We start from the raw sequence: 44,054 nt of genomic DNA, 5'->3' as shown, positions 1-44,054 counted from the left end.
CTATGATTTAGCCACAGCCTATCCGTCCGTGCACGTCAACTATTGAAAGCGCCGTGTACCGAACGGTACGCACGGTGCTGTGAGAGGACGGCGGTTAGTCACCGCCTCCTACTCGATGATTCCATCGGTAAGACAGGTGTGCTATAATAAAAAGGAATCCGGGTGTAATGAGGGAAGTGACCGGAAAGGGGAGATGTTATGATAAAGCTGCTTATTGTAGAGGATGAGCTGATCACCAGACGGGGGCTGATGCGGCACATCCCATGGAAAAAGATTGGCGTGGATATGGTGGAAACGGCGGAAAGCGCGGATGAAGCCTTCGGGATATGTGCCAGGTGGCAGCCGGACATCGTGCTTTCGGACATTAAGATGAGGGGAATGGACGGCATTGAAATGTGCAGACAGCTGCGGAGCCTTCTGCCGGACTGCCAGATTATTTTTGTCAGCAGCTATTCCTATAAAGAATATCTGAAGGCGGCGATTGAGCTGGGAGCCATACAATATGTGGAAAAGCCTGTGGTGCCGGAAGAGCTTATCGGTGCGGTGGAAAAGGGAATCGAGAGGATTGAACAGATCCGGGCACAGAAGGATCTGCAGGAAAGCTATACGGAAAGCCTGGATTTCCTGAAAAAAGAGGTCTTGTTTTCTCTTTTGTCAACACCGGGGGATGTGGATAAGCTGGAATGTCAGCTGCGAAAGAGCGGTTTATGGACCGGAACGGATACCCGGATGCGTATCGGGATCGTCAAGCTTGCAGGAACCGTGAGTGAAGGGAGGGAATTCCTGAATACATACAGAGAAGCGCTTCATGAGCTTATGGAACCCGCTCATTTTTACTGCAGCGCTGATTTTCATGATAAACGGACTTTGATCCTTCTGATTACCGAAGCAAGGGAAAGGCTGGAACGGGACAGCGGTCTGATACGGAGCTTATGTGCCCTGGCGGAGGAATCAAAAGGAGAGTTCAGGCATTTCCTTGCCCTGGGAAGGATGGTGGGAGAGCCGCAGCAGCTGTATGCTTCCTATGAGTCCGCCTGTCAGTCCGCCAGCAGCCTGTCCTATAAAGGCTTTTCCTCCTGCGCTTTCTCCGAGGAGGTTGCGCAGGACAGACATTTTGAACTGGACAGGGAGAGGGAGGAGGCCTTTGTAAATGCCCTTTCCAGGAGGGATAAGGAGGAAGCGGGACGCATCCTGAAGGACATTTATGATGATCTCACGGATCAGAAGGCCGCGCTGAACAGCTCCGTGAAAAACATGTATTTCCTGCTTTACAATCATGTACTCAGGCTGGAAAAGGAGCTGCTGAGCACAGGGAAGGAACAGAAGGAAAATAACCGTTTCTGGGATAATGCACAGACGCTGCAGGAGCTTCATACCTTTCTTGCCGCCCGGGCTATGGAGGCAATAGAAGAACGGGAAAAGGAGGGAAGCGGGGGAAATGCGGTTATATTTCAGGTGATCGAGGTCATGAAACAGAAATATCCGGATAAAAACCTGTGTATAAAGGATTTGGCGGATGCCGTTTATCTCACCCCGTCTTATCTTTCCGGCCTTTTTAAACGCAGGACGGGAACCACTATCAACCAGTATCTGACGAACCTGCGCATCGAACAGGCCAAGCTCCTGCTGAGGGACAACAGCCTGAAGCTGTATCATGTGGCGGATCGGGTAGGGTATGAAGATGCGGCCTATTTCGCCAGGATATTTAAAAACCAGACGGGGATGACGCCTTCGGAATACAGGGAGAATAAGAGCCGGTGAAAAAAATATGGAATCAAATGAAAGTCAAGTTCCGCCAGCTGCCAATGAGAATAAAGCTTACGGTATCCTTTTCCGGTCCCATGATCCTGATTTTTATCCTCCTTCTTTCCGTCAGCTACCGGATTATTGAATCAGGGTATGAAGAACAAATCATGTATTCCGCCGATCAGTCCTTTGAGCAGGCCGTAAATTTCCTGCAGAATCATCTGCAGAATATGAATTATATTCTGGAACTGGTGGGTTCGGACAGGAACCTGCAGGATATGCTGCGTGAAGGCGACTATTGGGGAAGGCAGGAGACAGGGGATCAGTGGAGGGATTACTGGCGCATTAATGATATTATGACATCGCTGGAGCTTTCCAACAAAATGTATCAGTGCGGGATCTATGTACCGGATGAACTGGTATACGCCTGGAACCGGTATCATTTTTTCCCCGAGTCCGATTTGGAAAAAAAGGATTATTACTCGGACTTGTGTGATCGGCTGGATAAGGGGCTTATAGGCTTTACCGGACTGGAGCGCAGCGGACTGGAAATCGTGGGTGTGAAAAAGCAGAGAGTAGCAATGCTGAAAAAAGTGTACGGTGACGAAGTAGGTGACGGCAGCGCCTGTGTGGCAAGAGTCAGTGTTGGGGCAGATGAATTGGAGCGGATTGTGGTTAATTCCGATATCACCCAGAAGGGGCTCAGCTATCTGATCGATGAACGGGGAGAAATCCTTGCGGCATCCAGCCGGGAAAATATGGAGGCGCTTTCCGAAAGCGGAAACCTGCCCGGGTACGGCCGCAATGCTTCGTGGCAGGAACTGCGGATAGGTAATTCCTTTTATCTTTTCCGGCAGCAGAATCTGGAGCAGGCGGAATGGACGCTGGTATCGATTATTCCCAGGCAGGCTTTTTACCGGCAGACTTATCTGATGGGAATGACACTCATCTTTTTTTCCATACTGATTGTTCTGTCTATTTTTTTGATATCATGGGTATTGGGGAAGTATTATACGAAAAGGCTGGTGGCGCTGAATACCCGGATGAAACAGGTACAGGACGGGCAGCTTTCCCTGGATATGGAAGTGGAGGAAAGCGATGAGATCGGGGAACTGTTCCGCAGCTTTGGCTATATGACGAAGGAGCTGCGTAAACTGATGCTGGAGCAGTACCGTCTGGGTAAAAATGTGAAAACGGCGGAGCTGCGCGCGCTGCAGGCCCAGATAAACCCGCATTTCCTTTACAATACTCTGGATCTGATAAATTGGGAGGCTATGGATTACAATGCGCCGGAGATCATGGAAATCGCCCGAAATCTGGCACAGTTTTACCGGATCAGCCTGAATAAGGGCAGACAGATTGTGCGGGTGGAGGAGGAACTGAATCATGTCAGGGCATATGTGAAAATAGAAAATTATCACTTTGATAATGCCATTCATCTGCAGATTGACGCGGATGAGGGCGTGGAGGAACTGGCCTGCATCAATATTATTCTCCAGCCCTTTGTGGAAAATGCGATTATGTATAGTATTGCAAAAGCTCCCGACAGGGAGACATGCAGGATACATATCCGGGCAGCATGTGAAGGACAGGATCTTGTTTTTCGGATTACGGATAATGGGTTTGGCATGAGCCGGGAGCAGATAGAACGGATTTTCGAGGAAAACAGTTATGATGTCAGTCATGGTTATGGTGCTAAAAACGTAAATTTCCGTATCAAGCTTTGTTACGGAGAAGAATATGGTGTGTTTTATGAAAGCGAAATTGGGAAAGGAACGACAGTTACGGTAAGAATACCGGCCATGACGCCGGAGGAAGCCGAAAGAAAACTGCAGTAGGAGCGAGCGGAGATGAGAAACGGTATGAACTCCCGGAGAAGGGGTTTGTACCGTTTTTTATGCGCAAAAAGAAGAGAAAATGCCGAAAAATATTATTTTAATATACAAAATGATATATCCTAAAAGGATTAGAAAGGTAAAGTGCGGCCTAAAATTTAAAATTCATAAAATAATTATACAAAATGCACATTATGCGTAAAATAATCCTGCAAATCTCAGTTTTGTCATATTTCAATTAGGTCTTCGGAAATATATAATCATAGTATCAAGAAAACGTACGAAAAGAAGGGAGATGGAAGGGTGAAAGAGCGCTTTATAAACTTCGGCCGCGAAATGAAGAAGAACAGGGTTCTATTTCTCATGGTGCTGCCTGCAGTGCTCCTGGTGTTGGTATTGTCCTATCTTCCCATGTCGGGACTGATACTGGCATTCAAAAACTATCGTTTTGACAAAGGGGTATTCGGCAGTGACTGGAATGGGCTGGAGAATTTTCGTTATCTGTTCTCCTCCGGTACCGGCTGGCTGATAACTAAAAACACAATTCTGTACAACCTGCTGAATCTGATCACTTCACAGGGCCTTGCAATCGTATTGGCCATTATCATTTCGGAGATGCAGGGAAAGATTTACAAAAAGGTGACCCAGTCCATTATTTTTCTGCCTTATTTTATTTCCTGGGTTATTGTAGGCGCGTTTGTATACAACATTTTCAATTATGAGACAGGTCTTATGAATGGATGGCTCACCGCATTGGGAATGGAAAAAGTCAACGTCTACTCCATGCCCTGGGTTTGGCCCATCATTATATGCTGCTTCAATGCATGGAAATGGTGCGGTTACAATTCGATTATATACATAGCGGCAATAACCGGGATCGACGGGGAATGCTATGAGGCGGCTCAGATAGACGGTGCGAATATTTTTCAGCGTATCTGGTATATTACACTGCCCTGTATCAAACCTACAGTCATCACTATGCTTCTTTTGCAGGTGGGCAGAATCCTCAGAGGCGATTTTGAGATGTTTTATCAGATAGTCGGCAATAACGGGCAGCTCTATAATGCAACGGACGTAATCGATACCTATGTATTCCGTTCCCTGATGCAGAATTCCAATCTTGGAATGACGGCGGCGGCAACTTTCTATCAATCTATTCTCTGCTTTATTATTATCATGTTGGTTAATAAGGTGGTTAAGAAAATTGATGAAGATTATGCATTATTCTAAGAAGGGAGGGAACATTTATGGCAGAAAAACAGGTTATGGAATCCCGAAAAGTAAAGATGGGGACGGCGGCGGTTATTTTTAATGTTATAGGCTATATCCTGGTAGGCCTGGTGGCGCTCATCTGTTTATTGCCCTTTATCATGCTGGTTTCGGGATCGTTTTCTTCCGAACAGGCAATCCGCTTTACCGGTTATGGCATGCTTCCCAAAGACTTTACACTGGAAGCCTATAAAGTCGTATTTAAATATCCGGAAAAAATAGTACGTGCATACGGGGTGTCTATTTTTATAACGGCAGTGGGAACCGGGATAGGACTTTTTATTACAACGATGGCCGCTTACGTAATCAGCAGAAAAGATTTTAAATACCGCAATGCGATTTCCTTTTTCTTCTACTTTACGACCCTGTTTAATGGAGGGATGGTCAGTACATATATTTTTTACATTCAGTACCTTCATCTGAAAGATAATCTGCTGGCGCTTATATTGCCGGGAATGGTAAATATTTTTTATCTGCTCATTATGAGAAGCTTTGTTTCCGCTATTCCCATAGCACTGGTGGAATCGGCAAAGATTGACGGGGCAGGAGAATTCCGGACCTTTCTGCAGATCGTCCTTCCGCTTCTGAAATCAGGGCTTGCCACAATCGGTCTGTTTATGGCGCTGGGGTACTGGAATGACTGGTATAATGCCATGCTTTATATGAATACTTCTGAAAAATACCCGCTCCAGTATATGCTTTATGATCTGCTTCAGCAGACACAGGCATTGGCCCGGATTGCAAGCCAGGCGGGAATACGGGTGGAAAGCCTGCCCTCTAATACCTTAAAATTGGCGATGGCAGTCGTTGCCACGGGACCGATTATCCTGCTGTATCCATTTGTCCAGAAGTATTTTGTAAAAGGAGTTACAATCGGTTCCGTTAAAGGCTGAGCCGATAAAAAACTATATAAATAGGAGGATTATGAACATGAGAAAAGCTTCTAAACTGATTTCTTTGCTGCTCACGGCAGCAATGGCAGGAACTCTGCTGGCAGGCTGCGGAAACAGCGGCAGCTCAGGCAGCGGGAGCGGTTCCGCAGGAACAACCGCTGATTCTGCGGCACAGACGCAGGTACAGGAGGAAGGAGGACTGGACACTTCGGAGGAAGTGGAGCTGGTGATGTATGTAATCAGCAATGAACCGGCCAAGCAGCAGGAACTGACGGATAACATGAACAAACTGTTCAAAGAAAAACTGAATTGTACATTGAAGATTAATTACATTGGATGGGCTGAATATGCAAACAAATATCCGCTGCTTTTTTCTTCAGGAGAAGCCTTCGACATGGCTTATACCGCAACATGGCTGAATTATTCAGCGCTTGCAAAGAAAGGGGCCTTCATGAATCTGGATGATTTGTGGCCGACCTATGCGCCCAAGAACTATGCGATGCAGTCGGAAACAGCCAAGCAGCAGGCGACCATTGACGGACATTATTACTGTGTTCCCACATTGCTGGCGACCTATTCCGCATACGGCCCCATGTTCCGTACCGATATTCTTGACGGCACGGATTGGGACGGTAAGATGGAAAGCTTTGAGGATATGGAAGAATACATGGATCTGGTAAAGGCCAACCGTCCTGAGTTTGAACCTTTGGATATGTATTCCTCCGGATCGGAAATGGATGATTTGTACATGTGGAATAATGGGGTATATTCTCTGAAAGGTTCTTCCAATGACTTCCTTTTCATTGATCCCATGGAAGAGAATCCCAAGATCTTCACCTATTATGAATATGAAAAGACTCCGGAATTCCTGGAAATGATGAATCGTTGGAATGAGAAAGGCTTCTTCAGCAAATCCGCTTTATCCGATACCGATTCCGATAAAACGAAAAACGGGAAAGCGGCCCTGAAAGTACATAACGTGGATACTTTTACAGGACTGGTCATTGACAAGCCGGAATACAGCTTCGATTATGCCAATCTGGTGAAGGATGTTTCCAATATGGCATTTACCCAGGACGCCATGGTTATTTCCAATACCTCCAAGCATCCGGAACGGGCGCTGGCGCTTTGGGAACTGATTACGACAGACAGAGAAGCTTTTGATGCATTCTTCTATGGAATTGAAGGCGTATCTTATGAACTGAATGATAAAGGCGAAGTGAAAACATTGGATCCCGACAACTACGCGGCATCCGCCATGTGGGCGGCACGTACCACGGAGCTGAACCGTGACGGGATCGGCACACCGGATCGTACCATTGAACTGAAAAAAGAATGGGATGCCTATATCAAGGATGGTGTGGGAAGCCAGAAATACCGTTCCTTCGTACTGGATACTTCTTCCATCGAAACAGAATATGCGGCCTGCCAGAACGTACATCAGCAGTACTGGTGGCCTCTGGAGCTGGGCTACACGGAACCGGTAAGCGGACTGAAGGAGTACCAGGAGAAGATGGAAGCCGCCGGTATTGAAAAGGTGCGCGAGGTTCTGCAGCAGCAGCTGGACGCATACATAGCCGGACTCGGACAGTAAAATAAGGCATAAAAAGGTCTTGTAAAGGCCGCGCGGAAGTAAGAAGAGAATTATGGCGGCGGAGAAATTTTTTCTGCCGCCTTTTTCAGGCAGAAAAAAATGATATTATAGATATGGGGTAAAAGGTGATCCGGCAGGAGCCGGGGAAAAGAGGACAGAATGGAACAGACAATTAAGGTATATCTGACGCAGATGGGGAACAATAAAAAGCTTCAGGAGCAGGCGGGGCTGCGTTTTGAAGCGGATAAGCCCGGAAATGACGGGAATGAAGGCAATGTGCTGAATGTATATGATCAGGTGGAGTATCAGGAAATAATGGGCTTCGGAGGGGCGTTCACCCAGGCATCGGCGGTGAATTTCATGGCTCTTTCCGACAGTCAGCGCCGGGAGGTCCTGGAAGCTTATTTCGATAAAGAAAAGGGCATCGGCTATAATTTCTGCCGGCTCACGATAAACAGCTGTGATTTTTCCACGGAAATGTATTCCTATGACGACACACCGGAAGATTATGAACTGAAGGATTTTTCAATTGAGAGAGATAAGGAAGACGTGATTCCCATGGTGCTGGCGGCAAAAGAGAAAGCACCGGATTTAAGGCTTTTCGCCTCTCCCTGGAGTCCGCCCGCATGGATGAAGACCAACGGAAAAATGGATAAGGGAGGCTTTCTGCGCAAGGAATGCCAGGATGCATGGGCCAGATATACGGCGCGTTATATCAAAGCCTATGAGGAAGAGGGGATCCCGATTTGGGGCGTTACCGTACAGAATGAAGCCAAGGCGGAGCAGGGCTGGGAATCCTGCCATTATGAAGCCGGGGAAGAACGAGATTTTGTGACCGGTTACCTGAAGCCGGTCTATGAAAGAGAAGGGCTGGGCGACAAGAAAATCTTCTTCTGGGATCATAACAAAGAGAGAGTGGTGGATCGCAGTCTGGTAACACTGTGCAGCGACCGGGCGAGAACGGCCTTTGACGGTATCGCCGTGCACTGGTATTCCGGCGATCATTTCGGAGCGCTGGACGTAACCCATCGTCTTTTCCCGGAGAAGCTGCTGATCGCTTCGGAACAGTGCAAAGACAGGGAGGAACTGCCATGGGAATCGGGAGAAGCCTATGCCCATGATATCATTGGGGATTTAAACAACTGGGTGGGCGCCTGGACAGACTGGAATATGCTTCTGGATGAAAACGGCGGCCCGGATCACTGGCTGGATGAGCAGCTGCAGTGGGAACGGATTACGGCAAAGAGACAGGAACTGGGCCTGGAAATAAACTGGAAGGATCCGCGGTTCCAAAAGCTGATGAAGGAAGAGGGGATCTGGTTCGGGGAGTCACCGATTCTGTGCGACCATGAGGAGAAAAGCCTTCACTATGCCTCTTCTTATTATTACATCGGCCATTTCAGCCGTTTTGTCAAACGGGGAGCAAAAAGGATCGGAAGCTCTGTCTATACGCCGGGGCTTGAGATATGTGCATTCCGCAACCCGGACGGAAGCAAAGCGGTGGTGGCGATGAATCCCGGCGAGCAGGAAAAGAAGACAATCCTGCGTTTCCATGAAAAAATAGCGGAATACAGGATTCCTGCCCACAGCATTGTCACTTTTGTATTCTGACAACAGTACGGACGGGGAAGACATAGCAATATATCTTTTAAGGAGGATAGCGGAATGGATAAAATCAGGGGAGTAAATCTGGGAAACTGGCTGGTGCTTGAAAAATGGATGCATCCGGCGTTATTTGAAGGAACATCGGCGGAGGATGAGGATGAGCTATGCCGGCAGCTTCCCCGGGAGGAACTGGTAAAGAGGCTCACGGCACATCGGGACAGCTATATCACCAAAGAGGATTTTTCTTATATCCGCAGCTGCGGGCTGAATACGGTGCGTATCCCGGTGCCTCATTTTATATTCGGGGATGATCCCGTCTATTGTGAACCCTATGTGCCGTGTATCGAATATCTGGATAAAGCGTTTGACTGGGCGGAGGAAACGGGCCTTTCTATTTTGATTGATTTACATACCGCGCCGGAAAGCCAGAATGGCTTTGACAACGGCGGGATCTGCGGCGTCTGTAAATGGGCGCAGGATCCGGAAAAGGTGGACCGTGTCCTGAAGGTGCTGGAAATGCTGGCCCTGCGTTATGGCTCACGCCCTTCCCTCTGGGGAATCCAGCTGCTGAATGAGCCGATTTCCGAGTCCCTCTGGCAGATGATCCGGGGAAAGTATCTTCCTCATAATCCGGAGAGGGCGGCAGGCTCATCCTTTGTCCCGCTGGAGGTGCTGTACGATTTTTATACAAGAGGGTATCATATGCTGCGGAAAATTCTGCCCGCAGAGAAAAAGATCGTGTTCCATGACGGCTTCCGCTTCGAAGTCTGGGAACCCTTTTTCAGGGAAGCCGGTTTTGAAAATGTGGTGCTGGATGCCCACTGGTATCTTGGCATGGGAATTGCTGACGAAGACACATCGGAACTGGAATATATGAGAGAGATTCTCAAGGAGGATGTAAAAAAGCTCAAAAATATGGAGAAGGCAGTTCCCGTCATTGTGGGGGAATGGTGCCTGGCTCATAATCTGAAGCCGGATAAGGAGTATACGGAACTGGAAAAACAGCTTTCCTATAAGCTTATAGGAGATGCCCAGCTCATGGCCTGGGAGGCAGGCAGCGGTTATTTCTTCTGGAGCTATAAGCTGATATCCGAACCGGACGGCTGGGATTTCCGGAAATGCGTGGAGAAGGGCTGGCTCCCGGGAAATCTGGAAAGCGGAAGGTGATTTCAAATAGCAACTTAAGAATAGCAACTTAGTTTTCAAACTCTTGATTTTTGGAAACTGAGTTGCTATAATTGATTAAAAGAGTTGCCAAATCAGGAGGAGTTGCTATGCAGGCAGAAGAATTGCTGCAGTTGGTTAATAAGGTAAAGCATTATCAATGTGAGTTTCAGACAATAGAAATTAAATCTGCCGGAAAAGGCTGTCCAACAAGATTGTATGACAGTCTTTCGAGCTTTTCAAATCAGGATAGTGGCGGTATCATTTTATTCGGACTGGATGAGAAAGAACATTTTAACATAGTTGGTGTTTATGATATACAGGATCTGCAGCATAAGGTGGCGGAACAATGTAAACAGATGGAACCGGAAGTCAGGCCGCTGTTTACTGTTGCAGAACTTGATGGGAAATTCGTTGTTTCTGCGGAGATACCAGGAGTGGACGTAGCAGAACGTCCTGTTTTTTATAAAGGTGCCGGGCGGCAGAGAGGTTCATTTGTACGCGTCGGTGAATCGGATGAACCGATGAATGAATATGAAATCTATACCTATGATGCATTCAGACGCAGAATACGGGATGATATCCGTGTGATCGAAGGAGCGAAAACGAGTTTATTCCAGGAAGATTTATTACAGTCTTATCTTGCCGCTGTAAAAAGTGAACGTGAGAATTTATCTCATAATATAACGGATATGGAAATTCTGGAACTGATGGGTATAACATCAAATGGGTGCCCGACATTATCAGGAGTTCTTGTTTTCGGGAAGTATCCGCAGGCTTATTTTCCACAGCTTGGAATAACAGCGGTAGTGGTTCCGGGTACGGAGATGGGAGATACGGGGAGTGATGATGAACGTTTTATATCCAATAAGCGAATAAACGGCACAATCAGTGAGATGCTTCATGGAGCTGTGGAGTTTGTTAAAAGAAACAGCAGAATAAAAACTGTGATAGATGAGGATGGAAATCGAAATGACAAGCCGGAATTTCCAATGAAGGCTGTCAGGGAAGTCATTCTGAATGCTCTTATACACCGTGATTATAGTATCCATACTGAAGGGACGCCAATAACAATCTGTATGTATAATGATCGGATTGAGGTTACGAATAAAGGGGGATTGTATGGCAGAATCTCTGTGGATTTATTAGGAAAGGTTCGGCCTGAGACACGGAATCCGGCTTTAGCTAATATTTTGGAAATTCTGGGAGAAACGGAAAATCGTTATTCTGGTATTCCTACAATTCAAAAGGAGATGATGAAAGCAAATTTACCTAAACCGGAGTTCTCTGTCAGAAATGGTGAATTTAAGGTTATACTGCGAAATAATCTCCCCATAGTTTACTATGAAGAGTTTATAGATGGACAGGAAATGAATAGAAAGTCTGACCGGATTTTCCATAGAGTGGGCGAACGGGATAATGCACTTCTGGAATATTGTAAAATTCCGCGTTCAAGGGAAGAAATTATTGGATTTGTTGGTTTTTCAAGGTATTATACGATGAATAAAATTATGAAGCCCTTGATTGAAAAAGGTTATATTAATATGACTCTGCCGGATAAACCAAAGAGTTCTAAACAAAAATATTATGCCGCAGAAATTGCAAAAAACAGAGAATAAACAGTAACATCCGTGCTGCCGTTAATAAGGAAACGCTAATAAGGAAAAGGATTGACAAACGAAAAAGGTCCATTATATAATAACATCGTTCATCGGAGGTGGACCATTCGTTGGAAAATGGGAACCGGATAAGATGCTGGCTGAGATGCCTGCTTCTTGTCCGGTTTTTTTTGTCGGTATAAAACCGCATTTGCAGGAAGCTGTCCTGTGCTGCCCTGGTGGATAAATACTGCAGAGAATAAAGGAGATGAAATCAAAATGAAAGAAACGCAGAATTTTACAGAAGGAAACATCCTTTTATCCCTTGTACGTTTTGCACTGCCCGTTTTGGCAGCCCTGTTTCTTCAGACGATGTATGGAGCCGTGGATATGCTTGTGGTAGGGCAGTTTGCCGCAGCGGCAGATGTTTCTGCGGTTTCCACGGGAAGCTGGCTGATGCAGCTGATCACTTCCTTTGTAGTGGGTATCGCCATGGGGACTACCGTATTGCTTGGAAGAAAGCTGGGTGAGGGCAAACCGGAGGAAGCAGGAAAAATCATCGGGGCCAGTGTGGTTTTATTCCTCCTTATCGGCATTGTGATTACGTTCCTGATGGAGCTGTGTGCAGTACCGGTTGCCCGGATCATGCAGACTCCTCCGGAAGCATTTGACGCTACCGTGATGTACGTGCGTATCTGTTCGGCAGGTTCGCTTTTTATTGTAGCCTATAACGTGCTGGGAAGTATTTTCCGCGGAATCGGTGATTCGCGGATGCCCCTCATAACGGTAGCAATCGCCTGTGTATTTAATATTGCAGGAGATTTTCTGCTGGTCGGCGTATTTGGGCTGGCAACTGCGGGAGCCGCCATTGCCACGGTGTGCGCCCAGGCGCTCAGTGTGGTTATTTCCATACTGATAATACGGAAGAAGAAGCTTCCCTTTTCTTTCGGCAGGAAGGATATTGTTTTCGATAAAAAGAGGATGGGAAGCGTATTCCGTCTCGGTCTGCCCATTGCCTTCCAGGATTTGCTTGTAAGCATATCCTTCCTGGCCATTACCGCTATCGTGAATTCCCTGGGGGTAATACCCTCTGCCGGAGTGGGTGTGGCGGAAAAGCTGTGCGGCTTTATCATGCTCGTGCCGTCGGCCTTTAACCAGTCCATGTCCGCCTTTGTAGCGCAGAATATGGGCGCGGGCAAAGCAGAACGGGCCAAAAAGGCGCTGTTCACGGGAGTGGGGCTTTCTCTCGCGGTGGGGGTGTTCATGGCCTGGCTCGCCTTTTTCCACGGAGATCTGCTGGCGGGGCTTTTTGCCAGGGATGCCGCCGTTATTGCTGCGGCCGCGGAATATCTGAAGGCTTATGCCATAGACTGTCTGCTGGTATCCATTATGTTCTGTATGATAGGATATTTCAACGGCTGCCAGAAAACGCTGTTTGTCATGATCCAGGGAATCGTGGGGGCATTCTGTGTCAGAATTCCCGTATCTCTTTTCATGAGCCGGCTGAAGCCGGTATCCCTGTTTAAGGTGGGGCTGGCTACCCCCTGCTCCTCTATTGTCCAGATAGCCTTATGTCTTGGATATTTTATCCTTCTGTCGAGGAAGAAGCTTCCTCCGGAACCAGAGAAATAAGTCCGGATTCACAGACGATGGAAGCGGCCTTTGTTTCACCTGTCAATTGGATATCCACAAAGGAAGAAGCGTCACAGACGGCATGGCAGGCATACAGGCTGCTTTTGCCGTCTGTTTTTAATACCATATCTCCGGTATAATCAGAATAATCGAAAACGGTAACGGTTTTGTCCGCCGTATCAAAGTAGCCGATTTGGGAACGGTGTATCCCTGACCCCCAGGAAAAGGTGAAATAGACTTCCTTTTCCCCATCCCCGTTCATATCGGCGACGGCAAAGGAAGTGGCGCCGTATCCGCCGAACCATTCTCCCAGAGGATATACTGCTTCCTCATACATGAGAAAAGACGCACAAGAGGAATCATATTTATAAATGGTAAAGCCATATTTCTCAGAAATGGATTCCGGGGTCACGTTGAAACAGGTGTCCTCTTCATAACCGGCGGGGAGCTTTTCAATAAGGGCCGTAACGGTTTCTGTCCCTTCACGGGAAGGGGTGAGCGGAAAGGTTTCAATAGCTGGGATGTTTTCGTTCCCAGCCTGCCCGCAGGCGGTAAAGAACAGCAGGCAGAGTAGGAGAGGGAGATACAATAATCGTTTTTTCATGCAGAGCCTCCTTTTTATGCGGCACATTGGTGTATCCTGTATAGTCCAAGTATACGGTGTCCGGCATGCCCGCGCAAGCCGCAAATCCTGCCGCCTGTTTCGGAGGATTGGATTGACAGAGAGGGAAAATGAGAATAAAATGAAAGCATACACTTGCATGGAGGTGGCGATATGGATGAGACAAGCCAGAAAATTATTGACGCTGCGATGACTCTAATCCGTGATCAGGGCTATGTAGCCACGACCACGAAGGATATAGCCCGGGCGGCGGGAGTGAATGAATGTACCCTGTTCCGTAAGTTCGGGAATAAGAAGGATATCGTGCTCCAGGGGATCACTCAGGAGAAATGGCGTGCCAATGTGACCCCGGAGATATTTAAAAATGTCAGGTGGGAGCTGCGCCCGGATCTGGAAATGTTCCTGACCGCATATATGGAAAGAATAACGCCGGATTTTGTGAAGCTTTCCATCGGACTGCGCGCGCCTCAGCTTTATGGGGAAACCGCGCCGCTGATCATGCAGATACCTCATGCCTTTGTGTCTTCGCTTACGGAGTATCTGAAAGAAATGGAACAAAGGGGAAAAATAGCTCCGGCCGATTTTGAGAGTATGGCCATGGTTATTTTTTCTTCCACCTTCGGTTTTACCTTTTTAAAGGCTTCCTTTAATCAGGAGCTCACGAAGCTGGAGCAAACGGAGTACATTAAAAAGAGCGTGGATTTGTTTATCAATGGTATTTCAATATAAATTTCGTTTATGAATGGAACTGCAGATGGAAATGAAAAATCTGGTACTGCCTTTGCAGTACCAAAAAAATACATTCAATGCATGCAAGCACTTGCATTTATATAATGAATAAGGAGGAGCAACAGGATGATAACAGGAGCAGAACTGTTTGTAAAGGCACTTAAGGCGGAAGGGGTAAATACTCTCTTTGCATATCCCGGAGGACAGGCGATTGATTTGTTTGACGCTCTTTATGGGGAAAAAGAAATTGATGTTATCCTGCCGCGGCATGAACAGGGACTGATTCATGCCGCGGACGGATATGCCCGTTCTACAGGCAGAGTGGGAGTATGCCTGGTAACAAGCGGCCCGGGGGCTGCCAATCTGGTGACGGGGATCGCAACCGCCAATTTTGACAGTGTCCCGCTTGTCTGTTTTACGGGACAGGTGCCCACCGGCCTGATTGGGAATGACGCCTTTCAGGAGGTGGATATTGTGGGAATCACCAGAAGTATATGCAAATATGCGGTTACGGTGAGAAAACGGGAAGAACTGGGCGACATAATAAAGAAGGCGTTTGTGATTGCAAAAACCGGCAGGCCGGGTGTGGTGGTGGTGGATCTGCCCAAAGATATACAAAAAGAATACGGCAGCGGCTGTTACCCGGAAAATGTGGAGATAAGAGGCTGCAGACAAGTGACCGGCGCACATGCGGGCCAGGTCCGGAGGGCAATGGAGGCATTGAAGCAGGCCAAAAGACCGCTTTTCCTGCTTGGCGGAGGAGTGATTATCAGCCGGGCAAAGGAAGAAATGCGTTATCTTGCCGAGGCCACGGGAATTCCTGTAGTTACAACGATTATGGGAAAAGGTGCCATTCCCACCACACATCCTTTGTATGTGGGAAATATCGGCATTCACGGTTCATATGCCGCCAATAAGGCAGTCAGCCGGTGCGATCTTCTTTTTTCCATCGGCACAAGATTCAATGATCGTATTACCGGAAAGCCGGGCAGCTTTGCGCCCGGGGCCTCCATTATCCATGTGGATATTGATCCGGCCTCCATATCCCGGAATATTTCCGTGGATATTCCGATTGTTGCCGATGCAGGACAGGCGATCCGCGCGTTTCGTGAAAGAGCCTGTCCTCTGGAAACAGGTGCGTGGAGAGAGCAGATTGGAAAATGGAAGAAACAGCATCCCATAGAGCGGGGGCAGAAAGGAATGACGCCGGAGATAATCATGAGGCATATCAATGAAGCCTTTCCCGAAGCTATTATAGTGACAGATGTGGGCCAGAATCAGCTGTGGGTCACACAGTTTCTGGAATTGGACGAGCATAAACAGCTGCTGACATCAGGCGGCCTTGGTACGATGGGGTATGGCCTTCCGGCGGGGATAGGCGCGAAGCTGGGAAACCCCGGAACAGATGTGGTTGTTATTGCCGGAGACGGCGGGATGCAGATGAATATCCAGGAGCTGGCTGCCGCAGTGGTATATGAGCTGCCTGTGATCATATGCATATGGAATAATGGTTATCTGGGAAATGTAAGGCAGTGGCAGGAAATGTTTTACGGAAAGAGATACTCCTCCACCTGCATGCGCTACCGGAAAAGCTGTCCTTCTGACTGCAGCCGTCCCGGTAAGGATTGTCCCGCTTATACGCCGGATTTTATACGCCTTGCGGAAAGCTATGGGGCAAAGGGAATCCGGGTGACACAGGAAGAGGAAATCGCCTCTGCCCTACAGACCGCAAAGCAGACAGCCGGAGGCCCCACAGTCATTGAATTTATCATTGACAGGGAAGAAAATGTCATGCCTATTGTCCCGCCGGGAAAAACTCTTGAGGAGATGATTTTGAATGAGAAGGAGGAGCGGGTATGAAAAAAAGATGGATTTGTCTTTTCGTGGAAAATGAAATAGGGGTGCTTGCCAGAATAGCAGGCCTGTTCTCCGCCAAAGCATACAACCTGGACAGCCTTACCGTGGGCAGGACGGAGGATGAAACGGTTTCCCGTATGACAATCAGCCTCACCAGCGACGACAAAACCTTTGAACAGGTGAAAAAACAGCTCAACCGCTGTATCGAGGTTATTAAGGTGGTGGATTATACCGGGTGTGCCGTATGCAGAAAGGAAATGATGTATGTCAAAATCAGAGGCTGTTCCGACAAGGAAATAACGGAGCTGTTCCGGCTTTCCCAGGTGGCGGGAACCAGGGTCGCAGACTATAGCCGGTCGTCTGTCCTGTTGGAGAGTGTGCAGTCAGAGGAGCAGAATGAGGAACTGATCGTCAGGCTGCAAAGAGATTATCCGGGCCGGATCGAAATTGTCAGGGGAGGGAGTGTGGCGGCGGAAGCAATTAATCAGGAAGACTGCTGAATCAGAGTGTGATATGTTATTACATAAGGGTAGTTAGTAAGGGAAGACAGAAACATACACACTGTCCTGACATACAGGACCGGGAACTGAGGGAGTAGGAAATGGAGGATGAAAAGATTATCGCGCTGTTCTGGAGCCGTTCCGAACAGGCGATAGAGGAAACCGCCGCGAAATATGGCAGGCTGTGCAGGAAAATTGCAGGAAATATTCTGGAAAATGAGCAGGACACGGAGGAATGCCTTAACGATACCTACCTGGGCGTATGGAACAGCATACCTCCCGCGCGGCCCGCTGTGCTGCGTGCCTATGTATGCAGGATAGCCAGAAATCTTGCGGTTAAGAAATTCCGCTCCAATACGGCGGCGAAAAGGGATAGCCGCAGCGACTGCCTGCTGGAAGAACTGGAGGAATGTATACCGGCTCCGGCCTGGCGGGAGGTAGAGGCACAGATAGAACGGAAGGAGCTGTCAGGATATCTGGAGGAGTTCCTGGATACCCTGGGAAAACGGGAAAGGACAATTTTTCTCAGACGGTACTGGGCCGCGCAGGCTTTGAAAGAGATAGGAAAAGCATGCGGGGTTACAGAACACCACGCCGCGGTTATCCTGGAGAGAAGCCGCAAGAAACTCAGAAAATTCCTGGAAGAAAGGGGGATTTGGATATGAAGGCGGAACGATTGTGGGAGGCGCTGGGAGAGGTGGGAGATTCTTATATAGAAGAGATCCTGGTGCAGACAGATAAGAAAAATAGAATAAGCCGAGAAGGAAGGCTGTGGAAAACAGCTGCTGCCGCCGTACTGCTGGCTTTCTGCTTTTTTACGGGAGTTCCCCTTCTGGCGGCGGAGGTGCCGGCTTTTTATCAGGTACTGTATCAGATATCACCCGCTGCGGCACAGTTTTTTATCCCTGTCCGGGAATCCTGTGAAGATAACGGAATCCGGATGGAGGTGGAAGCCGCCTGTGTCCGGGGTGATACGGCCCTGATATATGTTTCTCTCCAGGATTTGGAGGGAGATCGGATTGATGCGACGACGGATTTGTTTGACAGCTATTCCATAAAAAGAAGCTTTGACAGCGCAGGAAGCTGCCAAAGGGTATCCTATGAGGAAGAGACGGGTAAGGCGACCTTCCTTGTGGAAATCATAAGAACGGATGGAAAGCCTGTTGAGGGCGGCAAGATCACGTTTTCCGTCAGGGAGTTCATCAGCGGGAAAGCGGCGGAAGAAGATGTGCCCGTGGATCTGCAGCCTGCACGGCTGGCGGAAAGAGAAAATGTGTCTTTTATGGAGGCCTCCCGGATTACCGGCTATGCATTTTCCGAAAAAATGCCTGCGGAAATGGAAGCGGAAGATTTTTCGAAAATCGTCCTGCAGCCCCAGGAAATGCTGTATTCCCCTATGGATAAAATTTATATTACGGCTGCCGGTTATCTGGATGATATGCTGCATATCCAGCTGGCTGTCAGGGATAAAACCACACTGGATACGCATGGTTACCTGTATCTGACGGACAGGGAAGGAAACCGGGTGGATTCTTATTCCTCCATATTTTTTATGGAAGAGAAGGAGGAACGTGTGGACTATCAGGAGTTTCTGTTCCGTATCCCCAAAGAAGAGCTGGGAAAGTATAAGCTGTATGGAAGCTTTTACAAAGCAGGCAGAAACGTGCAGGGAAACTGGCGCGTAACCTTTTCTTTGTAAAATCAGTCCGGTATGGTATAATTCCTGATAGCGGAAGGTTTGCTTTCGGTGCCGGTCAGGGGGATATTCCCGTTTCCCGCCGGAAGCCTGCCTGAAAAACAAGGAGGCTCTTATGGAACGAGATATTAATCTGGATGAAATATCCGACGGAAAATTATATGAAACCAATGATTTGGTTAAGCTTGGCTGCGGGGACTGTGCGGGCTGTTCGGCGTGCTGCCATGAAATGGGGGATACTATTATCCTGGATCCCTATGATATCTGGCAGCTTACGGGGAACCTTCACTGCACGTTTGAGCAGCTGATGGGGGAAGGGAAAATAGCTCTTTCCGTATACGATGGAGTGATCCTGCCCCATCTGCGCCTGGAGGGGCCGCAGGAAGGCTGCCTGTTCCTCAATGAAGCGGGAAGATGCAGCATCCATCCCTTCAGGCCCGGCATGTGCCGCCTGTTCCCTCTGGGAAGGATATATGGGGAAGAAAGCTTCCGTTATTTTCTTCAGGTCCATGAATGCCGGAAGGAGAGCCGGACAAAGGTTAAAATTAAAAAATGGCTGGATATACCAGAAATACGCCGTTATGAACAGTTTCTCAGCCACTGGCATTTTTTTGTAAAGTCTGTACAGGAAGAAATAATAGCTTCCGGAGGAGATGAAGCATTTATAAGACAGCGGGACATGCAGCTTCTGCAGACCTATTATCTGACGCCTTACAGCGGAACAGATGATTTTTATGAACAGTATTATACTCGATGGGAGAGCTGATACATAGCCCTCCGGCCCCCGGAAAATAGGCGGGCCGGAGGGCTTTTTCATTCAGGCGGGTCAAGCGATAGCAGGACTTGCCTTATGTGCATAATGCATAATTATCTCCTGTATATATATGGTGCAATTGGCTGAAAATACTGAAAAATGAAAAAATTAACTGACATTACAAAAAATAAAATGATAAAATAAACCTGATATAAAAAACGCAGGAGGTAATAAAATGAGAAGAATTACGAGTGCATGTCTGCTTCAGACAATGAGGTTTGATAATCTGAATGGAGAAAATCCGGAGCAGGAGCTGGAGATTTACTGCAAAAAGCTGGATATGAAGAAGGCAGCGTATGTTATTGAGGAAAAGACGGTCCAACCCGGAGGTGCTCTTGTGGTTAAAATCAAAAGACAGTACAACCAGTATAAAACAGACGGATACTTAGAGTAAGAAATCCCACTCCGAAACAAATGGCAGAATTGTTCCGGAGTGCTTTTTTATGGAAAAGCAGGGAAAAATAGGCATTCCTTTATGCCGTGAAAGGTATAGAGCCGCGATTTACGGGAATATTTCTATATAGAACAGCCAGATTTATCCAATAAAAGGACTGTGTTTTCCAAAGCTGCGGAGTGTCCGAAGCTGGAATGATGAAGCTGTAAAGATACATAAATAAAAAGAAAGGCTGAAAGGATGTTGGGAAAGAAGCAATTGCCTGAACTGGCAGAGGATACCCGCAAAACTGAAAAGATACCGGAAGAAATGCCTGGCCTTGACGGCAGGGAAATGCCGGATAATGAGGAAGAGGGCGCCGAGTCCGCGCTGCAGGACAAGTTCCTGACGGAGGATTCCGTCAAAACCTATTTAAAAGAAATAGGCAAATTCCCTCTGCTTTCCCCTGAAGAAGAGCTGGAACTTGCAGAGGCAATGGAGCGGGGGGATGAAGCGGCAAAGGAAAAGATGATTCATTCCAATCTGAGGCTTGTGGTCAGTGTGGTTAAGAAGTACACTCCCGGTAGCGGCATGGCCTTTCTGGATTTGATACAGGAAGGAAATATGGGACTGATGAAAGCGGTGGAGCGTTTCGATTACCATAAGGGCTACAAATTCAGCACCTACGCCATCTGGTGGATCCGACAGGCTGTCACGAGGGCCATAGCCGATCAGGCGAGGACGATCCGCGTCCCTGTCCATATGAAGGAGAGTATGAATAAAATCCGAAGGGTATCACGCAAATTCCTGTCAGAAAAGGGAAGGGAGCCAAACCAGGAGGAAATCGGACAGCTTCTTGGCATCTCAGTGGAAAAGGTAAAGGAAACCATGAAGTATTTCGGCGATACCATTTCACTGGAAACCCCGGTGGGGGAGGAAGAAGATACATCCCTGGCAGATTTTATTTCCGATGATAAAATGCCGGAACAATACCGGAATGCGGAACAGGGAATCATCCATGAGGAGCTGCTCGGAGTGCTGGAAACCCTTTCCAAAAGAGAGCAGACGGTGCTTCTTCTGCGTTTTGGATTCGTGGACGGCAGGAACTGGACGTTAGAAGAAGTGGGAAAGCTGTATCATGTGACAAGGGAACGGATACGGCAGATCGAGGGCAAGGCCATTAAGAGCCTCCGCCAGCGGAGAGGAGTAAAGGATATGAGGGAATATATTGACTAGTGCGGCATTGCCCTCAGAACTCAATAAGGCCGGTGAGCCATCCGGCCAGAAATGGGCGCTAGGAGGAATGTGCGGATAACAGCTCCTTCAGCTCATCCACCTCCTGTTGGGAAAGCTCTTCCATATCCAGAAAAGCAGTCATCATGGAAACCAGATTGCCGTTATAGAAGCGCTGCAGAAAATGGCGGCTTTCCTGGTTCACATAATCCTGCTGCCCGATAAGAGGCGTATAAATAAAAACCCGGCCCTCCTTATCATAGGTGAGGGCTTTTTTCTGTACAAGCCGCTTCAGCATGGTCTGGATCGTTTTAGGACTCCATTTGGTAGTCCGGGTCAGATATTCCGTTACCTGGTTCGTGCTGACAGGCGCATGCTCCCATACGATTTTCATAACCTGAAATTCCGCTTCTGATATCTGAGGGAGAGCCTTCATAAAATACCTCAACCTTTCTTACAGTTGTAATATATAGAAAGTATAGAGACTGTGAACCTATTTGTCAATTCACATCTTCACGAAAAATTAAGAATTGGTAAAAACCCGCAATTTCCACAAATTACCTGCTAAAAAAGTTACTTTTGGTCGGAAATGGGTGATAATCTGCTTGACTTGATATTCACGGGGAGGTAATCTTTTAGTTGAGAGTTTTATTATCCCCGATGAGCCGAAGGCCTGAGGGTTTGGAATGTTAGAAATCTGCAAGGAGCATACCCCCTGATGAAATATAAATGGAAACCAGTTACAGCGGTAATTCTTTCTTCTTTTATTCTTTTTTCGTCCCCGATGAACGTATTTGCGTCGGGAAATACCATCAGTACAATTGAAGATGAAATGGTGCATAATACGGAAGGCGGCGAAGAAACGGCAGCCGGACAGGAAACAGAAACCGGTGAAAGGGAAGCGGAGCAGGAAAATCCCGGTGACAGCGGCGAGGCCGGCAGTGATATATTCTGGCCGTCGGGGCCGTCTGTTGTTGCGGAATCGGGCATTGTCATGGAGGTTTCCACGGGAACCATCCTGTATAGCAAAAATATGCATGCCCAGTATTATCCCGCCAGTATAACCAAAATCATGACGGCCCTTCTTGCAATGGAGAACTGCGGGCTGGACGAAATGGTTACCGTTCCCCACGAAGCGGTGTACATGGATGACAAGGGTTCCCATATCGCGCTGGACGAAGGTGAGGAGCTGACGGTGGAGGACTGCCTTTACGGCATGATGCTGGCATCGGCCAACGATGCGGCCTACGCCCTGGCGGTACATGTGGGCGGAACCATCGAAAATTTTGCGGATATGATGAATAAGCGGGCAAAGGAGCTGGGGTGCCAGGACAGCAACTTTGTCAATCCTCACGGGCTGCCGGATGAAAGGCATGTATCCAGTGCCTATGATATGGCCCTGATCACGAGGGAGGCGCTGAAGCACGAGATTTTCAGAACCGTGTCCAAGACCGTATATTATGAAATCCAGCCTACGGATAAACAGCCGGATCTCATTCCCATGTCCAACCACCATAAGATGCTCTGCAGCGGCAAATACCATTATGACGGCGTATTTGCAGGAAAGACCGGTTATACGGTAGTGGCTAAAAACACGCTGGTCACCTGCGCGGCGAGGGATGATATGGAACTCATCTGCGTGACGATGAAGACGGAGGGCCGTCAGGTATATGTGGACACGGCGTCTCTGTTTGATTTCTGCTTCGATAATTTTAAAAAAGTGGATATAGGGACGAGCGAAGCCGCTGAAATTCAAGTGCCTGTAAAGGCGGCGGACGGTACGGAAAAGGTGGAGACAGTGCCTGTGCAGATGGCGGAGGATGGCTTTGTGATCATTCCTTCCAGGGTAAATTTTTCGGAATTGAAGCCGCAGCTTCTGCTTGCGGCAGAAGAGGAAAGAGGGGAGACCGGCACGCTGGAATATACTTACGGCACCCATCAGGTAGGGCAGGCTTCCATTAATCTTCCCGATTTCCTGAAGGTAAAAGAGGAACCGGCGGAAACGGAGACGGAAACAGAAAGCCAGCCGGCCAAAGCGGAGAAGGACGGTAAGGCAGGCTTCCATTGGTGGTATATTCCGCTGGGCATCCTGGCCGCTGCCGTTATCGTTACGGGCGCGGTGATGCTGGTGCGCCGGCAGATATGGAAATACCGCTGGAGAAAGAGAAGAAGAAGCGGAAGAACGAGAGATTACAGCGGCGGCCGCAGGCCGCGCAGATAAAAAAATATTTTCTGCAGGCTTTGAAATTATTGTCCATGGATTCCCATGGGCAATAATATTTTAAGCAGAAAAGAAAAATTTTTTTTCATACTTGTACAATAGATCGTAAAAGCTTACAATGAAATTATGTAAAAAACGGTATGTATAACAGAGGGAGCTTTATGGATACTGGAAAAATGGATGGATTTGATGCGCTGTTTTATGCGGCGGTTTTTGACCGGCTGCAGACCAATATTTATATTCTGGATGTGGATACGGATACGATTGTATATATGAATGAAGCTATGAAAGAGGAGTTTCATCTGGAGCATCCGGAAGGCAGTCCCTGCTGGGAGCTGCTGCAGAAGGGGATGACGGGAAAATGTCCGTTCTGCCATATAAAGAATAAAACTGCAGAAGGCAGGGTTGATGTGTGGGATGAGCATAATACCCGGACCGGGCATATTTACAGGCATTATGACAGCTGGGCGGAGTGGGACGGAAAGCTTTATTATGTGAGCAACTTTACGGATGTCACAGAATATGAACAGCTTTCCAGAAAAGCCAGAACGGATGAACTGACAGGGATTTATAACCGCAGGGCAGGACAGGAAATGCTTGCAGGGCGTATGGAAACAGCCAGGCAGGAGAACAAAATCATCACCATGGCCCTGGTGGATGTGAATGAACTGAAAAAGATAAATGATGAATATGGCCATGCGGAAGGGGATCGCCTGCTGGTATGCATGGTTTCTGTTATGAAGGACAGCCTGAGGAAACAGGATATGGTGTTCCGGCTCGGCAGTGATGAATTCATCCTTGTTTTTTATGATGAACTCCTTGCGGATTCGGAAAAGCGTATGAGTGAAATAGAAGAGCGGTTCCGGGAGGCGCAGGGAAGGGAAGGCTTATTCTATAAAGTATCCTTCAGCATAGGGCTTATGGAAATATATCCGGCCGACCGGTATACGATATTCGATATCATCAGGCAGGTTGATGAGAAAATGTATCTTCAGAAAAGGGATTACAGCATAAGACGGGCCAAGGAAGAGCTTCTGGAAAAAGGACAGAACGGGGAAAAGGCCGGCAGCTTCTGGTATGATAAGGAGCATTTGTACGAGGCCCTTTCGGCGAGTACGGATGACTACATATTTGTAGGAAACATGAAAACCGGTGTGTTCAGATATCCTCCGGCCATGGTGGAGGAATTCGGGCTGCCCGGAGAGATTGTGGAGAATGCGGCGGCCTTCTGGAGCGGTATGATCCATCCGGATGATGAAAAAAGCTTTCTTGAAAGCAATCAGGATATTGCTGACGGAAGGGTAACTTCCCATAATATCGAATACCGTGCCAAAAATACAAGAGGCGAATGGATTTGGCTGCGCTGCAGGGGACAGCTTCTGAAGGATTCCCAGGGCTGGCCGGATTTATTTGCGGGCATGATCACGAATCTGGGGAAGGTAAACCGCACGGATCATATGACGGGGCTTTATAACCGTTTTGCGTTCGAGGGAAACATCAAGAAGTACCTTGTGGACTATAAGGATCTTCGCAGTATGGATGTCATGATACTGGATATGGATTCCTTTAAAAATGTGAATGATCTGTATGACAGAGCCTTCGGTGACGGTGTGCTGCGGCTGACAGCACAGCTGATCTCACAGATGCTTCCGTCGAATGCCGATATCTACCGTCTTGACGGGGATGAGTTCGGTATTATCATATTGAATGGAAAAGAAGGGGAAGCGCTGAAGGTATTCGACAATATCCGGAATAAGTTCTGCAGGCAGCAGGAGTTTAACGGCAAAAAATATTACTGTACCATTTCCGCCGGCTGTGCGGTCTATCCCTCCGATGCCGACAATTACCTGGATTTGCTGAAATTTGCGACCTATTCCCTGGAGCATTCCAAGCAGAAGGGGAAAAACCGGATAACCATGTTTTCAGGGGAGCTTATACAGGAAAAAGAGAGGACGCTTGAGCTGGCGGAGCTGTTAAGGGAGAGCATCGAACACGGCTTTGCCGGTTTTTCCATCCATTATCAGCCTCAGGTCTATGCGGATACCGGAAAAATCTGCGGTGCGGAGGCGCTGGCCAGATGGCACTGTCCCAAATATGGAGATGTCTCACCGGCAGAGTTCATTCCTATTCTGGAGCAGAACGGATTAATCATCCCTCTGGGAAGCTGGGTTTTGTACCATGCGGTGGAGCAGTGCAGGAAGTGGCGCAGGAAAAAACCGGATTTCCATATCAGTGTCAACCTTTCTTACAGGCAGCTGTTGGAAGGGGATATTGTGGAAGGGATACGGGAGACGCTGGATATACTGCAGATGCCGCCCGAGGGCGTGATTCTGGAACTGACGGAAACGTATCTGGTGAAGGAAACAGCGGGTACCAGGGATATCCTGGATAAAATGAAGCAGGCGGGAATCATGCTGGCAATGGATGATTTCGGAATCGGTTATTCCTCTTTATTTTCGCTGAAGAGCACTCCTGTGGATGTGGTTAAAATAGACCGGGGGTTTGTGAAGGGAATCACCTCTGATTTATTTAATGCCACTTTTGTAAAATCGATCACGGAGCTATGCCACGATGTGGGTAAAAAGGTCTGCCTGGAAGGTGTGGAGAATCAGGAAGAATACGATGTGGTAAAAGGAATGGGCCTGGAACTGATACAGGGTTTTTATTTCGGAAAGCCGGTAGGGGCTGAAGCCTTTGAGAAACAGTGGCTGTGAGGACGATACAGATAATAAAAAAGAGATAGGAGCGTTATTGCTTCTATCTCTTTTTCGATAATAATCATATCATAAAAAGTGGAAAAAGTCAAGTCTTGTAATGGGGGCACGGCGGACGTATAATAAGCATTCTCAGCAGGATACACTGTAAAAAAGGGTGTAGGTGTATAGGAAAGGGATGGGTGAATGGAAGATAATTTTTTTGAGATGATACTCGCGGAAAAAGAAAAAAAGGAGATGGCCGTTCTCATGGCCTGCAACGAAAAGACGGAAACCTTCGGTTTAAGCCTGACGGAGCAGGAGGCGCAGGAACTGGTGGTATGCAGGAATGAGAGCCTGAAGAAATACCGGCGTGTGGAATTCGGCAATGGGATCCTTGACAAGCTGATTTTTACATTTTGTGATTCGCAGTATATTAATCAGGAAAACTATAAGGAAACGATGGAAAAGCTGCAGGATATTTTCTATTGTTTTAAAAACGAAGCCGAGGATCAGCTGACGGACGACGAGCTTCTTTCCTTTATGCGGGAACAGTTTGAAGAGATCTGCATGGGGGATACAGAGTACCTGGAAACTACCTGTCTGCCCCGTTTTGCAGCGGCGATCCGGGCCGGATACAGGGGATATCAGGAAAGCGGAGGAAACGGGGAATATGAAAACCTGAGCCAGGAGGCGAGGTGGGATAAGGACCTGTATATGGATGTGGTAAAGGAACTGTTTTGGTAGCTTACGCTCTTGTGTTTGGAGCAGACAGGCAGGTTTGGAGGAAGGCGCTTCCAGACGGCTTTTTGATACAGTATCGCAGGAAGTCCTGCGGAATGCGGGGTATAGATATGGAAAATGAGAGAACGGCAGGATATGAGTTAGAGGAGCTTTTGCCCGTGGCGGCATGGCTTACGGATAAATATACGTCCAAAGAAAGCAGTTCGGTGACTTATGAAACGGCGGCGGCGCTCATGGAGGCTGTCTGTTATTGTATACAGGAATGCTTTTCACAAAATACGAACGGGATCCTGTCTGCGGAAAAGGGAATTCATGCAAGGCAAGCGTATGAAAAGGGATATCTCAATGTGCTGGAAAAGGCCGGAAAGGCCAAAGAACTGTATGAAAAGCTGATCGTGGATTTTGAAGATTACGGCTGTCTGAATTACAGGGAAACCATAATAAAAGGGCTTCCCGCCTTTTTCATGAAATACGATGCCCGGTTCCGGCCGCAGGATCATATACTCACGCTGGATTACCCGGATCTGGTTCCCGGGGAACCTCTTTCCGGCGTGGACAGGATTTACAGTTACCTTCTGCACATTACCATGGAGAAAAAGCTGCTGGAGCAATTTCCCCGTCAGGCGGTGTGCGGCCTGTTGGAAAGCCTGCAGCCGGATTACAAAAACCTGTACATGGATAATATATGCTATCCGGTACTGCTTCATGCCCTTATTTGTATGATAGGAGACTGCCCGATCCGGGAGCTTCAGGCCGGACGGGAGGAAAAAAAGCTTCTCCGTATTTACCTGGAGGGGGACAGCCTGGATAAAGCGGCTGAAAAGGTGAGGGCACTGCTTGGCATGCTGGTATCGCAGATGACGGGGATGGGGCAGGAGGAACAGGACTATTTTGCCGGAATAGGCAGAGAACTGGCGGTCAGAATGATGCAGGCGGCAAAATCAGCAGAGTAAGAACCAGAATAAGGAACAGCGGCCCTTCTTTTTCATATACTATAAAGAAAAATCAGATGGAAAAAGAGAACGGGCTATGTATAAAGGAATCGACGTTTCTGAACATCAGGGCACAATTAACTGGAAAAAGGTAAAGGCGGCTGGCTGCCGGTTTGCCATACTGCGCGCAATGAAGCAAAATGGGAAGGCAGACATACAGTTCCTGGCAAATGCAAGAGGCTGTCAGGAAAACGGCATTCCTTATGAGGTGTACCGTTATACGTATGCCCTGCTCCCCACAGAGGCGCTGGAGGAGGCAAAACAGGTGGTACAGCTCCTTCAGTCCCAGGGGAACCGGCAATGCAGGATATGGTGGGATGTGGAAGATAAGTCCCTGGAAAAGCTGGGGAGGGAAGTGCTTACAGGCCTGATCCGAACCGCAGAGAATACCATTCTCGGAGCAGGATATGATTTCGGAATTTATACGGATCAGGCATTTTACCAGGCCGGCCATTTTGACGCGTCCGCTTTTGACTGTCCGTTCTGGATTGCCCGCTATCCGATCAGCCGTAAATTCACCTTTGCGGAAAATCCTCCATCGGAGGAATATAAGCCCAGGATCAGCCATCCCCTTTTCGCCTGGCAGTATACCAGCAAAGGCAGTATTAGCGGGATTTCCACACCGGTGGATCTGGACGTATGCTATATGCCGTTCTGGAAAACCAAAACGGAATATTACCTGGAGGAGGTTTTCCACGGCAGCTCCATTTCCGCAGCGCTGGAAAGCATCGGGGCAGACGGTTCCTACCATTACAGGGAGGAAATCGCGGCGGCCAACCAGATACTGGATTATAAAGGAACCTCCGCACAGAATATGCGTATGCTGGAGCTTTTGCGCACAGGAAAACTCATTAAGCCATAATTGTATATTCTCCTTGTCTTTTCCTCCGTAAGAAAGTATTATAATAACGTATACTATATTACAGAATGGAGGTAGGATAATGAAGAAGAAATATTTTGTATCGCTGGCTGCTGCCGCAGTTGCTGCTCTGTTTTGCCTGATGCCTGTAAAAGCGGACGCGGCGGAGCTCATCAATTCAGATGAATATGGGGAAGTTCTCGTTGTGGATGTTCCGGGCGGGGAGGGGCTTCTCTTTTTGGGAAATACCAGCGGTGAGGTCATGCAGTTTTTAAAGGAAAGCGCAGGAGATCCTTATTTTGTCAGATACAATGTGATGGATGCCACTCTGGCGAAGGTAAAGGCCACAGCCAGCTCCATCCTTGTATTTGACGAGGAGGGGGAACTGACAGGCGTAAAAGGCCCGGCCGAAATCGGGCAGGATATCGCCGGCCATCAGGCGATGATAGAGGCTCTTAACAATATAGATCCTCAGAAGCAGGCGGAGCTGGAAAACCAGCAGCTCATGAGTATCGCTGCCCAGCAGAAAGAACTGCAGGAGGACAAAGAAGAAGCGCTTGAACAGAACAGGCAGGCTCTGGCGTCAGGCAATGCAGGGGATGCGGCTCAGTATCAGTTTATGGCAGCGCTTTATGATCAGCTTCTGGCTGTAGCGGCTGCTAAACAGCAGGCTGTCCTTCTTTATCAACAGCAGGCGGTGACGGAGGCCCAGCAGGTTCTTCTTACAATACAGGAGCTGGCAGGGGTTATTCAGCAGGAAATTGCGGATTATTCCATTCAGTACCAGCAGGCCCTGTCACAGATCGTTATGAGGGAAATACTGCAGTCCATGCAGTAACAGACCGATTATAAAAGCCCGGCGCACACCAGTCATGCTGGTAAAGGTGCGTCGGGCTTTCTTATGTAACCGTTAATTTCCCTGCTGGCCGGAGAACATTTCCTTCATATCGTTCACCAGCTGCATATCTTCCGATGTAAGCTTCAGGTTGGAGCTGTATTGTTTTCCGTCTGCCGTTGTTATTGTCATTTCTATCAGGGTCCCTTCCGTTACGGCCCCTTTGGATACGGCGTTCAGGAAAGAAGGGAATTTGGGATGCCTGGCCTTAAACTGCTCCCAGGAGGCTCTTATCTGTAATAATTTCATTGGATTTATGGGATTCATAATCAACATTCCTTTCCTTGCGGTATAATCGCCTGATTCGCAGACACTCTGATTATACCATTTTTTCAGCAAAATGGAAGACAGAGAGACGGGAAAATGGTAAAATACATTTGAGACATAATTTATGCTTACGGCGAATGAAGGAGATCAGAATATGATTTACAAGTGTAAGAACTGCGGAGGGAATGTGGTTTACGACCCGGACAGGAAGGCGATGCATTGTCCTTACTGTGATGGGATAGAAACGCAGGATAAGGCCCCGGGCGGCGGAATGGAACTGTGCGCCAACTGCGGGGCCCCTATAGAGGCGGGAGATTACCGCAGTGCGGTGAAATGTGAATACTGCGGGCACTATACGATTTTTGATGAAAGGGTGGAGGGGGTTTATGAACCCCGGCTGATCCTTCCTTTTAAGATGGGGAAAGCGGCGGCGGTATCGTGCCTGGAAAAGGAATTTTCCAGACGTGTGTTTGCTCCGGAATCCTTTTTGTCACAGGCTACGGTGGAAAAAATGGAAGGCAGTTATATCCCCTTCTGGCTGTATGACATGAAAGCGGACTGCCATTATTCCGGAACCGGGACAACCGTGCGCGTATGGGTGAGCGGAGATACGGAGTATACCGAAACCTCTTATTTTCAGGTAAACAGGGATGTGGATGTGGATTTTGAAAAGCTTCCGGTAGATGCTTCCCTGGAAATGGAAGATCAGGTGATGGATATGATGGAGCCGTATCAATATGAGGCTCTGGAGAATTTCCGGCCGGAGTATATGTCCGGCTTCCTGGGAGAGGTATATAACCAGTCGGCGGAGGTACTGGAACCCCGTGCGGAGGATCGCGCGAGGAAGGACGCGTCCGTCATGCTCCACAACACCATGGGGGGATATACCACCCTGATCCCGCAGCAGGAGACTGTCCGCATGCACGATATACAGTCTAAATATGCACTTCTTCCGGTATGGTGGTACCGCTACAGTTATGAAGGGCAAAACTATGACTGCTTTGTGAACGGACAGACGGGGAAGGTAATAGGAAAAGCCCCCTTGTGTAAAAAGAGGATATTCGCTTACAGCGGCACCTTTTTTGCCAGCCTGACCATAATATTAATGCTTATAAAAGGAATATTGGAGGTGCTGTGAGATGAAGGGATATCTGAAATATTTCAGAGTTTATTTTATTATTATATTGGCATTGGCGGCAGTATTTCTTATACTTTCCATTGCCAGGGCCGGGGCGAAGACAGAGCGCGCCAATACGGAATGTACCACACAGGAGAGGGTTTTCGATTATGCGGATAAGCTGACCGACAGCGAAGAGGACAGCCTGCGTGAACTGATAGCCAAAAGAGAAAAGCAGACCGGCTGCGATATCGTTCTTGTGACGCTGAATGAGTCTCTGGAGGAATATGCCAAAGACTATGAAGAGCAGCTGGGAAGCCTGCGTCCCTATCAGTACACTATGGTGTATGCGGATAATTTCTACGATGAGCATATGTTCGGCTACAATAAGCCCCAGGGGGACGGCGTCCTTCTGCTGGACAACTGGTACAGGGAAAGTGACGGAAGCGTATATTCCTGGCTGAGTACCTGTGGCAAGGCCAAGGATCGTTTCAGCAGCTCCATGATTGACAATCTGCTGAATGAGGCGCTGGAGGATGTGGACAGCAATCCTTATCAGGCTTATAAAAAATACGTCAATCTTTTCTATTCCGATATGACGGGCAAAAAGGAAATTCCGGCAGCCGCAGTGATTCTCATAGCGGCGGTGGCCACAGCTATATACATAGGTGTCAATTTAAGCCGGAATAAAGGCCGGAAAACGACCGGTGTAACAACCTACGTGGCGGGAGGCCATCCTCAGATACGGAACCAGAGCGATATGTTTCTTCATAAAACGGTGACTAAGCGCCATATCCAGAGGGATACCGGCGGTTCCGGCGGATCCGGCTCCGGAGGCGGCGGAGGACATGTTTCCAGCGGCGGCGTATCTCACGGAGGCGGCGGCCACAGCAGATAAGCAAAGGGGGAAAGGGTTTATGAAATTACAGTATTTAGGTCATTCTTGTTTTAAACTGAGTTCAGAAGGGTATTCCATTGTGGTGGATCCGTATGAAAATGGTTCCATACCCGGGCTGAGGGATTTGGATGTGACGGCGAACCTCTGTGTATGCAGCCACGGGCATGGAGATCATCATGGAGATTCCTGTGTGAAAACAGAAGAAAGCCTGGTCAGGAATCCCTTCCGCATCGAAACCGTGGAAAGCTGGCATGACGATGAGGGCGGCAGCCGGCGCGGCCCGAATACCATTCATATTTTCCACGGAGAGGAAATGAAAATAATCCATATGGGAGATATTGGCTGCCGGCCGGAAAACTGGCAGATGGATCTGCTGAAAGGGGCGGATGCGGTTATGGCCCCTGCGGGCGGCTTCTATACGGCGGAACCCTCTGTTATATATGAAATCATAAAAGAGATCCGGCCGCGCGTGGTGATTCCCATGCATTACCGGACGGCAGGAAGCGGGTTCCCGGTGCTTAAAACCTGTGAAGAGTTTCTGTCTTACTGCAGTAATGTTGTGCGTTATGAAACGGATACGCTGGTGCTGGACAAAGAAACAGGGAACCAGACTGCGGTGCTGAAGCAGTGGGCATGCCGGTAAGAAATGGCATGCCGATAAGGAATGGCATGGCGGTGAAGAATGTATGGCCGAGAATTTTATGAGATAGGAGAACAGCGTGAATATACAGATATTCGGAAAGACAAAATGCTTTGACACCAAAAAGGCCGAGCGGTATTTTAAAGAACGCGGCATAAAGTATCAGTATATTGATTTTAAGGAAAAAGGCATGAGCAAGGGAGAACTGAATGCGGTCTGCCAGGCCGTGGGAGGCCTGGATGCTTTGCTGGATGAGAACTGCAGGGATAAGGATGCCCTGGCGCTTGTGCGTTATATCGCAGAAGAGGACAGGATGGAAAAGGTTTTGGAAAACCAGCAGGTAATCAAAACACCGGTAGTTAGAAACGGGAAGAAAGCAACTGTTGGTTACCGGCCGGAGGTATGGAAGGGCTGGGAGTAAAATATGGGGGCAGAAATGCGGATTGGACTGTATCAATTTCCCGGAAGTGGGGATATGGGGAAAAATTATGAAACCATAGAAAAAGCGGTTTCCCAGGCGGCGTCACAAAAGGTCCGTTTCCTGGCTTTCCATGAATGCGCGCTTACAGGGTATCCCCCGCTGGAGGTTCCGTCTGTATCAGAGGTGGATTATGCAGCGGCGGCGAAATATAAAGAATGTCTGCGTAAGCTGTCTATCGAGCATTCCATGTATATAGCGGCCGGAAGTATTGAGAAAGAGAAAGACCGGTATTACAACAGCATGCTCCTGTTTTCTCCGGAAGGAAAGGCTGACATCTATGGAAAGAGAGCCCTCTGGGGATGGGACAGAGATAATTTTGTCCCGGGCAGCCAGCAGGGAATTTATGAAGTGGATGGAATCCGCATGGGTATCCGTATTTGCTTTGAAGTCCGTTTCCCGGAATTCTTCAGGGAGCTGTACCGGGAAAACGCGGAACTCTGCCTGGTATCCTTTTGCGATATATCACAGGCAGAGAATATAGAACGCTATGAGCTGATAAAAGCACACTTACGGACCAGGGCGGTGGAGAATGTATTTACGGTTCTTTCCGTAAATGATATCTCGTCCTTTCAAACGGCCCCGACTGCGGTAATCGATCCCAACGGAGCCGTGTTACTGGAAATGGAGCGGAACAAAGAAGGGCTTCTCATTTATGATTATGTAAGAAGTGAGGACAGCTTCGGCATGCTGGGAAGAAAAAGGATTTCGGACGAATTAGTTGACGGCTGTCCATGATATCCCCGCCCAAAAGCAGCTCTCAGCGCTCAAATCCATGTATCCAGTCCGCTTTCAGGAAATAAATGAGGAAAACAATGGAACTCAGTGTCCAGGTCAGCGGGTAGGCCCAGAAAATTACATTGATAACGGGAATTATTTTTACAGCTATACTGATATAGGTAATACGGATGATACACCAGCAGCACATCATAACCAGCATGGGGACGATGGCTTTTCCTGCGCCGCGCAGGATACCGGCCACGCAGTGGGAGAAGGCCAGCAAAAAATAGAAGAGTGTTACGGTGCGGGCCTGAGTGGTACCAAACGCAACCACCTGCGGATCATTATTAAAAGCGGCTATCAGTACCGGAGCAAGTCCGTAGATCAGAAGGCCCACGAGTTCAGCGGTGATGACAGAACACAGAATGCCGAAACGGGCTCCCTTTTTGGCACGGTCATACTTGCCGGCTCCCAGGTTCTGGCTGATGAAGGTGGTCATGGACATTGCGAAGCAGGTGATTGGCAGAAAGCCGAAGCCCTCAATTTTGGAATAAGCCCCGCACCCGGCCATGGCCATTTTCCCAAAACTGTTGATATTGGCCTGCACCACAACGTTGGCGATGGAGATTATGGAATTCTGGAAACCGGAAGGAAGGCCGTTTTGAATAATCTGCTTCAGGAAAAAGAAATCGAAACGGATTTTCCGGAAATGAACCCGGTAATCCTCGGGGCTTTTTGACAGGAGTATCAGGCACAGGATGGCGCTGGCAAACTGGGAAATGATGGTAGCCAGGGCCGCGCTTCCCACGCCGAAGCGGAAAACGCCTACAAACAGCAGATCCAGCAATATATTAACGACAGAAGAAATGATCAGATAAATCAGAGGATGTCTGCTGTCCCCCACGGACTGCAGGATACCCACAAAAATATTATAGAGGACAAAGGCAAGAGAACCGCAGAAATAGATACGGAAATATATGATGGAATTAGGCAGTACATCGTCAGGAGTACCCATCCACAGCAGGAGCTGGGGCGTAAGCAAAACTCCTATCACCGTTAAGGCGGCACCGGCGGCAAGGCCGAATGCGATGGTGGTATGTATGGCCTTCTGCACCTTCTCAATCTGTCTGGCTCCATAAAACCGTCCGATGACCACACCGGCGCCTATGGCGATCCCATTGAAAAAACCGACCAGAAGGAAAATCAGGCTTCCGGAGGAACTGACGGCGGCCAGGGCTTCGCTTCCCAGAAAATTTCCCACGATAAGAGAATCGGCCGTATTATAAAGTTGCTGAAAAAGATTGCCTAAAAAAAGAGGGATAGCAAATGCTATGATTTTTTTCCAGATGGAACCCTCTGTCATCAGTGTGGTTTTAGATGTTTTATTCATGACGTTTCTTCCTGTCCTTCATTTGGTAAGCTTATATAGGGAATTCCGGCAGTTTAATGACAACCGCCAATTTTCTATTATAGCACAGTGAGCAGGAAAAGAAAGCCTGAACTGCCCATGAATCCCGTTTTTTCGCTTCAGCAGGGCTTCACAGAGGGCAGAATATGCATGATTAAGGTAAAGAATAGACAGGCGCCGTAGGAAAAACTGTTGTATAATTATCGGTAATACAGGCTGCTCCGCAAATCTGACGGAGGGTCGAATTCAAGGAGGATAACAGGAATGAAAATTGCATTAATTAACGAAAACAGCCAGGCAGCAAAGAATGCACAGGTAGAAGCAGTCCTTAAGAAAGTGGTGGAGCCCAAAGGCCATGAAGTATTCAATTATGGAATGTACAGCGCGGAGGATACCCATCAGCTTACTTATGTCCAGAATGGTATTCTGGCAGCCGTACTGCTGAATTCCGGAGCGGCCGATTACGTGATTACGGGCTGCGGCACAGGAGAAGGCGCAATGCTTGCATGTAATGCATTCCCTGGCGTGCTCTGCGGACATGTTGTGGATCCTTCCGATGCCTATATGTTTGCCCAGATCAACGACGGAAACGCCATTGCCCTTCCTTTTGCAAAAGGTTTCGGATGGGGAGCGGAGCTGAACCTGGAATACATTTTTGAGAAGCTGTTTGATGGAGAAAGCGGACAGGGATATCCCAAGGAAAGAGTGATTCCGGAGCAGCGGAACAAAAAGATCCTGGATGAGGTTAAAAAGGTCACACACAATGATCTGTGTACGATTCTGAAAAACCTGGATCCGGAACTGGTAAAGGGTGCCATTGCAGGAGAACATTTTCAGGAGTATTTCTTTGCAAACTGCAAGTGCGACAAAATTGCGGCCTGCGTGAAAGAACTTCTGGAAGCATAAGCCAGGAAATGATATAATTATTGGGAAAGACCGGCAGAATGCCCGGACGGGAGAAAATCCCTGTGGCAGCTGCCGGTTTTTACGATTAGGGTGCGCTGCGGAAACGGAGGGGGAACATGGCAGCTTTGGATATGACAAAAGGGAGCATTACAGGCCATTTGGTCCGGTATTCTGTCCCTTTGATTGTGGGGAATCTGTTCCAGCTGGCTTATAATGCGGTGGATTCCATTATCGCCGGCCGTTTTATAGGAAAAGAAGCGCTGGCCGCCCTGGGAACGGCGGGGCCGGTTATGAATATCATCATACTTGGAATTTCCGGTATCTGCATGGGGGCAGGCGTTCTGATGAGCGGTTTCTTCGGGGCAGGACGGCATGGGGAACTGAAAAAGGAATTATCGACAATCCTTTTATTCGGCCTCTATTTTTCCTTGGCTGTCGCTGTCTGCGGCCTGTTTTTTGCCAGGCCTCTGTTAAGTCTGCTCCGCGTGCCGGACAGTGTTCTTGACAGCGCATGTATTTACCTTAAAATTATTATACTCGGAGCTCCGTTTACCTATTTTTATAACGCGCTGGCAGCGGCCCTGAAAAGTGTGGGGGATTCAGGCACTCCGGTAAAATTCCTGATGTTTGCTTCCCTGCTGAACGGACTCCTGGATTTGATTTTTATAGGAGGTCTGGGGTTCGGCATCGTCTGTTCTGCCGTTACCACTGTGGCTGCGGAGAGCGTATCCGCAGTTCTTACATGGATATATATAAAAAAGCGTGTTCCTCTGCTTCATCCGGACAAAGAGAACTTTCGGATCGATCCCGTACTTTTGAAAAAGACACTGCGTTACGGCGGTGTTACGGCTCTTCAGCAGGCCTGCCAGCCGATTGGCAAGCTCCTGATCCAGGGGGCGGTAAACCCGCTGGGAGTGGATGTAATCGCGGCCTTTCAGGCGGTGAACCGGGTCGATGATTTCGCCTTTACGCCGGAACAGAGCATTTCCCACGGAATGACTACCTTTACAGCCCAGAATCTGGGCGCAGAAGGGACGCGGGAACAGAAGACGCGGCGGATAGATGACGGACTGCGCACAGGCTTAATGATGGAATTCTTATATTGGATCTTTATCTTCCTGGTGGTTTTCCTGGCGCGGAATGTGCTCATGAAAGCATTCATAAGCGGTGAAGGCGGCAGGAATGTGGTGGAGCTGGGAAGCCGATATCTGAAAACCATGGCTTTTTTCTATCTTCTCCCGGCCTTTACCAATGGCCTGCAGGGTTATTTCCGGGGCCTTGGAAAAATGGGAGTCACCCTGGCCGGTACCTTTATACAGACAAGCATCAGAGTGGTGATTACCTATCTGACGGCCCCTGTTATAGGTATCTATGGCGTGGCCCTTGCCTGTGCCGCCGGCTGGAGCGCTATGCTGCTTTTTGAAGTTCCGTACCTGATCTATGTCAGGAAAAAGAGAAGCCGGCTGCAGGGGGAAGAGATATAAGAGGATGAAATAATGCCGGAACTAAGAGAATGCGGAGGGTGTTTCCATGAGATATAAGGGGAAAATATATAAAAGAATCATGCTTCTCGGGAATTCCGGAAGCGGTAAGAGCTGGACGGCTCAAAGGCTGGGAGAAAAAACAGGATATCCGGTTATTTATCTGGATAAAGAATGCTGGCAGCCCGGCTGGACTTATCCTCCGCAGGAGGAATGGGAGAAGAAAAACAGGGAATACATAAGCGGCCGGGAATGGATTATAGACGGAAACCATCATGAAACGCTGGAGATGAGAGTGGAAGCGGCTGATTTGATTTTGTTTTTTGATATTAACAGACTGCTGTGCATTTATAGCGTGTGGAAGCGTCACGGGCATAAAAGGGTTGATTTCCCGGATTATCTGGATGAAAAGAAGGATAAGGCTTTTTGGCAGTTCCTGGGATGGGTATGGAAATTCCCGGAAAAATGCCGGCCCGGTATCCTGAATATACGAAAAAATCATCCTGAAAAAATGTTCTTGACCTTTCGTACCCGAAAAGAAGTATCTGAGTTCTTAAATGAAATAGAACTTTAAATAAATAACAGGTTATTGTACTTTCCGGCCGCTTGACCGCAGAGATACGCCCCAGATAGAATAAATCATAGAAGTAAACCTGCCGGCAAGACAGGCTGTCGTATATTCCGACAGCTGTCTTGCTTCTTTTTTATACATATGTTACCAGAAAACCGGATGAGAAAGATTATTTGTAGAAATGTATCGTGTATGATATAATCTGATCAAGATTGCGGATTCTGGAAAGAACCGGCGGAGGGACGCCGGCCGGAAAAACAGGAGTGCTGTAAGATCGAATTTGCAGGCACCGGGAGGAAGCTTCATGTGGGCGGAGAGACATAACGTAAATAAAACGATACAGAATATTATTGTTCGTTTGATCATTGTCCTTTTAGCAGTCGTATTCGGTATTATCAGCATAACTTCTTTTTCCACCATTTCCCGTATGCAGGGAAATGCAAGAGTAATCAATTATGCCGGTATCGTGCGGGGAGCCACACAGAGGCTCATAAAGCAGGAAATGAACCAGCATCCCAACGATGAGCTGGTCCAATATATTGACAGTATTATATCGGAGTTGAGTACCGGAGAGGGGGAATATGATCTGATTGCCCTCCCTGATGCGGAATACCGGACGCTGCTGGAAGAACTGACATTGAAGTGGCAGGCTCTGAAGGAAGAAATCATGAATGTGCGGCAGAACGGGGACAGCAGGAGGCTGTTTGAAATGAGCGAAGACCATTTTACAACAGCCGACAGGGTGGTATCCGCGGCGGAAAGGTATTCGGAAAAGCGCGTTAAGTCTGCAAGAGAGATTCTGGTACGGTTAAATGTAGGTTTCATTCTTCTGGTATTTTTGTTCCTGGTTTACGGGCATTGGCAGAGAAAAATGCAGCATGCCCTGGATATGGCGGAAAAAGCGAGCCAGGCTAAAAGTGAATTTCTTTCTTCCATGTCTCATGAAATACGTACTCCCATGAACGGAATTATAGGTATGACGGAAATTGCCAGACGTTCCCTGGACAACAGGGACAAGCTGGCTGACTGCCTGGATAAGATAGATCTTTCTTCCAGTTATCTTCTGACATTGATTAACGATATCCTGGACATGTCCAGAATAGAAAGCGGAAAAGTGGAGCTTGCCCATGAGCCTTTCCGCATAACGGAGGTTCTGGATCGGGTTTATGTGATGTTTAAGCAGAAGGCGGAAGACAGCGGTATTGAACTGTCTGTGAAATATGAAGATCAATCCCTGGAACATGTAACGGGAGATGAACTGCGGTTAAGCCAGATTCTGGTTAATATCGTTTCCAACGCGCTGAAATTTACGCCTTCCGGAGGCAGGGTGGCTTTGGAAGCCAGCGGAAAAGCTTCCGGGACAGACAAGGTGGCTATGGAATTTCTGATTACCGATACAGGCAGCGGCATCAGCAGGGAATTTCAGGCTAAGTTATTCGAGCCTTTTGAGCAGGAGCAGTCCGTAACATCCAGGCAGTATTCAGGCACAGGCCTCGGACTGGCAATCAGCCAGAATTTTTCCAAAATGATGGGCGGGGAAATCACTGTTGAGAGCAAACCCGGGGAAGGTTCCCGGTTTAAGGTATCGGTGCTTCTGGATCAAGATAAAGAAAGCAGGGAAAAAGGGCGGAATTCGGACAATCCTTCGAAGCAGTCTCCTGACAGCCTTGCCGGCAGCAGGATCCTTCTGGCGGAGGATAACCCGATTAATTCAGAGATTGTTACGTTCTTACTGGAAAGCAATGGTGCACAGGTGGATCTGGCGATGGACGGAAGGGAAGCGGTAGAAAAATATGAAGCTTCCTCTGTTGACTATTACCAGTTTATCCTGATGGATATTCAGATGCCGGTTTTGGACGGCCTGGAGGCCTGCCGCAGAATCCGTGAGATGGATCGTTCGGATGCGGCCGGTGTGCGTATAATCGGATTGTCAGCCAACGCGTTCAGGGAGGATATCGATCGGGCCAGGCAGAGCGGCATGGACGGATACCTGACGAAGCCGGTTGATATGGTGAAGCTGTTTGCGCTGATAAGTAACGGCTGAGGCCGGCTTTTCATATGATAAAAGAAAAGCGGCTGATACGGATATGGATTTTAAAAAGAGTGAGACCTATAAAAATCTGGAAAAAGCTTATGACGGAGAACTGCTGGCAGGAACCAAATACAGGATTTATTCCCGCATTGCCAATAAGGACGGGTTCCGCCAGATTGGCAATATTTTTGAAGAGACGGCAAAAAATGAACAGGAGCATGCGGAGATTTGGCTTCGTATGATGAATGAAGGCGCTCTGCCTATGCTGGATGAGATCCTGAATGAATCTCAGATGTGTGAAAAATATGAATGGACGGAAATGTACAGGGATTATGCGGAAACGGCTGAAAAAGAAGGCTTCTTTGATATTGCAAAGCTTTTCCGCAATGTGGGTGAGGTGGAAAGACATCATGATTTCCGATTCCGCCAGCTTGCGGAAAATCTCAGAAACGGAGAGGTGTTCTGCAAGGAGGAAGAAGAGGTTTGGGTCTGCCTGAACTGCGGCTATGTGCATTTTGGAAAATGCGCCCCTGAAAAATGTCCGGCCTGCGGCTATCCTCAGGGATATTTTGCACTGAATTGTGAGAATTATTAGTAGGAAAAAGGAAGAACGATGGGGTTCTTCCTTTTTTACGTTTAAAAATGGAGTTTTTTATAAAGTTCGGAGAACATCTCCTTCCCCTTGAAAATCAGCAGCCCGGTCAACAGAAGAAAACTGATGCCGCTGCAGAGAACGCACAGATACATGACGTGGGCGGCTCCTGTAATCAGAAGCACCGCCGGAAGCAGGCCGTACAGCCCGGCCAGAATATAATAAATCATATAATCCTGCACCTTCAGCTTCTGTACTTTTGTGATGATCAGCATGGATAACTGGATGAGAAGGCACACCGCAGGCAGCACATAATCCACGGACCAGCCATACCAGCCGGTAAACAGATCCCACAACACACACACGGCCGGGATGAGAAGCATCTGCCATATGGCATTCTTCAGAAGATTATGCCTTTTGAAGAAGCCGAGTGCAAGCGCGAGCCACATACTTAAGGAACCGCCGATGACATAGGCGGACCATCGCAGTGTCGGTGTGAAAATAATATTTACCATGACAGCAGCGCAGGCGGCGGCAATACAGCAGAAGGAAAACCACTGGAAAAAGCGGAGCCCCTTATATTCCGGCGCTTTTTTGACCGGAAACCTGTCTTCCAGTATGGAGGATTCCACACCGAAGCTTTTCAGTATACGGAAAAAATTCCGTTCAATATTCTGATTCTGAAAACCGGAGGCAAAGCTGAGAACCAAATCATCCTCAAAGGAGCACATGCTCAGTTCGATCTTAGGCGTGCTGGTAAAGACGCCGAACCGGCTGATATAAGGAACGTATTCCTTTGGCATGGAAACCACGCCGAGGTTGGAAAAAACAGCGGATACATCCTTTTTTGCAAGCTGTGCGCCCAGCTGCATGCCCAGATTCTTCAGCTCCAGAGGGAAAATACGCAGGATGGGATTTTGTTCCAGGCCCATAAGACTGCTCATTCTCTGCCCCAGTCTTTCCTTTGTCAGCTCTTCATGGAAATAAGCGCTGACGGACTGTACCACATCAGTAAAAGAGAAATATTCCTCTGCGAAAAGATAGCCCGGTTCTATCCAGCCGAAAAAGTTCAGCATGGAAGAGGATGGAAAATATTTCCTCAGATTCACGGGAACCATGAGGATTACAGGCTTTCTCCGCTGCCGTCTGCTGCGCTCCTCATGGATTGCACACAGGAAAACAGCGGTAAGAAAAACGGTCATGGAGACTCCGTATTCCTTGGCCTTCTTAAGCAGCGCCTGACAGGATACAAGACCTTCCGTAATATTCAGGCTTCCATAACCTGTACGCGGGCCGGAAATCTGGAAGGAGCTGGCTTTTTTGCCCTGGCGGCTTTCGGTCTTGGAATAGTATTTGGAAAATCCGTCTGATTCCTGGTCCTGCAGAGTCATGTCCTCCTCCGTGAAGGATATATCGGGCAGGGCGGCGTCCCTGTACCTGAGAATCAGATAATTTTTTACAAGCTCCTTCAGAAACTGTATGGCTCCGGTACCATCCGTGAGGGCGTGAAAAACTTCGAAATTAATCCGGTTTTTATAATAGACAACCTGAAACAGAAGGGTTTTCCTGTCTCTGATGTACAGATTCAGACAGGGTGGATCCACCTCTTCCTTTACTTTGGGCTTCAGGTCGCTTTTTTCCAGGTAATACCAGAAGAAGCCTTTACGCATGACGGATAGGAAAACAGGGTACTTATCTATCGTTTTATCCAGTGCGGACTGTAATATGCTGCCGTCTACGGGTTCCTTCAGCTCACAATAAAAGCGGAAAACCCGGGTGTCCTTTTTGTTGCTGGTGGCCGGGAAAATTTTGGCGGCATTGTCCAGTTTTCTCCAATGAGATCCTTTGGTGCCAAACACTTTATTCATTCTCCTTCAGAAATTGATTGATGATTGTATAGCTTTCCTGTACATGATAGTATTTGATGCCCAGGGCGAAAAAACCGTGGAGTGCATCTTTTATTCTGTGTATTTCCACTTCATTTCCCGCCTCGAGGAGCTTTCGTCCGTAGGCCTCCCCTTCATCCCGCAGCGGATCGAATTCCGCGGTAAGTATCAGTGTCCGGGGCTGCCCGGATAAGTCCGGCTCCAGTATGGGGGCAAAATAGGGATTCTGCCGATCTTCTTCGCTGCTTTGGTAGTAATCCAGGTACTGGCACAGCTTCTGCCGTGTGAGAAGAAAATCGCTTCCGTTTTCCATAACGGAAGGAAAGGGGGAAGCCTCCGAATAATCGTTGTTAACGGCCGGATAAATGAGAACCTGCTGCTGCGGCATAAATTCACCGCGATCCCTTGCCATTAAGGACAGGGCGGCGGCGAGATTGCCCCCGGCGCTGTCTCCTATCAGGGTGATGCGGGAAGGATCCGTATTCAGAAGAAAACGGTTGGTATAAATAGCCTTTGCCACCGCATAACAGTCCTCCAGCCCGGCAGGAAACGGGAATTCGGGCGCCAGGCGGTAACCGACGGAAACCACGGCGTGCCCTGTGTCTTTGGCTAATCCGGCACAAACCCGGTCATAAGTATCCACACTTTCCGTAACCCATCCTCCGCCGTGGAGAAACAAAAGCACGGGCAGGGTATTTCCTTCCATCCCGTTTGGGGCAGGGAGCTCTTCTCCCGGAAGATAGATGCGGGTGGGAACCTCATAGGCGCCGTTGTATATTTTGGTATCGATGGTTCTGTAAAAGCGCTTGAGTGGATCGATTGCCTTGATGTTGGCAAAGGCCCTGGAGGACTGTACATTGATGTCGCCGTAGGAGAGAGCCTTCAGGACGGTTCGCATTGCTTTGTTTATTGCCATCTTTTAGTTTACCCATATTCTGCGGGGGCAGAATTCCTTTTCATAGGAAAAGCATAACACTATAAGAAAAAAATGTAAATGGGGTGGGACGGATAAACCCATCCGCCGCAGGGGGCCTCTGGGCTTCCGCCGGATGGGTTTATCCTGGGGTAGTGGTGGGCGGGGAGAAAAGAGAAAAGGGAAAGGGAAAAGGGAGAAGGGAAAAGATGACAGGCCGGAGAAGGGGAATCCGGCCTGGTTTTTGGAGGATAAAGGGATTAATAATAAGATTGGGTTAATGGGTGAAGGAAAAAATAGTTGGGTGGAAAAATAGTTGGTATGGAGAATTAGTAGGGATGAAAAATTAGTTGAGGCATTTTTTCATTAGTTCGTAGGCTCCTTTTTGCTGGATTAGGATTAGGTCTTGGCAGACGGTTTTTTCCAGGTTGGGGAGGGTGGTCAGGTCCAGGCCCCAGAGGGCTGAATTGGTGCATACTGCGTGGACGAGGGCTTCGGGGGTGTCCTGGCGGTGGGAGGCAAAGAATTCCAGGATGGGGCGGTCGTCGGAGATGGTGTAGTCGTTTCCTTTGGGGCGGGTG

General features: G+C 48.2%; 39 protein-coding genes and 1 pseudogene. 33 read left to right on the top strand and 7 right to left on the bottom strand.

The window, feature by feature from the left end; all coding sequences use genetic code 11:
* The first annotated feature begins 198 nt into the window (after positions 1-198).
* From BLA28_RS26275 to BLA28_RS26235, 9 genes are all read left to right on the top strand, one after another.
* Positions 199-1,761, top strand: a complete 1,563-nt coding sequence (locus tag BLA28_RS26275) for a response regulator transcription factor (RefSeq protein WP_009253255.1) — start codon at positions 199-201, stop codon at positions 1,759-1,761.
* Positions 1,758-3,584 (top strand): cache domain-containing sensor histidine kinase, encoded by a 1,827-nt coding sequence (locus tag BLA28_RS26270; RefSeq protein ID WP_069157207.1) that lies wholly within the window; start codon positions 1,758-1,760, stop codon positions 3,582-3,584. The genes BLA28_RS26275 and BLA28_RS26270 overlap by 4 nt, the downstream gene beginning before the upstream one ends.
* 300 nt (positions 3,585-3,884) lie before the next feature.
* A complete protein-coding gene (locus BLA28_RS26265; RefSeq protein WP_044968033.1) occupies positions 3,885-4,811 on the top strand; it encodes an ABC transporter permease in 927 nt (308 codons plus the stop codon).
* A gap of 17 nt (positions 4,812-4,828) precedes the next feature.
* Positions 4,829-5,743: a carbohydrate ABC transporter permease gene (locus BLA28_RS26260; protein ID WP_009253251.1), complete on the top strand. Its 915-nt coding sequence runs from the start codon at positions 4,829-4,831 to the stop codon at positions 5,741-5,743.
* Positions 5,744-5,780: 37 nt separating this feature from the next.
* Positions 5,781-7,337, top strand: coding sequence for an ABC transporter substrate-binding protein (locus BLA28_RS26255; RefSeq protein WP_044968031.1), 1,557 nt, complete (start codon positions 5,781-5,783; stop codon positions 7,335-7,337).
* Between the two features lie 159 nt (positions 7,338-7,496).
* A complete protein-coding gene (locus BLA28_RS26250; RefSeq protein ID WP_069157208.1) occupies positions 7,497-8,948 on the top strand; it encodes a glycoside hydrolase family 30 protein in 1,452 nt (483 codons plus the stop codon).
* Positions 8,949-9,002: 54 nt separating this feature from the next.
* Positions 9,003-10,109, top strand: coding sequence for a glycoside hydrolase family 5 protein (locus tag BLA28_RS26245; protein ID WP_069157209.1), 1,107 nt, complete (start codon positions 9,003-9,005; stop codon positions 10,107-10,109).
* Between the two features lie 107 nt (positions 10,110-10,216).
* Positions 10,217-11,725, top strand: coding sequence for an ATP-binding protein (locus BLA28_RS26240; RefSeq protein WP_009253246.1), 1,509 nt, complete (start codon positions 10,217-10,219; stop codon positions 11,723-11,725).
* Between the two features lie 258 nt (positions 11,726-11,983).
* Complete coding sequence (locus tag BLA28_RS26235) at positions 11,984-13,336, top strand: MATE family efflux transporter (protein ID WP_009253245.1); 1,353 nt, start codon at positions 11,984-11,986, stop codon at positions 13,334-13,336.
* On the opposite strand, the gene BLA28_RS26230 is transcribed toward BLA28_RS26235, so the two are convergent.
* Positions 13,290-13,940, bottom strand: coding sequence for a hypothetical protein (locus BLA28_RS26230; protein WP_069157210.1), 651 nt, complete (start codon positions 13,938-13,940; stop codon positions 13,290-13,292). The two genes, BLA28_RS26235 and BLA28_RS26230, sit on opposite strands and share 47 nt — an antisense overlap.
* A 171-nt stretch (positions 13,941-14,111) precedes the next feature.
* Here BLA28_RS26230 and BLA28_RS26225 point away from each other — a divergent pair, with 171 nt between their 5' ends.
* The 8 genes from BLA28_RS26225 to BLA28_RS26190 all read left to right on the top strand — a co-directional run bounded on the left by BLA28_RS26225 (position 14,112) and on the right by BLA28_RS26190 (position 21,163).
* Positions 14,112-14,687 (top strand): TetR/AcrR family transcriptional regulator, encoded by a 576-nt coding sequence (locus tag BLA28_RS26225; RefSeq protein ID WP_009253243.1) that lies wholly within the window; start codon positions 14,112-14,114, stop codon positions 14,685-14,687.
* A gap of 126 nt (positions 14,688-14,813) precedes the next feature.
* Positions 14,814-16,547 (top strand): biosynthetic-type acetolactate synthase large subunit, encoded by a 1,734-nt coding sequence (ilvB, locus tag BLA28_RS26220; protein ID WP_069157211.1) that lies wholly within the window; start codon positions 14,814-14,816, stop codon positions 16,545-16,547.
* Entirely contained in the window at positions 16,544-17,044 is a 501-nt protein-coding gene (ilvN, locus tag BLA28_RS26215) for an acetolactate synthase small subunit (RefSeq protein ID WP_069157212.1), read from the top strand. The genes ilvB and ilvN overlap by 4 nt, the downstream gene beginning before the upstream one ends.
* A gap of 101 nt (positions 17,045-17,145) precedes the next feature.
* Positions 17,146-17,709, top strand: a complete 564-nt coding sequence (locus BLA28_RS26210) for an RNA polymerase sigma factor (RefSeq protein WP_009253239.1) — start codon at positions 17,146-17,148, stop codon at positions 17,707-17,709.
* Complete coding sequence (locus BLA28_RS26205) at positions 17,706-18,743, top strand: DUF4179 domain-containing protein (protein WP_069157213.1); 1,038 nt, start codon at positions 17,706-17,708, stop codon at positions 18,741-18,743. The genes BLA28_RS26210 and BLA28_RS26205 overlap by 4 nt, the downstream gene beginning before the upstream one ends.
* Positions 18,744-18,855: 112 nt before the next feature.
* Positions 18,856-19,506 carry a YkgJ family cysteine cluster protein gene (locus tag BLA28_RS26200; RefSeq protein ID WP_044968019.1) on the top strand — a complete coding sequence of 217 codons (651 nt, stop codon included), beginning with the start codon at positions 18,856-18,858 and terminating at the stop codon, positions 19,504-19,506.
* A gap of 223 nt (positions 19,507-19,729) precedes the next feature.
* Positions 19,730-19,948 (top strand): hypothetical protein, encoded by a 219-nt coding sequence (locus BLA28_RS26195; RefSeq protein ID WP_044968016.1) that lies wholly within the window; start codon positions 19,730-19,732, stop codon positions 19,946-19,948.
* 240 nt (positions 19,949-20,188) lie between these two features.
* Entirely contained in the window at positions 20,189-21,163 is a 975-nt protein-coding gene (locus tag BLA28_RS26190) for a sigma-70 family RNA polymerase sigma factor (protein WP_044968014.1), read from the top strand.
* Positions 21,164-21,221: 58 nt separating this feature from the next.
* Here BLA28_RS26190 and BLA28_RS26185 read toward each other — a convergent pair whose 3' ends face one another.
* Entirely contained in the window at positions 21,222-21,596 is a 375-nt protein-coding gene (locus tag BLA28_RS26185; protein WP_069153105.1) for a BlaI/MecI/CopY family transcriptional regulator, read from the bottom strand.
* Between the two features lie 282 nt (positions 21,597-21,878).
* On the opposite strand from BLA28_RS26185, the gene BLA28_RS26180 reads away from it, so the two are divergent.
* The 6 genes from BLA28_RS26180 (at position 21,879) to BLA28_RS26155 (ending at position 29,507) form a co-directional block, all read left to right on the top strand.
* Positions 21,879-23,381 carry a D-alanyl-D-alanine carboxypeptidase family protein gene (locus BLA28_RS26180; RefSeq protein WP_050018674.1) on the top strand — a complete coding sequence of 501 codons (1,503 nt, stop codon included), beginning with the start codon at positions 21,879-21,881 and terminating at the stop codon, positions 23,379-23,381.
* Positions 23,382-23,542: 161 nt separating this feature from the next.
* A complete protein-coding gene (locus BLA28_RS26175) occupies positions 23,543-26,095 on the top strand; it encodes an EAL domain-containing protein (RefSeq protein WP_069157214.1) in 2,553 nt (850 codons plus the stop codon).
* Between the two features lie 186 nt (positions 26,096-26,281).
* Positions 26,282-26,821, top strand: a complete 540-nt coding sequence (locus BLA28_RS26170; protein ID WP_069157215.1) for a DUF6323 family protein — start codon at positions 26,282-26,284, stop codon at positions 26,819-26,821.
* Between the two features lie 92 nt (positions 26,822-26,913).
* Positions 26,914-27,771: a DUF6179 domain-containing protein gene (locus tag BLA28_RS26165; protein ID WP_069157392.1), complete on the top strand. Its 858-nt coding sequence runs from the start codon at positions 26,914-26,916 to the stop codon at positions 27,769-27,771.
* A 76-nt stretch (positions 27,772-27,847) separates the two neighbouring features.
* Positions 27,848-28,672 (top strand): GH25 family lysozyme, encoded by an 825-nt coding sequence (locus tag BLA28_RS26160; RefSeq protein ID WP_069157216.1) that lies wholly within the window; start codon positions 27,848-27,850, stop codon positions 28,670-28,672.
* 79 nt (positions 28,673-28,751) lie between these two features.
* Positions 28,752-29,507 (top strand): hypothetical protein, encoded by a 756-nt coding sequence (locus tag BLA28_RS26155; RefSeq protein ID WP_069157217.1) that lies wholly within the window; start codon positions 28,752-28,754, stop codon positions 29,505-29,507.
* A gap of 72 nt (positions 29,508-29,579) precedes the next feature.
* Here the strand turns inward: BLA28_RS26155 and BLA28_RS26150 are convergent, their stop codons facing one another.
* Entirely contained in the window at positions 29,580-29,831 is a 252-nt protein-coding gene (locus BLA28_RS26150; RefSeq protein ID WP_242877559.1) for a hypothetical protein, read from the bottom strand.
* Positions 29,832-29,985: 154 nt separating this feature from the next.
* Here BLA28_RS26150 and BLA28_RS26145 point away from each other — a divergent pair, with 154 nt between their 5' ends.
* The 5 genes from BLA28_RS26145 (at position 29,986) to BLA28_RS26125 (ending at position 33,702) form a co-directional block, all read left to right on the top strand.
* Positions 29,986-30,969, top strand: coding sequence for a hypothetical protein (locus tag BLA28_RS26145; RefSeq protein WP_069157393.1), 984 nt, complete (start codon positions 29,986-29,988; stop codon positions 30,967-30,969).
* Between the two features lies 1 nt (position 30,970).
* On the top strand, positions 30,971-31,846 hold the full coding sequence (locus BLA28_RS26140) for a TPM domain-containing protein (RefSeq protein ID WP_069157218.1): 876 nt from the start codon (positions 30,971-30,973) through the stop codon (positions 31,844-31,846).
* A gap of 19 nt (positions 31,847-31,865) precedes the next feature.
* Positions 31,866-32,489, top strand: coding sequence for an MBL fold metallo-hydrolase (locus tag BLA28_RS26135; protein WP_069153504.1), 624 nt, complete (start codon positions 31,866-31,868; stop codon positions 32,487-32,489).
* Between the two features lie 76 nt (positions 32,490-32,565).
* Positions 32,566-32,907, top strand: coding sequence for an arsenate reductase family protein (locus BLA28_RS26130; RefSeq protein WP_069157219.1), 342 nt, complete (start codon positions 32,566-32,568; stop codon positions 32,905-32,907).
* A 3-nt stretch (positions 32,908-32,910) separates the two neighbouring features.
* Complete coding sequence (locus BLA28_RS26125) at positions 32,911-33,702, top strand: carbon-nitrogen hydrolase family protein (RefSeq protein WP_081329972.1); 792 nt, start codon at positions 32,911-32,913, stop codon at positions 33,700-33,702.
* Between the two features lie 22 nt (positions 33,703-33,724).
* Here the strand turns inward: BLA28_RS26125 and BLA28_RS26120 are convergent, their stop codons facing one another.
* On the bottom strand, positions 33,725-35,074 hold the full coding sequence (locus tag BLA28_RS26120) for an MATE family efflux transporter (protein ID WP_044971358.1): 1,350 nt from the start codon (positions 35,072-35,074) through the stop codon (positions 33,725-33,727).
* A gap of 282 nt (positions 35,075-35,356) precedes the next feature.
* On the opposite strand from BLA28_RS26120, the gene BLA28_RS26115 reads away from it, so the two are divergent.
* The 5 genes from BLA28_RS26115 to BLA28_RS26095 all read left to right on the top strand — a co-directional run bounded on the left by BLA28_RS26115 (position 35,357) and on the right by BLA28_RS26095 (position 40,677).
* Entirely contained in the window at positions 35,357-35,998 is a 642-nt protein-coding gene (locus BLA28_RS26115) for an RpiB/LacA/LacB family sugar-phosphate isomerase (RefSeq protein ID WP_069157220.1), read from the top strand.
* A 116-nt stretch (positions 35,999-36,114) separates the two neighbouring features.
* A complete protein-coding gene (locus BLA28_RS26110) occupies positions 36,115-37,482 on the top strand; it encodes an MATE family efflux transporter (protein WP_069157221.1) in 1,368 nt (455 codons plus the stop codon).
* A gap of 46 nt (positions 37,483-37,528) precedes the next feature.
* The gene (locus BLA28_RS26105) at positions 37,529-38,053 is read left to right on the top strand and encodes a P-loop NTPase family protein (RefSeq protein WP_081329973.1); all 525 of its coding nucleotides are present in this window, start codon (positions 37,529-37,531) and stop codon (positions 38,051-38,053) included.
* Between the two features lie 301 nt (positions 38,054-38,354).
* Positions 38,355-40,094 carry an ATP-binding protein gene (locus BLA28_RS26100; protein WP_069157222.1) on the top strand — a complete coding sequence of 580 codons (1,740 nt, stop codon included), beginning with the start codon at positions 38,355-38,357 and terminating at the stop codon, positions 40,092-40,094.
* A 43-nt stretch (positions 40,095-40,137) separates the two neighbouring features.
* The gene (locus BLA28_RS26095; protein ID WP_069157223.1) at positions 40,138-40,677 is read left to right on the top strand and encodes a rubrerythrin family protein; all 540 of its coding nucleotides are present in this window, start codon (positions 40,138-40,140) and stop codon (positions 40,675-40,677) included.
* Positions 40,678-40,718: 41 nt separating this feature from the next.
* On the opposite strand, the gene BLA28_RS26090 is transcribed toward BLA28_RS26095, so the two are convergent.
* From BLA28_RS26090 to BLA28_RS34325, 3 genes and pseudogenes are all read right to left on the bottom strand, one after another.
* Positions 40,719-42,533, bottom strand: a complete 1,815-nt coding sequence (locus tag BLA28_RS26090; RefSeq protein ID WP_069157396.1) for a DUF6320 domain-containing protein — start codon at positions 42,531-42,533, stop codon at positions 40,719-40,721.
* A 1-nt stretch (position 42,534) separates the two neighbouring features.
* Entirely contained in the window at positions 42,535-43,476 is a 942-nt protein-coding gene (locus tag BLA28_RS26085; RefSeq protein WP_069157224.1) for an alpha/beta hydrolase, read from the bottom strand.
* A gap of 343 nt (positions 43,477-43,819) precedes the next feature.
* Positions 43,820-44,054, bottom strand: a pseudogene (locus BLA28_RS34325) (tagaturonate reductase); the annotation flags it as partial.

It is taken from the genome of Eisenbergiella tayi (assembly GCF_001881565.1).
Classification (GTDB): domain Bacteria; phylum Bacillota; class Clostridia; order Lachnospirales; family Lachnospiraceae; genus Eisenbergiella; species Eisenbergiella tayi.
Note: the sequence above shows the minus strand (reverse complement) of the source record. Positions and strands in the feature narration are given on the sequence as shown.

Coding starts and splice junctions, on each gene's coding strand:
- BLA28_RS26275 (WP_009253255.1), top strand. CDS start 199: ATGATAAAGCTGCTTATTGTAGAGGATGAGCTGATCACCAGACGGGGG.
- BLA28_RS26260 (WP_009253251.1), top strand. CDS start 4,829: ATGGCAGAAAAACAGGTTATGGAATCCCGAAAAGTAAAGATGGGGACG.
- BLA28_RS26255 (WP_044968031.1), top strand. CDS start 5,781: ATGAGAAAAGCTTCTAAACTGATTTCTTTGCTGCTCACGGCAGCAATG.
- BLA28_RS26250 (WP_069157208.1), top strand. CDS start 7,497: ATGGAACAGACAATTAAGGTATATCTGACGCAGATGGGGAACAATAAA.
- BLA28_RS26245 (WP_069157209.1), top strand. CDS start 9,003: ATGGATAAAATCAGGGGAGTAAATCTGGGAAACTGGCTGGTGCTTGAA.
- BLA28_RS26240 (WP_009253246.1), top strand. CDS start 10,217: ATGCAGGCAGAAGAATTGCTGCAGTTGGTTAATAAGGTAAAGCATTAT.
- BLA28_RS26235 (WP_009253245.1), top strand. CDS start 11,984: ATGAAAGAAACGCAGAATTTTACAGAAGGAAACATCCTTTTATCCCTT.
- BLA28_RS26230 (WP_069157210.1), bottom strand. CDS start 13,940: ATGAAAAAACGATTATTGTATCTCCCTCTCCTACTCTGCCTGCTGTTC.
- BLA28_RS26225 (WP_009253243.1), top strand. CDS start 14,112: ATGGATGAGACAAGCCAGAAAATTATTGACGCTGCGATGACTCTAATC.
- ilvB (WP_069157211.1), top strand. CDS start 14,814: ATGATAACAGGAGCAGAACTGTTTGTAAAGGCACTTAAGGCGGAAGGG.
- ilvN (WP_069157212.1), top strand. CDS start 16,544: ATGAAAAAAAGATGGATTTGTCTTTTCGTGGAAAATGAAATAGGGGTG.
- BLA28_RS26210 (WP_009253239.1), top strand. CDS start 17,146: ATGGAGGATGAAAAGATTATCGCGCTGTTCTGGAGCCGTTCCGAACAG.
- BLA28_RS26205 (WP_069157213.1), top strand. CDS start 17,706: ATGAAGGCGGAACGATTGTGGGAGGCGCTGGGAGAGGTGGGAGATTCT.
- BLA28_RS26200 (WP_044968019.1), top strand. CDS start 18,856: ATGGAACGAGATATTAATCTGGATGAAATATCCGACGGAAAATTATAT.
- BLA28_RS26195 (WP_044968016.1), top strand. CDS start 19,730: ATGAGAAGAATTACGAGTGCATGTCTGCTTCAGACAATGAGGTTTGAT.
- BLA28_RS26190 (WP_044968014.1), top strand. CDS start 20,189: ATGTTGGGAAAGAAGCAATTGCCTGAACTGGCAGAGGATACCCGCAAA.
- BLA28_RS26185 (WP_069153105.1), bottom strand. CDS start 21,596: ATGAAGGCTCTCCCTCAGATATCAGAAGCGGAATTTCAGGTTATGAAA.
- BLA28_RS26180 (WP_050018674.1), top strand. CDS start 21,879: ATGAAATATAAATGGAAACCAGTTACAGCGGTAATTCTTTCTTCTTTT.
- BLA28_RS26175 (WP_069157214.1), top strand. CDS start 23,543: ATGGATACTGGAAAAATGGATGGATTTGATGCGCTGTTTTATGCGGCG.
- BLA28_RS26170 (WP_069157215.1), top strand. CDS start 26,282: ATGGAAGATAATTTTTTTGAGATGATACTCGCGGAAAAAGAAAAAAAG.
- BLA28_RS26165 (WP_069157392.1), top strand. CDS start 26,914: ATGCGGGGTATAGATATGGAAAATGAGAGAACGGCAGGATATGAGTTA.
- BLA28_RS26160 (WP_069157216.1), top strand. CDS start 27,848: ATGTATAAAGGAATCGACGTTTCTGAACATCAGGGCACAATTAACTGG.
- BLA28_RS26155 (WP_069157217.1), top strand. CDS start 28,752: ATGAAGAAGAAATATTTTGTATCGCTGGCTGCTGCCGCAGTTGCTGCT.
- BLA28_RS26150 (WP_242877559.1), bottom strand. CDS start 29,831: ATGAATCCCATAAATCCAATGAAATTATTACAGATAAGAGCCTCCTGG.
- BLA28_RS26145 (WP_069157393.1), top strand. CDS start 29,986: ATGATTTACAAGTGTAAGAACTGCGGAGGGAATGTGGTTTACGACCCG.
- BLA28_RS26140 (WP_069157218.1), top strand. CDS start 30,971: ATGAAGGGATATCTGAAATATTTCAGAGTTTATTTTATTATTATATTG.
- BLA28_RS26135 (WP_069153504.1), top strand. CDS start 31,866: ATGAAATTACAGTATTTAGGTCATTCTTGTTTTAAACTGAGTTCAGAA.
- BLA28_RS26125 (WP_081329972.1), top strand. CDS start 32,911: ATGGGGGCAGAAATGCGGATTGGACTGTATCAATTTCCCGGAAGTGGG.
- BLA28_RS26120 (WP_044971358.1), bottom strand. CDS start 35,074: ATGAATAAAACATCTAAAACCACACTGATGACAGAGGGTTCCATCTGG.
- BLA28_RS26115 (WP_069157220.1), top strand. CDS start 35,357: ATGAAAATTGCATTAATTAACGAAAACAGCCAGGCAGCAAAGAATGCA.
- BLA28_RS26110 (WP_069157221.1), top strand. CDS start 36,115: ATGGCAGCTTTGGATATGACAAAAGGGAGCATTACAGGCCATTTGGTC.
- BLA28_RS26105 (WP_081329973.1), top strand. CDS start 37,529: ATGAGATATAAGGGGAAAATATATAAAAGAATCATGCTTCTCGGGAAT.
- BLA28_RS26100 (WP_069157222.1), top strand. CDS start 38,355: ATGTGGGCGGAGAGACATAACGTAAATAAAACGATACAGAATATTATT.
- BLA28_RS26095 (WP_069157223.1), top strand. CDS start 40,138: ATGGATTTTAAAAAGAGTGAGACCTATAAAAATCTGGAAAAAGCTTAT.
- BLA28_RS26085 (WP_069157224.1), bottom strand. CDS start 43,476: ATGGCAATAAACAAAGCAATGCGAACCGTCCTGAAGGCTCTCTCCTAC.